This window comes from Citrobacter sp. Cpo100 (assembly GCF_030332595.1).
GTDB lineage: Bacteria > Pseudomonadota > Gammaproteobacteria > Enterobacterales > Enterobacteriaceae > Citrobacter > Citrobacter portucalensis.
The window spans coordinates 341,906-399,576 of sequence record NZ_JAOWHM010000037.1 but is presented as its reverse complement, the minus strand read 5'-3'; the positions used below and the strand labels follow the sequence as shown (position 1 = coordinate 399,576).

The 57,671-nt window shown below is 51.5% G+C and carries 51 protein-coding genes and 1 pseudogene (2 of these 52 running past the window's edge); 18 read left to right on the top strand and 34 right to left on the bottom strand.

What is annotated here, in order from left to right; translation table 11 throughout:
- On the bottom strand, window positions 1-771 hold the 5' portion of the coding sequence (locus tag OGX96_RS17490) for an AraC family transcriptional regulator (RefSeq protein ID WP_111465548.1). 9 nt of this gene lie to the left of the window's left edge; 771 of the gene's 780 nt are visible here — the first part of the coding sequence; it begins with the start codon at window positions 769-771; the stop codon falls past the left edge of the window.
- Between the two features lie 101 nt (window positions 772-872).
- Here OGX96_RS17490 and OGX96_RS17485 point away from each other — a divergent pair, with 101 nt between their 5' ends.
- Complete coding sequence (locus tag OGX96_RS17485) at window positions 873-2,000, top strand: multidrug effflux MFS transporter (RefSeq protein WP_198802255.1); 1,128 nt, start codon at window positions 873-875, stop codon at window positions 1,998-2,000.
- Window positions 2,001-2,193: 193 nt separating this feature from the next.
- Here the strand turns inward: OGX96_RS17485 and patD are convergent, their stop codons facing one another.
- From patD to OGX96_RS17455, 6 genes are all read right to left on the bottom strand, one after another.
- The gene (gene patD / locus OGX96_RS17480; protein ID WP_003833127.1) at window positions 2,194-3,621 is read right to left on the bottom strand and encodes an aminobutyraldehyde dehydrogenase; all 1,428 of its coding nucleotides are present in this window, start codon (window positions 3,619-3,621) and stop codon (window positions 2,194-2,196) included.
- Between the two features lie 21 nt (window positions 3,622-3,642).
- The gene (locus OGX96_RS17475; RefSeq protein ID WP_003020204.1) at window positions 3,643-4,449 is read right to left on the bottom strand and encodes an ABC transporter permease; all 807 of its coding nucleotides are present in this window, start codon (window positions 4,447-4,449) and stop codon (window positions 3,643-3,645) included.
- Window positions 4,439-5,383 (bottom strand): ABC transporter permease, encoded by a 945-nt coding sequence (locus tag OGX96_RS17470; protein WP_003833133.1) that lies wholly within the window; start codon window positions 5,381-5,383, stop codon window positions 4,439-4,441. Before OGX96_RS17470 ends, OGX96_RS17475 begins: the two co-directional genes overlap by 11 nt.
- Window positions 5,384-6,400 (bottom strand): ABC transporter ATP-binding protein, encoded by a 1,017-nt coding sequence (locus OGX96_RS17465; protein WP_048235324.1) that lies wholly within the window; start codon window positions 6,398-6,400, stop codon window positions 5,384-5,386.
- A gap of 16 nt (window positions 6,401-6,416) precedes the next feature.
- Entirely contained in the window at window positions 6,417-7,562 is a 1,146-nt protein-coding gene (ydcS, locus tag OGX96_RS17460; protein WP_008784842.1) for a putative ABC transporter substrate-binding protein YdcS, read from the bottom strand.
- 327 nt (window positions 7,563-7,889) lie between these two features.
- Window positions 7,890-9,299, bottom strand: coding sequence for an aminotransferase-like domain-containing protein (locus tag OGX96_RS17455; RefSeq protein ID WP_008784843.1), 1,410 nt, complete (start codon window positions 9,297-9,299; stop codon window positions 7,890-7,892).
- Between the two features lie 310 nt (window positions 9,300-9,609).
- On the opposite strand from OGX96_RS17455, the gene OGX96_RS17450 reads away from it, so the two are divergent.
- From OGX96_RS17450 to OGX96_RS17435, 4 genes are all read left to right on the top strand, one after another.
- Window positions 9,610-11,013, top strand: coding sequence for a cytochrome ubiquinol oxidase subunit I (locus OGX96_RS17450; RefSeq protein WP_048214148.1), 1,404 nt, complete (start codon window positions 9,610-9,612; stop codon window positions 11,011-11,013).
- Window positions 11,013-12,023, top strand: a complete 1,011-nt coding sequence (cydB, locus tag OGX96_RS17445) for a cytochrome d ubiquinol oxidase subunit II (RefSeq protein WP_103285248.1) — start codon at window positions 11,013-11,015, stop codon at window positions 12,021-12,023. Before OGX96_RS17450 ends, cydB begins: the two co-directional genes overlap by 1 nt.
- The gene (locus tag OGX96_RS17440) at window positions 12,023-12,148 is read left to right on the top strand and encodes a DUF2474 domain-containing protein (RefSeq protein WP_003020230.1); all 126 of its coding nucleotides are present in this window, start codon (window positions 12,023-12,025) and stop codon (window positions 12,146-12,148) included. Before cydB ends, OGX96_RS17440 begins: the two co-directional genes overlap by 1 nt.
- Window positions 12,149-12,339: 191 nt before the next feature.
- On the top strand, window positions 12,340-12,570 hold the full coding sequence (locus OGX96_RS17435) for a DUF2554 family protein (protein ID WP_003020233.1): 231 nt from the start codon (window positions 12,340-12,342) through the stop codon (window positions 12,568-12,570).
- A gap of 3 nt (window positions 12,571-12,573) precedes the next feature.
- Here OGX96_RS17435 and rlhA read toward each other — a convergent pair whose 3' ends face one another.
- Window positions 12,574-14,535, bottom strand: coding sequence for a 23S rRNA 5-hydroxycytidine C2501 synthase (gene rlhA, locus OGX96_RS17430; RefSeq protein WP_198802257.1), 1,962 nt, complete (start codon window positions 14,533-14,535; stop codon window positions 12,574-12,576).
- Window positions 14,536-14,614: 79 nt separating this feature from the next.
- Window positions 14,615-15,151, bottom strand: coding sequence for a helix-turn-helix domain-containing protein (locus tag OGX96_RS17425; RefSeq protein ID WP_071446326.1), 537 nt, complete (start codon window positions 15,149-15,151; stop codon window positions 14,615-14,617).
- Window positions 15,152-15,256: 105 nt separating this feature from the next.
- On the opposite strand from OGX96_RS17425, the gene OGX96_RS17420 reads away from it, so the two are divergent.
- Window positions 15,257-16,423 (top strand): benzoate/H(+) symporter BenE family transporter, encoded by a 1,167-nt coding sequence (locus OGX96_RS17420; RefSeq protein ID WP_204192523.1) that lies wholly within the window; start codon window positions 15,257-15,259, stop codon window positions 16,421-16,423.
- Here OGX96_RS17420 and OGX96_RS17415 read toward each other — a convergent pair.
- Window positions 16,406-17,275 (bottom strand): annotated as a pseudogene (locus OGX96_RS17415) (AraC family transcriptional regulator). The gene OGX96_RS17420 and the pseudogene OGX96_RS17415 sit on opposite strands and share 18 nt — an antisense overlap.
- A gap of 184 nt (window positions 17,276-17,459) precedes the next feature.
- Between OGX96_RS17415 and OGX96_RS17410 the strand changes: the two are divergent.
- The gene (locus tag OGX96_RS17410; RefSeq protein WP_032943534.1) at window positions 17,460-18,368 is read left to right on the top strand and encodes a DMT family transporter; all 909 of its coding nucleotides are present in this window, start codon (window positions 17,460-17,462) and stop codon (window positions 18,366-18,368) included.
- A gap of 37 nt (window positions 18,369-18,405) precedes the next feature.
- On the opposite strand, the gene OGX96_RS17405 is transcribed toward OGX96_RS17410, so the two are convergent.
- From OGX96_RS17405 to tehA, 3 genes are all read right to left on the bottom strand, one after another.
- The gene (locus OGX96_RS17405; protein ID WP_286583726.1) at window positions 18,406-19,080 is read right to left on the bottom strand and encodes a DUF3313 domain-containing protein; all 675 of its coding nucleotides are present in this window, start codon (window positions 19,078-19,080) and stop codon (window positions 18,406-18,408) included.
- A 175-nt stretch (window positions 19,081-19,255) separates the two neighbouring features.
- Entirely contained in the window at window positions 19,256-19,852 is a 597-nt protein-coding gene (gene tehB, locus OGX96_RS17400) for a tellurite resistance methyltransferase TehB (RefSeq protein ID WP_103285253.1), read from the bottom strand.
- On the bottom strand, window positions 19,852-20,853 hold the full coding sequence (tehA, locus tag OGX96_RS17395) for a dicarboxylate transporter/tellurite-resistance protein TehA (RefSeq protein WP_286583724.1): 1,002 nt from the start codon (window positions 20,851-20,853) through the stop codon (window positions 19,852-19,854). The genes tehB and tehA overlap by 1 nt, the downstream gene beginning before the upstream one ends.
- A 113-nt stretch (window positions 20,854-20,966) precedes the next feature.
- On the opposite strand from tehA, the gene ydcK reads away from it, so the two are divergent.
- Window positions 20,967-21,947, top strand: a complete 981-nt coding sequence (gene ydcK, locus OGX96_RS17390; RefSeq protein ID WP_286583722.1) for a YdcK family protein — start codon at window positions 20,967-20,969, stop codon at window positions 21,945-21,947.
- Here ydcK and rimL read toward each other — a convergent pair.
- Window positions 21,939-22,484 (bottom strand): 50S ribosomal protein L7/L12-serine acetyltransferase, encoded by a 546-nt coding sequence (rimL, locus tag OGX96_RS17385; RefSeq protein WP_286583720.1) that lies wholly within the window; start codon window positions 22,482-22,484, stop codon window positions 21,939-21,941. The genes ydcK and rimL overlap by 9 nt on opposite strands.
- Window positions 22,485-22,702: 218 nt before the next feature.
- Between rimL and alr the strand changes: the two genes are divergently transcribed.
- Window positions 22,703-23,929 (top strand): alanine racemase, encoded by a 1,227-nt coding sequence (gene alr / locus OGX96_RS17380; protein ID WP_003833167.1) that lies wholly within the window; start codon window positions 22,703-22,705, stop codon window positions 23,927-23,929.
- Between the two features lie 66 nt (window positions 23,930-23,995).
- Here alr and OGX96_RS17375 read toward each other — a convergent pair whose 3' ends face one another.
- The 4 genes from OGX96_RS17375 to OGX96_RS17360 all read right to left on the bottom strand — a co-directional run bounded on the left by OGX96_RS17375 (window position 23,996) and on the right by OGX96_RS17360 (window position 28,603).
- Complete coding sequence (locus OGX96_RS17375) at window positions 23,996-24,220, bottom strand: HP1242/YdcH family protein (RefSeq protein WP_003833168.1); 225 nt, start codon at window positions 24,218-24,220, stop codon at window positions 23,996-23,998.
- Window positions 24,221-24,387: 167 nt separating this feature from the next.
- The gene (locus OGX96_RS17370) at window positions 24,388-26,043 is read right to left on the bottom strand and encodes a glucan biosynthesis protein D (RefSeq protein ID WP_047411098.1); all 1,656 of its coding nucleotides are present in this window, start codon (window positions 26,041-26,043) and stop codon (window positions 24,388-24,390) included.
- Window positions 26,044-26,236: 193 nt separating this feature from the next.
- Window positions 26,237-27,580 carry a 2-oxoadipate dioxygenase/decarboxylase HglS gene (gene hglS / locus OGX96_RS17365; RefSeq protein WP_008784859.1) on the bottom strand — a complete coding sequence of 448 codons (1,344 nt, stop codon included), beginning with the start codon at window positions 27,578-27,580 and terminating at the stop codon, window positions 26,237-26,239.
- Window positions 27,581-27,700: 120 nt separating this feature from the next.
- The gene (locus tag OGX96_RS17360; protein ID WP_219988437.1) at window positions 27,701-28,603 is read right to left on the bottom strand and encodes a manganese-dependent inorganic pyrophosphatase; all 903 of its coding nucleotides are present in this window, start codon (window positions 28,601-28,603) and stop codon (window positions 27,701-27,703) included.
- 231 nt (window positions 28,604-28,834) lie between these two features.
- Between OGX96_RS17360 and pcaQ the strand changes: the two genes are divergently transcribed.
- Window positions 28,835-29,758, top strand: coding sequence for a pca operon transcription factor PcaQ (gene pcaQ, locus OGX96_RS17355; protein ID WP_003020288.1), 924 nt, complete (start codon window positions 28,835-28,837; stop codon window positions 29,756-29,758).
- Window positions 29,759-29,798: 40 nt separating this feature from the next.
- Here the strand turns inward: pcaQ and OGX96_RS17350 are convergent, their stop codons facing one another.
- From OGX96_RS17350 to OGX96_RS17340, 3 genes are all read right to left on the bottom strand, one after another.
- Entirely contained in the window at window positions 29,799-31,487 is a 1,689-nt protein-coding gene (locus OGX96_RS17350; RefSeq protein ID WP_286583717.1) for a methyl-accepting chemotaxis protein, read from the bottom strand.
- A gap of 169 nt (window positions 31,488-31,656) precedes the next feature.
- Complete coding sequence (locus tag OGX96_RS17345; protein ID WP_008784862.1) at window positions 31,657-32,775, bottom strand: S-(hydroxymethyl)glutathione dehydrogenase/class III alcohol dehydrogenase; 1,119 nt, start codon at window positions 32,773-32,775, stop codon at window positions 31,657-31,659.
- A 32-nt stretch (window positions 32,776-32,807) separates the two neighbouring features.
- Window positions 32,808-33,083, bottom strand: coding sequence for a metal/formaldehyde-sensitive transcriptional repressor (locus OGX96_RS17340; RefSeq protein WP_003833178.1), 276 nt, complete (start codon window positions 33,081-33,083; stop codon window positions 32,808-32,810).
- A gap of 455 nt (window positions 33,084-33,538) precedes the next feature.
- Here OGX96_RS17340 and OGX96_RS17335 point away from each other — a divergent pair, with 455 nt between their 5' ends.
- Window positions 33,539-33,940: an ion channel gene (locus tag OGX96_RS17335; protein WP_032944417.1), complete on the top strand. Its 402-nt coding sequence runs from the start codon at window positions 33,539-33,541 to the stop codon at window positions 33,938-33,940.
- Between the two features lie 113 nt (window positions 33,941-34,053).
- On the opposite strand, the gene OGX96_RS17330 is transcribed toward OGX96_RS17335, so the two are convergent.
- The 4 genes from OGX96_RS17330 to OGX96_RS17315 form a co-directional block, all read right to left on the bottom strand.
- Window positions 34,054-34,842, bottom strand: coding sequence for a hypothetical protein (locus tag OGX96_RS17330; protein ID WP_286583716.1), 789 nt, complete (start codon window positions 34,840-34,842; stop codon window positions 34,054-34,056).
- Between the two features lie 185 nt (window positions 34,843-35,027).
- Complete coding sequence (gene ompA, locus OGX96_RS17325) at window positions 35,028-36,074, bottom strand: porin OmpA (protein ID WP_286583710.1); 1,047 nt, start codon at window positions 36,072-36,074, stop codon at window positions 35,028-35,030.
- A gap of 150 nt (window positions 36,075-36,224) precedes the next feature.
- On the bottom strand, window positions 36,225-37,493 hold the full coding sequence (locus OGX96_RS17320) for a Y-family DNA polymerase (protein WP_048214134.1): 1,269 nt from the start codon (window positions 37,491-37,493) through the stop codon (window positions 36,225-36,227).
- 2 nt (window positions 37,494-37,495) lie between these two features.
- Window positions 37,496-37,915 (bottom strand): translesion error-prone DNA polymerase V autoproteolytic subunit, encoded by a 420-nt coding sequence (locus tag OGX96_RS17315; RefSeq protein WP_003833182.1) that lies wholly within the window; start codon window positions 37,913-37,915, stop codon window positions 37,496-37,498.
- Between the two features lie 260 nt (window positions 37,916-38,175).
- Here OGX96_RS17315 and OGX96_RS17310 point away from each other — a divergent pair, with 260 nt between their 5' ends.
- Window positions 38,176-39,102 (top strand): DMT family transporter, encoded by a 927-nt coding sequence (locus tag OGX96_RS17310; protein WP_048214133.1) that lies wholly within the window; start codon window positions 38,176-38,178, stop codon window positions 39,100-39,102.
- Between the two features lie 38 nt (window positions 39,103-39,140).
- Here OGX96_RS17310 and cybB read toward each other — a convergent pair whose 3' ends face one another.
- Window positions 39,141-39,671, bottom strand: coding sequence for a cytochrome b561 (cybB, locus tag OGX96_RS17305; protein WP_008784870.1), 531 nt, complete (start codon window positions 39,669-39,671; stop codon window positions 39,141-39,143).
- Window positions 39,672-39,860: 189 nt separating this feature from the next.
- On the opposite strand from cybB, the gene gap reads away from it, so the two are divergent.
- Both gap and OGX96_RS17295 read left to right on the top strand, forming a co-directional pair.
- On the top strand, window positions 39,861-40,862 hold the full coding sequence (gene gap, locus OGX96_RS17300; RefSeq protein WP_008784871.1) for a type I glyceraldehyde-3-phosphate dehydrogenase: 1,002 nt from the start codon (window positions 39,861-39,863) through the stop codon (window positions 40,860-40,862).
- A 126-nt stretch (window positions 40,863-40,988) separates the two neighbouring features.
- Complete coding sequence (locus tag OGX96_RS17295; RefSeq protein WP_204192504.1) at window positions 40,989-41,915, top strand: alpha/beta hydrolase; 927 nt, start codon at window positions 40,989-40,991, stop codon at window positions 41,913-41,915.
- A 41-nt stretch (window positions 41,916-41,956) separates the two neighbouring features.
- Here OGX96_RS17295 and aldA read toward each other — a convergent pair whose 3' ends face one another.
- The 3 genes from aldA to hrpA all read right to left on the bottom strand — a co-directional run bounded on the left by aldA (window position 41,957) and on the right by hrpA (window position 48,375).
- The gene (gene aldA / locus OGX96_RS17290) at window positions 41,957-43,396 is read right to left on the bottom strand and encodes an aldehyde dehydrogenase (protein ID WP_286583707.1); all 1,440 of its coding nucleotides are present in this window, start codon (window positions 43,394-43,396) and stop codon (window positions 41,957-41,959) included.
- 199 nt (window positions 43,397-43,595) lie between these two features.
- Complete coding sequence (locus OGX96_RS17285; RefSeq protein ID WP_286583705.1) at window positions 43,596-44,387, bottom strand: YdcF family protein; 792 nt, start codon at window positions 44,385-44,387, stop codon at window positions 43,596-43,598.
- A gap of 85 nt (window positions 44,388-44,472) precedes the next feature.
- Window positions 44,473-48,375, bottom strand: coding sequence for an ATP-dependent RNA helicase HrpA (gene hrpA, locus OGX96_RS17280; RefSeq protein ID WP_286583703.1), 3,903 nt, complete (start codon window positions 48,373-48,375; stop codon window positions 44,473-44,475).
- 201 nt (window positions 48,376-48,576) lie between these two features.
- On the opposite strand from hrpA, the gene azoR reads away from it, so the two are divergent.
- Window positions 48,577-49,182 carry an FMN-dependent NADH-azoreductase gene (gene azoR / locus OGX96_RS17275; protein ID WP_003020341.1) on the top strand — a complete coding sequence of 202 codons (606 nt, stop codon included), beginning with the start codon at window positions 48,577-48,579 and terminating at the stop codon, window positions 49,180-49,182.
- 43 nt (window positions 49,183-49,225) lie between these two features.
- On the opposite strand, the gene OGX96_RS17270 is transcribed toward azoR, so the two are convergent.
- From OGX96_RS17270 to OGX96_RS17255, 4 genes are all read right to left on the bottom strand, one after another.
- The gene (locus tag OGX96_RS17270) at window positions 49,226-49,417 is read right to left on the bottom strand and encodes a hypothetical protein (protein WP_008784880.1); all 192 of its coding nucleotides are present in this window, start codon (window positions 49,415-49,417) and stop codon (window positions 49,226-49,228) included.
- A 124-nt stretch (window positions 49,418-49,541) separates the two neighbouring features.
- Window positions 49,542-49,868 carry a YdbL family probable chaperone protein gene (locus OGX96_RS17265; protein WP_111465513.1) on the bottom strand — a complete coding sequence of 109 codons (327 nt, stop codon included), beginning with the start codon at window positions 49,866-49,868 and terminating at the stop codon, window positions 49,542-49,544.
- 7 nt (window positions 49,869-49,875) lie between these two features.
- On the bottom strand, window positions 49,876-50,067 hold the full coding sequence (locus OGX96_RS17260; protein ID WP_008784882.1) for a YnbE family lipoprotein: 192 nt from the start codon (window positions 50,065-50,067) through the stop codon (window positions 49,876-49,878).
- Entirely contained in the window at window positions 50,064-52,703 is a 2,640-nt protein-coding gene (locus OGX96_RS17255; protein ID WP_198802298.1) for a YdbH family protein, read from the bottom strand. Before OGX96_RS17255 ends, OGX96_RS17260 begins: the two co-directional genes overlap by 4 nt.
- A 616-nt stretch (window positions 52,704-53,319) precedes the next feature.
- On the opposite strand from OGX96_RS17255, the gene OGX96_RS17250 reads away from it, so the two are divergent.
- Window positions 53,320-54,309 carry a 2-hydroxyacid dehydrogenase gene (locus tag OGX96_RS17250; RefSeq protein WP_003833196.1) on the top strand — a complete coding sequence of 330 codons (990 nt, stop codon included), beginning with the start codon at window positions 53,320-53,322 and terminating at the stop codon, window positions 54,307-54,309.
- A gap of 112 nt (window positions 54,310-54,421) precedes the next feature.
- On the top strand, window positions 54,422-54,841 hold the full coding sequence (hslJ, locus tag OGX96_RS17245; RefSeq protein WP_198802300.1) for a heat shock protein HslJ: 420 nt from the start codon (window positions 54,422-54,424) through the stop codon (window positions 54,839-54,841).
- Window positions 54,842-54,854: 13 nt separating this feature from the next.
- Here the strand turns inward: hslJ and OGX96_RS17240 are convergent, their stop codons facing one another.
- Window positions 54,855-55,121: a putative hemolysin gene (locus OGX96_RS17240; protein ID WP_003833199.1), complete on the bottom strand. Its 267-nt coding sequence runs from the start codon at window positions 55,119-55,121 to the stop codon at window positions 54,855-54,857.
- 275 nt (window positions 55,122-55,396) lie between these two features.
- Between OGX96_RS17240 and nifJ the strand changes: the two genes are divergently transcribed.
- Window positions 55,397-57,671: the 5' portion of a pyruvate:ferredoxin (flavodoxin) oxidoreductase gene (gene nifJ, locus OGX96_RS17235; RefSeq protein ID WP_198802302.1), read on the top strand. It continues 1,250 nt past the right edge of the window; the window shows 2,275 of its 3,525 coding nt (coding positions 1-2,275); it begins with the start codon at window positions 55,397-55,399; its stop codon lies beyond the right edge, outside the window.

Here is a 57,671-nt window from a genome sequence, read left to right as displayed (position 1 = left end):
CTGCGGCATTATATTGCCCGAATAACGGCCAGGTGTTGTGCCGGTATGTTGATGGAAGAAAGCAATAAAAGCACTGTCGCTGACAAACTCCAGATATTGCGCGACCTGGCTGATATGGCATCCATCAGCCAACATTTCCATGGCTTTTAACAACCTAAATTGCTGCCGCCAGTCCTGATAATTCATCCCGGTATCCCTGATAAATATTCGGCTGATCGTCCTCTCGCATGCCCCAACCTGTCGGGACAATTGATTCAGTCGTGGTGGCAATTCACCCATGCGTAATCCCTTGAGCCACACGTTGAGCCGTGGATCTGAGGGGTACTGCAATGTCCAGTTTTCACTGCGGGCGGCACGCATTTCCTCACAAAAAACGGCAATGAGGCTGGACTGCTGTGCGGCAGGCATTTCCCATGGCCAGAAGGCCATACGTTCTATCACTTCAAAAAACAGCGGATTAACTTCGACTATCTGCAGCGGTAACTCAGATAACGGCAATGTGGTAGAAAAGTACAAAGAGCGATATGCCATCACACCACGCATTATGGCGCGATGTACCGTGCCTGCCGGGATCCAAACCGCACGACGTGGCGGTAGCAGACACAGGGCCTGCTCCAGTTCAATCGTAATGCTTCCCGCCGCCGAAAAAAGTAGCTGATGACGAAGATGACTGTGCCGCCCGGAATCATGTACGCCCATATCGGCAGCAATACCGATTACCGGTTTATCAAAGCTATCCGCATCAAAAGCATCATCAGGGGCAATTTTCATTATCTGTCTGATATTTGATATTTAAAGTCCTGATAATGGTAATACGACATATCCCTTTCAGCAATAATGCCCGCCTGTTTTCTGTCTCTCTGGATATTGCTATGAACACACTTCGTCGCCCATCGCTGTGGCTTCTTACGCTACTGATTATGTTTCCACAACTGGTGGAAACCATTTACAGCCCGGCATTGCCGGGTATCGCTACCTCTTTTCACGTAAGCAGTGAGCGCGCGGCTCAAACACTCTCCGTTTATTTTGTTGCCTTTGCCGTCGGCGTAGCGATGTGGGGTTGGCTAAGTGACTGCATCGGACGACGTTGGGCGATGTTGGCAGGGCTTATCTGCTATGGAACAGGTTGCGCATTGGCCGTTGTTGCCACCGACTTCAGCGTTTTGCTGCTGGCACGGATGATCTCCGCCGTCGGTGCGGCTGCGGGGTCGGTCGTGGTACAGACCATGCTAAGGGACAGTTATGAATCAACTGCGCTATCCCGCGTCTTTTCCGTGATGGGGGCCGCGCTGGCATTGAGTCCGGTTTTTGGCCTGCTAAGCGGAGGTTGGTTAGTGAGTCTGTACGGCCATACCGGTGTCTTTGTTGCCCTTGTGCTGTTGGCGTTGCTACTGCTAATACTGACAGCGACCATGCTGCCAGAAACCCGGCCCGAACATACGCTCAGCCCGAAGCTTGCCGCGCTATTTTCCCGCATGATGCGGGACAGTGAGTTGCGGAAAAACACCATGCTGGTTGCCCTGCTGAACACCATGCTGTTTAGCTATTACAGCCTGGCACCGTTTCTTTTTGGGCAATTAGGATGGAGCTCCAGGGCCTTTGGCTGGACGGGGTTGCTACTTGCGTTTGCTTCTCTGTCAGGTAGCCTGCTGAACCGAAGACTGTTAACGACAGGTCTGACGCCGGAGCGACTTGTACGTTATGCCTGTGTGCTGGCAGCGTTGTCAGGTCTCGTCGCGTGGTGTTTACAGCACTCCGCGTGGATCCTGATTCCGGTGTTCGGCGTGGTGATTGCCTATGGTATCGCCATTCCCAATGTGCTGAGTCAGGCGCTGCGTCACTACCGTGAACAGGCCGGTGCCGCAGGTGCTTTGTTCGGATTAAGCTATTACCTGTTACTTGGGATGATGCTGGGTTTAGCAGGCATGGTGCAGCAACTGGGGCTGGTTCTGAGCGTCTGTGCCCTACTCGCCTGGCTTTGCAGCCTGGGCCGCAGATAAACCCGATGGCGATCCTGAAAGCACAAAGCCCCGGCTATATGCTGGGGCTTTGTTGTATCAATTAGCCTGACCTCGCGGATATTTCCAACTTACCGCCGTCCGATGGCGACGAGGCCAGTGGCGCGAATAGTATAGACACACGTATGCCAATATTTAGCTATCCGTGCCCCATTCGCCGATCGCGCTTAAGATATTACTCATGCTTGATCATAACATGGCGAATAACCGTGTAATCCTCCAGCCCATAAACCGACATATCCTTTCCATAGCCGGACTGTTTTTGCCCACCGTGCGGCATCTCGCTAACCAGCGTGAAATGGGTATTGACCCAGGTGCAACCATATTGCAGGCGAGCGCTAAAGCGATGCGCTCGCCCAACATCCCGGGTCCAGACGGAGGATGCCAGGCCGTATTTCGAATCGTTGGCCCATGCCAGCACCTGATCTTCATCATCAAATACGGTCACGCTGACCACCGGACCGAAAACTTCCCGCTGTACGATGGCATCGTCCTGCTTCGCCCCAGCAAGCAGCGTCGGGGCAAAATAGTAGCCTGAACCATCCACTTTTTTACCGCCGGTGATGACCTTAATATGGCCCAACGCTTTAGCCTCATCGACCGCTTTAGTCACGCGATCGAGATGTGCCTGCGAGCTCACTGGTCCCAGCTCGGTCGATTCATCATTCGGCGGACCGATTTTCAGGCTGGCAACGGCGGCGCCAAGTTTCTCGACCAGTGCATCATAAATGCCTTTCTGGGCATAAATTCGGCAAGCGGCGGTACAGTCTTGCCCGGCGTTGTAATAACCAAAGGTCCGCACGCCACTCACCACTGCATCCAGATCGGCATCATCAAAAATGATCACCGGAGCTTTTCCGCCCAGTTCCATATGCGTACGCTTAATTGACGGCGCGGTGTGCTGAATAATGTGTTCACCGGTTGCAATGGAGCCGGTCAGCGAAACCATGCGCACTTTTTCATGACCGGTCAGCGGATCGCCCACCGTTTTACCGCGGCCAAACAGCACGTTAATCACGCCAGCCGGATAAATGTCTTTGGCGAATTCGGCTAATTTAAGCGCCGTCAGCGGGGTAATTTCTGACGGTTTAATCACCACGCAGTTCCCCGCCGCCAACGCTGGAGCCAGCTTCCACGCCGCCATCATCAGCGGATAGTTCCACGGCGCAATAGATGCCACCACGCCCAGCGGATCACGGCGAATCATCGAGGTATGCCCTTCCAGATATTCACCGGCCGCCTGTCCTTGCAGGGTACGCGCCGCACCGGCGAAGAAACGGAAAACATCGACAATAGCGGGAATTTCATCGTTGAGAACACAGTGCAGCGGTTTACCGCAGTTAAGTGATTCCAGCTCAGCGAAGGTTTGCGCGTTATCAGCAATAGCATCCGCTAGTTTCAGCAGCAGTTCAGAGCGGACTTTCGGCGTGGTTTGCCCCCAAGTGGCAAACGCGGCGTCTGCCGCACGTACAGCGGCATCAACCTGCATGGCTGACGCCTCAGCAATCTCCAGAATGAGTTCACCAGTGGCAGGGTTATAGACTGGCTGCTTTTCACCTTCACCGTTGACCAGCTCGCCATTAATCAGTAATTGATGTTGCATAGCAATTTCCCATATCGTCGTTTATTTACCGTTTCCGGCGAGAGTGTCGCCTTCACGCGTTAGCCACCAGGCCCCTAAAATTGGCAGTGTTGTCACCAGCATTACCAGCAATGCCACAACGTTGGTGACCGGCACATCCCGTGGACGGCCCAATTGATTGAGCAGCCACAGAGGAAGTGTTCTTTCATGTCCGGCGGTGAACGTTGTCACGATGATTTCATCAAACGACAAGGCAAACGCCAGCATCCCCCCCGCCAGAAGTGCCGATGCCAGGTTTGGCAGCACGACATAACGAAAGGTTTGCCAGCCATTGGCGCCAAGATCCATAGACGCTTCGACCAGACTCCATGAGGTACGGCGAAAACGCGCCACAACGTTGTTAAACACCACCACCACGCAAAATGTCGCATGGCCCACCACGATCGTGAGAAAACCCGGTTCCAGGTTGATGGTTTTAAACGCGGTCAACAGCGCAAGGCCGGTAATAATGCCCGGCAGCGCGATCGGCAACAGTAGCAACAGCGATATTGCACTTTTGCCAAAAAAGTCCCTACGCCACAGCGCGGCCGCGGCCAGCGTCCCCAGAACAAGGGCAATAGCTGTCGACAACGCAGCGATTTTAAGTGACAACGTCACAGACTCCAGAATATCGCTACGCTGCGCAGCAACGCTAAACCACTTCAGCGTTAATCCCTGGGGTGGAAAACTAAAAGCAGCCTCCTCAGTATTAAAAGCATAGGTGGCGATGATGAGGATGGGAAAGTGCAGGAAAATAACCCCGCCCCATGCCGCCAGTTTGAGTAGCCAGGGTGCGCGTTCAGAGTGCATCGAAAGCTCCCAGACGCTTCACGAACGCCAGATACAGTGCGATTAACACAATCGGCACCAGAGTAAATGCCGCCGCCATCGGCATATTGCCGATCGCCCCTTGTTGCGAATACACCATGTTGCCGATGAAATAGCCCGGCGGTCCCACCAGTTGCGGCACAATAAAGTCACCCAACGTCAGAGAGAAGGTAAAGATCGAACCCGCTGCAATACCCGGTATCGCCAATGGAAGCACCACATAGCGGAAGGTTTGACGCGGACGCGCGCCCAAATCAGCAGAAGCCTGTAACAGCGACGGCGGAAGTCTCTCCAGGGCGGCCTGTACCGGCAGGATCATAAACGGCAGCCAGATATAGACGAACACCAGGAAACGCCCTAACCCTGAAGTTGACAGCGTATTGCCGCCTACCGCAGGCAATGTCAGGAACGAAAGCAGCAACGGCTCCAGCCCAAGGTGGGTTAAAAACCACTGCGCCACGCCGTCTTTAGCCAACAGCAGCGTCCACGCATAGGCTTTAACGATGTAGCTGGCCCACATTGGCAACATTACGGCAATGTAAAAAAAAGCCTTCATTTTGCCGCTGGTATAGCGAGCCATATACCACGCCATCGGAAACGCCAGAATCGCGCTGGCGATGGTGACCGCTACCGCCATCGTCAGAGTGCGCAAAATGATGTCGTAGTTAGCGGGATTAAACAGCGCCTGCAAATTCGCCAGCGTCAGGTCTGGTGTGACCGACATGGTGAAATCGTCGAAGGTATAAAAACCTTGCCACAACAGCGTCAGTAATGAGCCAAAGTAGACGATGCCAAACCACATCAGCGGTCCGAGGAGCAGCAAAAATAACCCCAGCCCCGGATTACGCCAGAAGTAACCTGAGATCCGGTTCAGGTTGGTCGACTGTGGAGGCGAATGTAAGACGTTCATAGCCATTCACCTCTCCTCAACCAGCGGTACCATCACGTCGCGTGACCAGGATGCCATCACCTGCTGACCTGGCGACAACGTTGACGGTAGCATTTCTCCCGTCAGGTTCGCCTGGCTAACCAGCAATTTTTCCCCTCCGGCGAGTTTTAGCTCAAACCGCGTCGCCGCCCCCTGATACTGCACCGCCTGAATAACCCCCCGGGCCTGAACTTCTCCTCCGGTATCATTCAAGCGAATGTGTTCCGGACGCAGGGAAAACATCCCCTGTAGCCCACAAACGTTCGCCGACATCGTCGCATCGAAGACATTTGACGTCCCGACGAAACTTGCCACAAACGGCGTACGTGGACGCATATACAGTTCACGCGGAGAATCTACCTGTTCAATGCGACCGTTATTAAACACAGCAACACGATCGGACATCGACAGGGCTTCACCCTGATCGTGGGTAACAAAAATGAACGTGATGCCAAGAGATTGCTGTAATTTTTTCAGTTCCAGCTGCATCTGTTCACGCAATTTAAGATCCAATGCCCCGAGCGGCTCATCCAACAGCAGGACGCGCGGCTCATTGACCAGCGCCCGGGCAATCGCCACGCGCTGACGTTGCCCACCGGAAAGCTGCGACGGTTTACGCTCATGCACAAAACCGAGTGCGACCTTATCCAGCGCTTCACGTGCTTTCGCGTGGCGCTGTTTTTTATCGATGCCTTTGACCATCAGCCCGTAGGCGACGTTGTCGAGAATCGACATGTGCGGGAACAACGCGTAATCCTGAAATACCGTATTGACGTCCCGTTCCCAGGGCGGCAATTCGCTGGCCTGCTTACCAAAAATGGTAATTGCGCCGCCTGACAGCTGCTCAAACCCGGCAATCAGGCGCAGACAAGTGGTCTTGCCGGAGCCGGATGGCCCCAGCATAGAGAAAAACTCACCGTCGTTAATCGCAATACTTACCCCATCAACTGCACGAACATCCCCATACAAACGCGAGACGTTATGAAACTCCACTGCGTACGTCATAAAACCCCCAGTGGAATTAACGACCGCCCATAATGGCGATGTAATCCTGCGTCCAGCGACTGTAAGGAACGAATTTTCCACCTTCGGCAATCGGCGTTTTCCAGAAGGCAATTTTGTCAAAGTAGCTATAGCCGTTGGTTTCACAACCCTTTTCACCCAACAGAGGGCTGGCTTTACAACCTTCAGGTACCACTGGCAGAGAACCAAACCAGGCCGCTACGTCGCCCTGTACTTTCGGGGTTAATGACCAGTTCATCCATTTGTAAGCACAAACCGGGTGTTTCGCTTCACTGTGCAGCATGGTGGTATCAGCCCATCCGGTAACCCCTTCTTTTGGGAAAACCGTGGCAATTGGCTGACCTTCGCCTTTCAAGGCGTTAGCCTGATAAGGCCAGGCGCTTGACGCCACCACGCCTTCGTTTTTGAAATCGCTCATTTGCACGGTGGTATCGTGCCAATAGCGATGGATCAGCGCGTGCTGATCGCTCAGGACTTTGATTACCGCCTGATACTGTTTTTCAGTGAGCTGATAGGGATCGGTAATACCCAACTGCGGCTGAGTGGCTTTAACGAATAACGCGGCATCGGCAATATAGATCGGGCCATCGTAGGCCTGAACGCGCCCTTTATTGCTTTTCCCATCCTCAAGTTTTTGCTCAACAAACACCACGCTCCAGCTATCCGGCGGCGTTGGAAAAATTTTGGTGTTATACATCAGCAGGTTTGGTCCCCACTGGTACGGTGTGCCGTAAACTTTTCCGCCAACGTTAAACCATTCGCCTTTTACCACGCGTGGATCGATGGTTTTCCAGTTAGGGATCAGCGCGGTATTAATTGGCTGAACGCGTTTTCCCATAATCAGGCGCAGTGAGGCATCACCAGAAGCGGTAACCAGGTCGTAGCCGCCTTTTGCCATCAGGCTGACCATTTCATCAGATGTGGCTGCCGTTTTTACATTAACCGCGCAGCCAGTATCTTTCTCAAACTGTGAGACCCAGTCATATTGTTTATCGGTTTGCCCACGTTCGATATAACCCGGCCAGGCAATAATATCCAGGCGGCCTTCCGGTTTATCTAATGATGTGGGGGGTTCGGCTGCCTGCGCAGTCATCAGCGTCATACTGAGTGCGCACAGGCTACTGAGGGCAAACTGCTTGCTCATAACGTCTTACTCCTGTCTAAAAAATATTGAGCGGCAGCCTTGCCGTAAATATATGTCCTTTTCTAAAAATAGTCGGGGTGTTGTAAGCGTTCCTGTTGGCGCAAGGAAATTTAATCAGGTTGTGAGCTAACGCTCATTACGCTACAGACTCTGACCTGGGGGTAATCTTCTGGAGTATAGACAAGGAGTTAGACGCAGAGGTGGCAATAGTATTAACTATTGATATTTTGTATGGACGCACCCGATATAAATAATACCGTGGTTCAGCATTCACTATTTCGAAAATAAGAACACGCTATTCATTTATATTGAATAGCGCGTTATGGTTTATTTCATCATTTCACGAATTAATTTACCAAGCTGTTTTACGGCCTGCTCTTCGCGATCTCCCCAGTGCCATGCCGTATTAAAACGAAAAAAACGTGTCCAGCTTCCCGAGGTCGAGAACATTTTCCCCGGCGCAATGCTGATGTGGTGTGCCAGCGCATGGGTACTGAGCACACCGGCATCAAGCGGTTCCGGCAGTTCCAGCCACAGAAAATAACCGCTGTCGTTGTGGTGAATTTTGACTTCCGCCGGAAGATGACGCAGCAGCGTTTGCCAGGCCTGTTGTTTACGTTCCGCCAGTTGCCGACGCAAGCGCCGCAGATGCGCGTCATAGCGCCGGGTTGAAAGATAATCAACAAGGGCAAGCTGCATGGGCGAACTGGTAGATAAGGTGCTCATTAGCTGGAGTCGCTGAATACGCCGGGCATGTTTCCCTGCTGCCACCCAGCCAATACGAAATCCTGGTACCAGACACTTCGAGAAGGACGAACAATGCAGAACGCTGTCGGCGCGATCCCAGGCTTTGGCGGGCAACGGTTTTTCGCGGCCAAAGTACAGCTCGCTGTAAACATCATCTTCAATCAGTATTACGTGGTATTTTTCCAGCAAGGCAACCAGACGCGCCTTTTTCTCTGCGCTGAGCGTAAAACCCAGTGGATTTTGGCTGTTTGTCATTAGCCAGCAAGCTTTTACCGGGTACTCCTGCAACGCCTGCTCCAGCGCGGTGAGATCGATCCCCTCTTTTACGTCGGTGGCAATCGAAAGCGCCTTCAGACGTAATCGCTCCAGGGCCTGCAACGCCCCGTAAAAACAGGGGTTTTCGACAATTACCCAATCACCCGGTTCGGTGACTGCTTGCAGGCTCAGGTTGAGGGCTTCCATCGCGCCGGTGGTGATGACGATTTCATCAGGTGAAATGGTCATCCCCTGTTGAGCATAGCGACGGGCAATGGCATGACGCAGCTCAGCATTCCCCGGCGGCAGGTTTTCAATCACGCTCATGGCGGTGGCAGTTTTACTCACCTGCGCCAACGAGCGATTCAACTGCTGAAGTGGAAACAGCCGCGGGTCGGGGAATGCGGAGGCAAAGGGCATCACTGACGCATCCCGGCTGGCCTGCAACATATCAAAAATGTAGGTATTGATATCCACCGCTTCATCGCGCATGACCTGCACCTGTGGCGCAGCAAATTCACGTTCGGGGCGCGCGGCGACATAATAGCCAGACTGCGGTCGGGCAATAATCCGCCCCTGGCTTTCCAGCAACTGGTATGCGTGTCCGACGGTCATAAAACTCATTCCGCTGCTGACCACCTGCTCACGCAAGGATGGCAAGCGATCGCCTGGCTGCCATACGCCAGACGCAATTTGATCGCGAATTTGCTCTGCCAGTCGCTGGTACTTTTTCATTTTTCGTCCTGATTACCGGTGTCGGTGACAACCACTGTGTATATCAGTTTACATAATCAGGGTATTTTATTTAACTGTTATAGTTAACAGTTTTACAACATCGGTAATGACAGTTCTTTGCCTACGGCGCGTATTTCAAGAAGAGAACGCTATTCAATGACAGGAATCAAGCTTCCGGATTTCATATCAGCGAGTGCAACTTATAACAGCGCTGCAACTGTTATGGTTAAAAAGAACTGTTCTGTTTCTGCCTTCCATTGCTCCTCAGACTTAGAATTGCGCTAAATCAATTTTGCCTGCGGAGTTAAGCATGTTCGGTCTTGACGCGTTTCACCTGGCAAGGATCCAGTTCGCGTTTACGGTATCCTTTCACATCATCTTTCCGGCTATTACTATCGGGCTCGCCAGTTATCTGGCTGTGCTGGAAGGGCTATGGCTAAAAACGAAAAATCCCATTTGGCGATCGCTGTACCATTTCTGGTCGAAAATATTCGCCGTAAATTTTGGTATGGGTGTAGTTTCCGGGCTGGTGATGGCTTATCAGTTCGGCACCAACTGGAGTGGTTTTTCCGAGTTCGCCGGGAGTATCACTGGGCCGTTACTGACCTATGAAGTATTAACCGCCTTCTTCCTCGAAGCTGGTTTCCTTGGGGTGATGTTGTTTGGCTGGAATCGGGTTGGTCCAGGACTTCATTTCTTTGCCACCTGCATGGTCGCACTGGGTACCATTATTTCAACCTTCTGGATCCTCGCCTCCAACAGCTGGATGCAGACACCGCAAGGCTATGAAATAGTTAACGGCCAGGTCGTTCCCGTCGACTGGTTCGCCGTTATTTTCAATCCTTCGTTCCCCTATCGTCTGCTGCATATGTCGGTTGCCGCCTTCCTGAGTAGCGCGTTGTTTGTTGCTGCCTCGGGGGCATGGCATTTGCTGCGCGGGAATAACACACCAGCAATTCGAGCGATGTTTTCGATGGCGCTGTGGATGACATTAATCGTCGCTCCACTGCAGGCCTTGATTGGCGATATGCACGGTTTGAATACGCTGAAGCATCAGCCGGCAAAAATTGCTGCGATTGAAGGACACTGGGAAAATCGCCCCGGTGAACCGACTCCGCTGCTGCTGTTCGGCTGGCCGGATATGGAGCAGGAACGCACCCGCTATGGGCTGGAAATCCCGGCGCTGGGCAGTCTGATCCTGACCCATAGTCTGGACAAACAGGTCCCGGCCCTAAAAGAGTTTCCTAAAGAAGACAGGCCCAACTCCACTATGGTGTTCTGGTCGTTTCGCATAATGGCCGGGCTAGGCATGCTGATGATCCTGTTGGGCGCGTTTGCCCTGTGGCTGCGCTATAAGCAGCGTTTATACACCTCGCGCCCTTTTCTGCGCTTTGCCTTATGGATGGGTCCTTCCGGTCTGATTGCCATCCTTGCCGGTTGGGTGACCACTGAAGTTGGCCGTCAGCCGTGGGTGGTTTACGGTCTGCAACGTACGGCGGATGCGGTTTCTGCACATGGCGATTTACATATGAGCATCAGCCTGCTGTCCTTCTTTGTGGTGTACAGCTCAGTGTTTGGCGTGGGTTACAGCTACATGATCCGCCTGATCCGTAAAGGGCCACAGGAAGATGACCCGACTATTCCGCCAACAGGCACGCCTGCCCGGCCGCTTTCAGCCGCCGTCCTCGATTCTCAACCGGAGGCACATCGCTAATGGGTATCGATTTATCAGTTATCTGGTTTGTAATTATCGTCTTCGCCACGCTGATGTATATCGTGATGGACGGTTTTGATCTCGGGATTGGCATTTTATTCCCAGCGATTCAGGACGCTGACGACCGCGATGTGATGGTCAACAGCGTCGCCCCGGTATGGGACGGCAATGAAACCTGGCTGGTGTTGGGCGGAGCCGGATTATTCGGCGCTTTCCCCCTGGCCTATGCGGTGATTGTCGATGCGCTGACGATTCCGTTGACCCTGATGCTAATCGGTCTGATTTTTCGCGGCGTCGCGTTCGAGTTTCGCTTCAAAGCCACACCTGCGCACCGACCATTCTGGGATAAAGCCTTTATCGGCGGTTCAATCCTCGCGACATTCACGCAAGGTGTCGTGGTGGGTGCCGTACTCAACGGATTTTCCGTTACCGGACGCAGCTACAGCGGCGGTCCTTTCGACTGGTTGACCCCGTTCACGTTGTTCTGCGGCGTTGGTCTGGTCGTGGCTTACGCCCTGCTGGGGGCGACATGGCTGGTGATGAAAAGCGAAAATCCGTTGCAGGATAAAATGCGCAGTGTGGCCAAAAAACTGCTGCTGGCAATGTTGGTTGTGATTGCCATTATCAGCCTGTGGACACCACTGGCACATAGCGCGATTGCCGAGCGTTGGTTTAGCCTGCCCAACCTTTGGTTCCTGATGCCGGTTCCGCTGCTGGTTGCGCTTATCAGTCTCTGGCTGTGGCGTTCGCTGGGGCAACATAACTGCCATACGCTGCCTTTTGTATTGACACTGGGGCTGATTTTTCTCGGGTTTAGCGGGCTGGGGATCAGTATCTGGCCACATATCATTCCACCGTCTATTACGCTCTGGCAGGCAGCGGCTCCGGCACAAAGTCAGGGCTTTATGTTGGTTGGCGCACTGCTGATTATCCCGATAATCCTGGTGTACACCTTCTGGAGCTACTACGTTTTCCGCGGCAAAGTTCAACATGGTGAGGGGTATCATTGATGCAACAAACAATCTGGAAACGCCTGATGTGGCTGGTGATCCTCTGGGGCGGCAGCGTGCTGGCCCTGGCCGCCGTTGGTATGTTCTTTCGTCTCCTGATGACGGCCGCCGGATTTAAGTCCTGAATCTCGCCCTGATAACACCCGGTCAGCGCGCTGCACTGCCCGGATGTTACAAATCCCAACATCGACTAAACAAAAATGTAAAAAACATCGAAATGGCAAAACAGAGATTGTCATTAACCCGATTAAAATATTGAATAGTCACCGGGCGAAATTATCGCCAATTCCGCAGCTAACGTACCAGAGGGTGCATGATGTTTAAGAAAGGGTTAACGGTGTTATTGCTGGCCAGCGCGCTTTTTTCCGGTCAACTTTTCGCTACTAATCAGGGACATGAATATCTTCAGGTGCAGGATGCCGATCATTTACTACGACACACGGCCGACAGCGATGAACTTCGAGTGACGGCGGAAGAATCCGCCGCCGATCTTCGTGAGCACCATCACTGGCAAAAATCACGCAAACCCGATACACATCTGAGCTAACGATTAACCTTTGCGCTTTGGCAGTGTCTTCATCAGTTCTTCTGGACTGACCGAAGCCACGACGCTGCCCGGCAACGGCATCTTCAGAATGTGGTGCTTCATCTTGCCGATTACGTGCATTTCGCACGGTCGGCAATCAAATTTCAGCGTCAGGACTTCATCGCCGTTAACCAGTTGCATCGGTGTTGCTTTCCAGCTTTTGATGTTACCTTTCGCCTGTTTCGGACACAGGTTAAAGGCGAAACGCAGGCAATGTTTGGTGATCATCACCGGCACTTCGCCCTTTTCTTCATGTGCTTCATAGGCTGCATCAATCAACTGAACGCCATAACGGTGATAAAACTCACGCGCTTTTTGGTTGTAGACGTTAGCCAGGAAACTCAAGTGCGTTTGTGGATAAACCGGCGCTGGCTGAGATACCGGTTTGCGGCTACCGCGCTGATAGCTTTGCAGGCGCGCTGCATCCAGCATATCAACGGCTTCACGCCGGAACTGATTTAGTTGACCGTTTGGCACAAACAGCGCGCCCGGCAGATTCACCTGAATATTGCGGGCGTAGTACATCGTCTGACCAAGTTTTGCCAGTCCGTCCTGTAGGTTACTCAACGCTTTTTCCGCATTGTTCGCTTCCTCAAACTGGCCGTCCAACGTATGGGTGATACTCACGCCTTCTTCACTGGTGAGCGTCAGAATCAACTGCTCCTGCCAGCCGCCGAGCTCAATATCGATCGCAACACGGCGTTCGCTGGAAGTTTTTGTTAACGCTTGCTGCCAGTTATGATCGAGGTTGCGATTCAGCGGATGATGCGGACGCACTTTGTGCAGGTCGGCGGGCATTTCATTCGGCCATACCCGATAACGATTGTTCCCCATTTTTTCCACGGTGTTGGCGCGAAATCCAACAACCTCACGTTTGATTAACACGTTCAGGCCATCCCCGTTTGCCAGCGGTTCAGTCACCTCAACATCGAGATGATCTTTCGCCACCTTCAGGACTTCGCCGACCGGCAAACCGATAAACTTTGGTGAGTCGAATGCGCCGATATCCCCTTTACGGGCATTCACAAAATAATCGGTGCTGCCGCGATGGAAGGTTTTCTCTGTGGATGGGGTAAAGAAATGTTCGGTACGTCCCGCTGATGAACGGGCCAGATCGCCGCGTTCTTCAATGATGGCGTCGAGCATCTGGCGATAATGCGCGGTAATATTCTTCACATAACTCATGTCCTTATAGCGCCCTTCAATTTTGAAGGAACGCACACCTGCGTCAATCAACGCACCCAGGTTGGCGGTCTGATCGTTATCTTTCATCGACAGCAGATGTTTTTCATAGGATACCACGCGCCCCTGATCGTCTTTCAGGGTATACGGCAGACGGCAAGCCTGGGAACAGTCGCCGCGGTTAGCGCTGCGTCCTGTTTGTGCATGTGAAATATAACACTGCCCTGAATAGGCAACGCACAGCGCACCGTGAATGAAAAACTCAATGGTCGCATCGGTAGCCTGATGGATAGCGTTAATCTGCTCAAGGCTCAGTTCGCGCGCCAGCACAATCTGGGTGAATCCCACATCGGATAGAAATTTCGCCTTCTCAACGCTGCGAATATCGCACTGGGTGCTGGCGTGCAGTTCAATCGGGGGAATATCCAGTTCAAGAATCCCCATATCCTGCACGATCAGGGCATCAACGCCGGTCTGATACAGATCGGTAATTAACCGTTGTGCGGGCTCCAGCTCATCATCATGCAAGATCGTGTTTAGCGTCACAAAGATTTTTGCCCCGTAACGATGGGCAAAAGGCACTAATTCGGCAATATCTTTCAGGCTATTACTGGCGTTATGACGCGCGCCAAAACCTGGTCCACCAATGTAAACGGCGTCTGCGCCGTGCAAAATGGCTTCGCGCGCAATGGCGGTATCCCGAGCCGGGCTTAACAATTCAAGGTGATGAGGCTGCTGGCGCATACAGTTGTTACCATCCACAAGCGGTAAAAATGGCGGTTATTGTAGTCACAAGCGCGGCGTTTCGGAATAGTTTTCCCGATTAACCGCGTGGGTAATGGATCAGCGAATGAAAATGAACCGTTTGCTCGCTACTGTTACGGTAGCTATGTGCCGTATCTCCGGCGAAACGGACACCCTCACCGGATTTAAAGGTGCGCCACTGCCCCTCAATACACATATCCAGCAGGCCACTAATCACCACCACGTGCTCAATTACGCCGGTTTCATGCGGAGTAGATTCACTGAGCGCGCCGGGTGCCAGCAGTATCGAAAAATGATCGAAGCACAGTTGCGGATCCCACGGGAACAACGGTGTGACGACCATCGCCTGCTGCTGGGGATCGAATGTTAGCGTGCCGTCTGACTCTGGTGGTGAAATAAAGGTTGAAAATGGGACGTTCAGTCCGGTGGCAATTTTCCACAATGTCGCCACCGTTGGACTGGATTCGTTGCGCTCAATCTGCCCCAGCATCGCTTTTGAGACGCCAGTTTCCTCCGCCAGACGCGAAAGGCTCCATTCACGCTGGTGACGTAGCGTCTTGAGCGTTGTGGCCAGATAGTGGGTTAAGTTGTCCATTTTTCTCCTTCGTCGCTCTCCTTTCTCAGGGCTACAGCTTAGCACTTGTACGCTATAACGCACAGTGTTACAGTGACTGACCGTTATAACGCACGCGGAGTTGCTATGCGCACATTTTCCATCCCCCTGCCTACAGTTTTGTCGGGTTTTGTGGCGGTCCTGGTCGGCTACGCCAGTTCAGCGGCCATTATCTGGCAAGCGGCGCTCGCCGCAGGTGCGACGACCGGACAAATCGCAGGCTGGATGACCGCACTAGGGCTAGCAATGGGGGTCAGTACGCTGGCGCTGACATTGTGGTATCGCGCCCCTGTACTTACCGCATGGTCAACGCCCGGTGCCGCGCTGCTGGTGACGGGCCTGCAAGGGGTATCGATTCAGGATGCTATCGGTGTTTTTATCGTAGCTAATGCATTGATTGTGCTGTGCGGTATAACCGGGCTGTTTGCCCGCCTGATGAAAATTATTCCCCACTCGCTGGCATCGGCCATGCTGGCCGGGATCTTGCTGCGTTTTGGTTTGCAGGCGTTCAATAGCCTGAACAGTGAGCTTATCTTGTGCGGCAGCATGCTGCTGGCGTGGTTGGTACTAAAAGTAATCGCCCCACGGTATGCCGTTATCGCCGCAATGTTGGTAGGTATAGCCATCGCCCTGGTTAAAGGTGACATTGTCACCGATGGTGTTAATCTGTCACCGGTGTTGCCAGCGTTTATTGCACCACACTTTTCATTAGCCCACAGTATCAGTATTGCGCTACCGCTGTTTCTGGTCACTATGGCCTCGCAAAATGCCCCCGGTATTGCGACCATGAAAGCATCTGGATATTCGTTACCCGTTTCACCCCTGATTGTTTTTACGGGTCTGTTGGCACTGCTATTTTCGCCGTTTGGCGTCTATTCCATCTGCATCGCCGCCATAACCGCAGCAATTTGCCAAAGCCCCGAAGCCCATCCAGATGTAAATCGACGCTGGCTCGCCGCAGCCGCAGCGGGTGTCTTTTACATTCTGGCTGGGGTGTTTGGCGGTTCGGTCACAGGACTGATGGCAGCCCTGCCCGTAAGCTGGATCCAGATGCTTGCTGGTCTGGCATTACTCGGCACGATTAGCGGTAGTTTATTTCAAGCCTTACATAATGAAGCAGAACGCGATGCGGCCATCGTGGCTTTTCTGGTTACGGCCAGTGGTCTGACGGTATTTGGCGTTGGGTCTGCATTCTGGGGGCTGGTCGTCGGCGGTATTTGCTACTCAGTGTTGACATTATTTCGCCGCGCGTAGCTGCGTTGGCGTTTTACCCGTCACTTGTTTAAACCGGTTACTGAAATGGCTCGCCGAACTGAACCCACAGGCCATTGCAATATCCGACAGGCTGCGTGATGAATAACAGACCAGTTACTGCGCCAGCACCATACGGCGTTGCATGACGTACTGATGAGGCGCCATATTCATCGACTGGCGAAACATTCTGGCAAAATGGAATTCACTTAGCGCTGCTTCACCTGCCAGATCGCTCAACGTTATGGGATACGCCAGATGTGCTTCAATATAGGCCAGCACGTTGCGTAATGTGGCAGGCGCAAGCCCTCCGGTGACGACGGGAAGTCGCCATTGCACATTGCTGTAATGCTGGATCAGATGCGTTAACAGTAGTGCAGATGCCGCGCTAAGCGTGAGGTGATTGGCCGGTTGCTGCCAGTCATTACCAAGCAAAAACTGACGGTAAACCGCCGTGATCCCCGGGTCACTGCCAAACGTATGCTCGTCCAGCGTGAAGCTATAGGGGCTTTTGTCCCAGACTTTTTCACCCACTTCGCGCAAATGCGCGTCCGTACAATAGAGATGAACAAAGGAAAGATCGTCACGAATATCCCAACTGGACTCACTCTCTTTCGGCATCAGGCAAAAACGGTCTGGTCCCCCGCCATTCTTCCAGCCTCCCGCCGTCTTGTGGTAACTCTCGTAACCATCTGCGATGTATAAACTGAGCGTATGGTGATCGCAATATTGGGTGATGGTATCGCGTTTGTTCGACCAGGCCGCCAGTTGGATCCCTGAATGTAACGCAACCGATTCATGCAGCACGGCATTATGTTTGCGCAAGTTTTCAAAGGCACCGTAGGGCTGAGACATACCATCACATTCAAAATAAGTTAGCAGGCTTTCAGTCTATATCAGCTACATATCGTTAACAGCTGCCTTTTCACTATTACGCTAAAAAAAGCGCAAGATTTTGCAAGTCCACCGCAAGCCGATGAAAGCCTCCTGCATTCCGTCGTGACACAGTGTAAGTCTGAATGAATAAAGAGAGAGTCGTATGAACGCACTGTTGTACTGCCTGGTAGTGGTTATTTGGGGAACGACATGGATTGCGATTTATTTGCAGCAAGGTCCGGTTTCTGCACCGGTTTCTATCTTTTGGCGCTTCGCCGTTGCCAGCTCGGTGATGATAGTGATCCTGTTGCTAAGCGGTAAATTACGCAAACTGTCTGGCCGCGATCATCTGTTTTGTCTGTTACAGGGCGGATGCGTTTTTTGCTTTAACTTCTGGTGTTTTTATACGGCTGCGGCGTGGATTAATACCGGCCTGGAGTCGGTGATTTTCTCGATGGCCGTCCTGTTCAATGCAGTCAATAGCTTCATCTTTTTTGGGCAAAAACCACCGCTGCGCTTCTATATTGCAGCGGGTTTGGGACTGACGGGCATCGTGACTCTGTTCTGGCAGGATTTGCTCAACAGCGGGTTTAATCATTCACTGTTACTGGGCATCGGTTTGAGCGCTCTGGGAACCTTCGGCTTCTCACTGGGAAATATGATCAGTCTGCGTCACCAGAAAAAAGGGTTAGAAGTGTTAACGACCAACAGCTGGGCCATGCTGTACGGCACATTGCTGATCGCGGCCATTGCGCTGGTGCGCGGCGACAACTTCACGCCACAGTGGACATTCAGCTATCTTAGCGCGCTGTTATATCTGGCTATTTTCGGCTCAGTGATTGCCTTTGGCGCTTATTTCACGCTGGTAGGTCGCATTGGTCCCAGTAAGGCGGCATACAGCACGCTGCTGTTCCCGCTGGTGGCGCTGACGCTGTCAACATTGTATGAAGGATACATCTGGCAAGTTAATGCGATTGCCGGATTGGTGTTGATCTTACTGGGAAATCTGGTGATGTTTGCCCGACCGGAAGCGCTGATGGGTAAACTACTCTATCGTCGTCGTGTGGCATAAAAAAACGCACCATCCTGAGATGGTGCGTTCATCATTTTTATTGTGGTTTTTTGTTCACATCAAACATGGAGGCATCGGTCGCCATGTCATCAACAACTTTCTTCAACGTTTCGAACGCCATCGGCGTGCTTTCGTTGTTCAGGTCTTTACCTTCACCCTTACGTACAACTTTAATCACCGGTTTATTGGTCGCTGCATCAATCAACTCACCCTCGAAATAGAGGTTGGTATCCATGGTACGGTGACCCGTCGCCATTTGCGTTCCCGCAACGAGCAGTGCAACCGGGACCACTTCATAGAACTGCAGTCCTTCTTTGCTGGTCGCAACACCGGTAATCGCTCCGCGGAAAATCAGGCTACGTGGCCCTGGGGTTGTAACCAGAGGTTTACGCTGACCGATCGCCGCTTTCAACTTCGTATTGGTATAGGTCAGTAATTGATCAAGAACCTGCTGCCCTACCTGTGTAGTAGGTTTAGGAACCGGATAATACGTTACCGGGTTATACACGATGTTGTCATATTTGGATTCGTTGTAGCTCGGATCAACCCAACGGAGTACCGTTTGTCCCGATGCTGATTTTGTTTCCTTCAGATCAGAATAATTTTTTAAAAACCCAGAATATTTCTCCGGTTCGGTCACTTTTGACGCACAGCCGGATAATGCCAACAAGCCAGTAAGCACTGCAACTTTAAATAAAGTTTGAGTACGCATGAAACGATCCCTTTAGTTTTCGCAATGATGCAAAAAAAGAATAGCAAAACAGAATCATTTTGGATGCACTAAAAATGTTCAGATACATTAAAATTGGAAAGTAACGCACATTTTTATTTCTACGTTCAGCACGAAAAAACGCTGAACGTAGAAAGAGTTAACCCAGACGGGAGAATCAAACAGTTTTACGTGCCAGCATTGTGGCAAAGCGCAGTTTAATTCGATTACCGTTTTCATCTGTACGATGAAGTTCACCTACGTCTTCGTTATATTTCAGCAGATCCCACCCGCTGTAATAACGACGTAATTCTCCAGATTTAAACGCAAACGGAAAACCAACGGTGCACGGAAAATCTTCGGTATCCATCGCCGCGACGATTAAGTTGTATCCACCCGGTTTAGTACAACGTTGCATATTCTCAATAAGGCCAGGGATTGTTTTGGCTTCAAGGAACATCAACACAACGGTAGATAGAATAAAATCGTATTCCCCCTCAAAACGTAACGCATTAAGGTCAGCGACCTTCGCGTTCAGGTTGGTCAGCCCCTCAGCCGCTTTGATGCGCTCAAGGTTAGCGATGCTCATGGGGTTTTTATCCCATGCGGTAACGTCATAGCCATTTGCCGCCAGGTACAGGCTGTTTCGGCCGTTACCGCAGCCCAGATCTAACGTTTTACCTGGCGCAACCACTTTTGCCGCTTCAACGACATCGGAATGCGTACGGGTTAAATCATATTTTTCAGTAAAGTAGTTTTCGTCGCAAAGGGTCATTATTTATCCTCAGATTTCAGTAATGCAGCACGCTCCGTGCGGATGAGCAGTTTCCCCTGCATCAGCAATGCAAACGTACGTATCAGTAATAATGCAATGATAAAATTGGTAAAAATAAACAGTGGGATAGACAGCGTATGAAAAAATCCTGATTCGCTGCCGTGTCCAAGATGCAATCCCGTTGTCGCCAGGGCCGACACGCCAAACGAGAAGCTCCAGAAAGACGCATTAAATGGCTGTGACAAATACCACGGCATAAGGCGTAGCATGAACAGAAGTTGCAGCAAACCATAGCCGAACAACATTTTGGCTAACGTATCCCCCTCGCCACCGTTGACGCTAAGCCAGGCGCTACAGGCGACCAGCGCGGGTGCCAACTGAATACCAAGTGAAGTCCGTAAAACCGTCGGCAGCTCGCCGCAGCTTCGTAGACGTTGCAGAATCACTGGCTCCAGGCTGAGCCATGAAAATACCCCGGCGCCCAAAAACACCAATCCGGCATCGTTGAACCCAAGTGCACCACAGGCCATGGCGCTGATAAAGTTATTGGCAACGGTTGGCAGATACAGACCCGGCGTGGTGGCCTCTTCCGGATGCTCCCCACGCCACAGCCCTGCCGTTTGCCAGGCTGCGTATGCCAGCTGTATGACCACGCCAATACTGAATAACCCAATCGCCAGCGGTCGATACCACGGAACAAATCCAATCGCGACCAGCATCGTGGTGGCCGGAAACAGACTGACAAAGCTACTCATCACCGGATGACGAATTTCCGCCAGTACGCTATGCGGAAAACGCAGTAAACGGCTCAGAAAGGCCAGCGTCAGCAATCCCCAGATGAGCATTGCAAGGATGACTAAGCCATCACCAATCCAGTGGCTCACCGGCCACACCTGGCTGGCGTAACGCCACGCAAATCCCATCCCAATTGTACCCAGTACCATGCCAAAATAACCGGCCGGAAGATTGAGGACCCGTTCACTCTGTTTGTTCTTACTCATTTTGTTTATTTTTTAAAGTATATTTGAAATGCATTTTATGGAATATCTGCCGGTTTAGCCAGTGCAGAAAACTTTGCTACGTTTAACTAAGGTGCGCAACATGGAAATGAGCTATGACCAAATACCGTCTAAGCGATGAATCTCGCTCCTTTAGTTACCAGGATAATGGCAATAAAAAAAGTGTATTACTACGCCAAATCATCGCACTCATTGATTTTAATGATGTTAGATCCGGTACGCTCGGTGGCTGGATTGATGATGAAAGCGTTCTGTCGCAAAGCGGTAATTGCTGGATATACGATGAGAATGCGCTCGCCTTTTCCGGCGCGACGATAACCGGAGACGCTCGTATTACACAGGCAAGCGTGGTCAGAGATGGCGCGCAGATTGGTGATGCCGCCTGGATTGACCGAGCAGAAATCAGCCATAACGCGCAAATACGTGACAACGTCACCATTCAGGATTCTGTTGTTCGCGGTGAGTGCCTCATCTGCGGTGATGCACGCATTGTGTGTGACTCTGAAATCATTGCAGCCAGAGGGTTAACCCGTGAAAGCGACCAGCTCCTGCAAATTTACGAGCGGGCGGCAGTCAGTAATTCACGCGTGGTGCATCAGGCGCAAATCTATGGCGATGCGATGATCAATTATGCCTTTATAGAACATCGGGCTGAAGTTTTTGATTTTGCACGGATAGAAGGCAACAAAGAGAATAATGTCTGGATCTGCGATTGCGCCAAAGTCTATGGGCATGCACGCGTCATCGCCGGAACGGATGAAGACGCCATTCCTACCCTGCGCTACAGCTCGCAGGTGGCGGAACACGCGGTGGTTGAAGGTAACTGCGTGCTGAAACACCACGTGTTGGTTGGGGGGCATGCGCAATTACGTGGCGGACCGCTCCAGCTTGACGGTCACATCCTGATTGAAGGCTATGCCTGTATTCTGGGTGAAGTGCTGATCGAGCATCATATTGAGATAACCGATCAGGCCCAAGTTGAAGCCTTTGATGGCGATGCGATCCATCTGCGCGGGCCAAAAGTGATCAACGGCGAACAACGTATCACGCGCACCCCTATCGCCGGTTTATTCTGAAGAGCCATCAATGATGCGGGCGTAGAGATTCACGTCATGGTAATCGCCATTAAGGAACTCCGCCTGTTGCATACATCCCTCCAGTCGGAAGCCATTGCGCAGTGCAACCTGGTTGCTCTTGACGTTATCTACACGACATTTAATCACGAAGCGGCGAATCTCCTGGCGCTGCGCATAATGACGAATCATTGCCTGTAGCGCCTGAGACAGAATGCCTTTGCCCTGGTGCTCTTCATCCAGCCAATAACCAATATAAGCGGCTTTGTTCAGCGGCTCTATCTGGTTAAACGAGATAACGCCAGCCACCTCCCCTTGTTCGAAAATAAGGAACATTTTGGCGTAGCCGCGCTGGTGCAACATCATATTCCCCTGCACGTTCTTACGCGTGTCGTCCTCAGATTCGACAAACTGCGGCCAGTTCAGTGACTGTTGGAGCCAGGTTTTATTTTTAAGCACCAACTGATGCAGAGGGGTGACGTGGAGTTCTTCTACCGCCCGCAGTTCCAGCGCGTCACTAACGATAATTATTTCTGACATGTTTATCTCCTTTGCGATCGTAAACGGGGCATTTCTGACTGGCAGTAGCCGATATTACTCTGTTTAGCACCGAGGATGTCTTATTTTTATGCTGTAACAGCAATCACTTAGAAAGAATCTCTGGCGTGGAACCCGTTACTCTGGTGATCCGGGTATCCCCTGATGGATAGACCGTAATGATGACAATAACACTTTCATTCTATTGCTAAGGAGCAAGCATGGCAGCACCTTTGGGTCGTTTAGCACTTATTCCGCTTTTACTGATTACCGCCTGTCACCAACCTGTTTCCACCACGCAAGCGGGCCCCGTTCCCTTTGCCGTCAATAAGCAACAGGTCGTGGATAATACCACGCTGGAAATTTCCCGTAGCGCGCTGGAATATAACATTCATAAAGTTCAGCAACTGCTGGGAGATAAAACCCGGATGTGCGCCATTCTTAAAGGCGACGCGTATGGCCACGATCTCTCACTGGTAACGCCAGTGATGATGCAAAACGGCGTACAATGTATTGGCATCGCCAGCAACGAGGAGATTAGTACCGTTCGCCAGTCAGGCTATACATCGCAGCTCATGCGCGTGCGTAACGCGACGGAAAAAGAGATGCGCCAGGCGGCGGATTTCGATACCGAAGAGCTTATTGGTAATCTGGATATGGCTAAGCGTCTAAGTGCAATCGCTCAAGAGAAAGGTAAAACTATTCGTATCCATCTGGCGCTGAACTCTGGCGGTATGTCGCGTAACGGTCTGGAAGTCAGTACCGCTGCAGGTCTGGAAGAAGCACGCGCTATTTCCGCATTACCCGGCCTGAAAATTGTCGGCATCATGTCGCATTTCCCGGAAGAAGATGCGGCAGTGGTAAAACGCGATCTGGCCCGTTTCAATACGCAATCAGCCCAGGTACTGAAAATTACCGGGCTTAAGCGCGAAGATGTCACCCTGCATGTCGCGAATACGTTCGCTACCCTGACCGTTCCAGAATCCTGGCTCGACATGGTGCGTGTTGGCGGTATTTTCTATGGCGATACCATCGCCAGCACCGAATACAAACGCGTCATGACGTTTAAATCTGCCATCGCGTCGGTAAACCATTACCCCAAAGGAAACACCGTCGGGTATGACAGAACCTATACCCTTAAACGTGATTCCGTTCTGGCCAATATCCCGACAGGTTATGCCGATGGTTATCGGCGTGTGTTCAGTAATGCGGGGCACGTGCTGATCCGCGGCCAGCGGGTTCCGGTACTGGGTAAAACATCCATGAATACCGTGATCGTCGATGTAACCGATTTGCCGCAGGTTGCATCCGGTGATGAAGTGGTGCTGTTCGGTAAACAGGGAAATGCGCAGGTTAGTGCAGAAGAAGTCGAAGAAATTAGCGGCGCGTTGTTCACTGAAATGTCGATCCTCTGGGGGGCGACGAACAAACGCGTGATGGTCGATTAACACCTAAAACAGGAAGGGCTTCCGTTTCTCGCAGGAAGCCCTTTTACACAGCAAGCGCCGTTCTACTTAGCTCTCACTGACACTCTCTTTTTGCAATATTTTGAGCAGATCTTCCTTCAGGTGGAGTTTCTGTTTCTTAAGACGAACAATGTCCAAACTATACCCCCGACCATCCGAACCTTCCAGTCTGGAGATCTCATGATCAAGGCTGTTGTGTTTTTCGAATAAGGACAGAAAGCGAGGGTTCTCGGATTTCAGTCGGGAAATAAGGTCTCTGTATTCTGGAAACATACTTTCTCCCTGTTAGTGGACAAGAACGTGTATAAGAAATACACACCCACAGAGTACCCATTTGCCATACAGAAAAATGCGAACAGGATCGAGTAAATAGTGTACAGAGTCGTTATGAGGATGAATGCAGATACGGCTCCCCATCAGGAGAGCCGTAAAGGGCGTGATTAACGCATCTCGCGGTCGTCAACGTACTGACGTTTATCCGGCGCTGGCGGGAAGTACTGATACAGCCAGGTTTCGCTGATGGCGTCACCCTGACAACGCAGGAACATACGCATATCTACCGGATCGGTTGAGTCAGAAGTCGGATACCAGTCAAACTGAATGCGATAACCGTCGATAGGCTCCACGTAGAGGATCTCAATCTGTTTCGCTTCACCGCTGGAGAGCGTAATCACCGGTTCAATGCCTTTCGGCGCAGCAGCTTTTAGATCGCCACCAACGAAGTCAACGGCAAAACGACGCGCCCATTTTTCCGGGTAATGCTCGCCCGGTGCCCATCCTTCCGGGAAACCGCCCATGCCTGTCCGGGTCGCCATCACGCGAGCCAACGGTGAACGCACCGGCGGCTGAGCGCTCCAGTACAGGCGATATTTGAATTCCAGCTCATCGCCAGCTTTGATCTTCTTGTCCGGCTGCCAGAAGCAGACAACGTTATCCAGCGTTTCGCCGGTCGTCGGGATCTCCATCAGACCGATGGTCCCCTTGCCCCACTGGTTGCGCGGTTCGACCCACAGGCTTGGGCGCTTGTTATACCAGCCCATGATGTCCTGATAATGGGAGAAGTCGCGATCGAGTTGCAGCAAGCCAAACCCTTTCGGGTTGTTATCGGTATAGGCGTTGAACTGCAGCTTTTGCGGGTTATTCAGCGGACGGCAGATCCACTCGCCATTGCCCCGCCACATCGCCAGACGATCGGAGTCATGGATTTGCGGGTGAATAGTGTCGCACATCCGACGCTCGTTGTTGCCACAGCTGAACATGCTGGTCATCGGCGCAATGCCGAGCTGCTTGATGTCTTTGCGCGCATAGATGTGGTTTTGTACATCCATAATCACCTGCGTTTTCTCGCAGTGGATCACGAACTTGAATGCGCCGGTTACGCTTGGGCTGTCGAGAAGCGCATACACGGTAAAGGAGGTTGCGCCCGGTTTAACCGTTTCGAACCAGAAAGAGGTGAAATCAGGAAACTCTTCTTTGCTGTCGGTGTAGGTATCTACCGCCAGACCACGGGCCGATAAACCGTACTGATAGGTGTCATCCACGGCGCGGAAATAACTGGCGCCCAGGAAAGAAACGACATCGCGGCGGGCCAGTTCTGGCGCTTTAAACACGCGGAATCCAGCGAATCCGAGGTCAGTCTGCCCTTCCAATTGTTTGGTATCCACACCCGCGTCGTTGTATTTAAACAGTTCCGGACGGAAGTGAATTTCACGCGCCATATGCGTACTACCATCAACCGAGAACATGCGTACACGACGACGGAAGCCCATTCCCACGTGGAAGAACTGCGCATCAAGCTGACGATTTTCAACATTGTTCCAAAGAGACTGCTCTGCGTCATATTGAATGCTGTTGTAGGCCTGCGGCGTCAGTTTCGCCAGCGTGTCCGGTAACGCGCGTGGTGCGCCGCCCCAGGGTTTCTGTGCTAAGTCATGGGCCATCGATTGCAGAACGGAAAAATCAAAACGTACGGTTTTTCCGTCTGCAATGTCAGACTCTGCCGCAAAGGCGGCGCGGGAAAAGAGTGATGCAATACCACTGGTTCCGCACACGGCGGCCATTGCCATTGAACCTTTAATAAATCGTCTGCGATTCATGCCTGAAAGTGAGTCCTTCTGGTCGTGTAAATGGTCCCGCGCCGGTCAAAATCTGCGGCATGAGAGTGCACATTTCTGACCGCTCACTCTAGACAAAATTCATTAATAATCCAATTGTTGGTCGCCGATTATCTGTACAAAATCGAAAATATTTTATGTCGATGGGAACAGACCGAATCCCATGTAAATTCCATTAAAGTAAACCACACCGACGTTTACTTCGCTCTTGAGCCTCCTGATACAGCGCAAACTCATCATAAACCGCGCAACCCAGCGCCTGTTCAAACGCGTCGCGGCTGGAATTTCCGTGGCTGCGAGCCTGTGTTTCATTGCCCAAATTGGACTGGAAAATTCCTGCGGCGCTCACCGGTAAAAAATCTTCGTAGGTGATGGGTTGCGCAACCAGCCAGCCCCGTTCAATAAGCGGCTGCGGATCGTCATCAGGGCGAATCGCCTGCCGATGCGCTTCACCCGATGGCGTCAGACGATAGCGGAACCAGGCTAGCCCCTGCTGGCGCAGCAGGAATTCGCTGTCCGGGAAGGCTTTAAACACCTCCTGAAGATGTAGCTGGTGCGTCAGATTGTCTTTCCCCGTTCCCGCTTTATTCAGCAATTCGTCGTACAACGCCCTACCTTTCGGCGTCAGGGCCACGCCGCGCTGTTCGATCTCACCAAAACGTGCCGTGTGAGTGCCGCGCATTTCACCGGCAAACAACACCGGTTCTTCCAGCGCTTTGAAACTGGTCTGACGCAATAAAATGGGCACCTCGCGGCGCGGCGGCCCTTCAATCAGTATTTTCGGTTCAATGCCGCATTCCGGCATCATCGACTGCACCCGGTCAATATCCAGCGTTCGCGGTGTCAGATGGTTGATATGACAACCGGGGAAGCACACCACATCGGCAATCAGCCGGTGTTCGTTGTGTAATGCGTGATAGGTCGCTTCATCGACCGTGGCATGCTGATGCCAGCGGAATGTTTCCAGCGCTTCATGCACAAATTCTTGCGCCTGTTCAGATGTAAAACTGCCCTGCGCATCAAATTCATCCAGCAGTTCGTGGCAACGGCGAGTGAAAATATCGCGTTTCGCGAGGATCTCAGCGGCTTTTTGCCGCAGCGCGGCGTTTTCGATTAGTTCGAGCCGTAATAACGAGGTGAATACCCGAAACGGGTTGCGCGATAGCGAGGCATCGTCGATGGGACGAAAGGCAGTGGAATGTACAGGGACGCCCGCCTGGGAGAGATCGTAATAACTCACCGGATACATGCCCATAACGGCAAACATCCGGCGCAGCGTAGAAAGCTCCTGCGCGGTACCCACTCGAATGGCACCATGACGCTCAACGTTTAGCCGGGCCAGTTCATCCGCATTCGCCAGTTTTTCATGCAGCGTCGGATTATTTTCCAGTACCGCCAGATTCACATCAGCGACAAGTTCCAGCAACGTGCCGTACTGCGGGACTTCCTGCTGGTACATTGCTGACATTGCCTGCGAAAATTGTTCCCGAATCTCATCTGCCGTGATGGTGTTCGCCATAATGTCATGCCTCCAGTGAATATTACCTGGAGTGTAGAAAACGCCGCTGACTCCGGTGGGAAGAATTTACAAAGTGTGACACCGCGTAAACTTCCCACCCATACAAACGATGAACAGTACCTACTGGCGTGGTTTCAAATGACTTTCCAGCCAGGGCAGCATCTGTTTTTTACGGCTAAGCATACCTTCTACCTTGCAAGGCTGCGGGATGTCTGAAAGTTCTGATCCAGCAAACCATAGGCTAGTGTCACCCAGATTGATGTCAGTGAGCATCAGCACGACTAACGCAGCATTCTTTTCTTCTGCATAGCGCGCCATTTCCTGACGGAGATCGTCCAGCACCGCATCCACCTGTTGCAGCGCATAAAGTTCAAGCTGCGCGACACAGACTGAATGTCCATGGATGGTGAAGGTTTTAATGTCTTTCTGCAAAAGTTCCCGGGCGCTCATCCCTTCCACGCTTGTTTTAGCTGACAGCAGGTCGCGACTGAAAGCGTCAAGATCCACTCCAGTTTTTTGGGCCAGCGCATCAACCGCCAGGCGATCGTCAGTGGTCGTCGTTGGTGAACGAAGTGTGACAGTGTCACTCAATACGGCGCCGAGCAATAAAACAGCCTCAGCGGAAGATAACTGGTTGCGTTCATCCTCCGTCATCAGTTGCCACAGCAGGGTTGCACTACTGCCGACAGGCTTCACCCACACTTCCGGTGGCAGACGGGTGACTAACCCACCAAGTCGGTGATGATCGATAATTCCCACCACGTTACTTTCTGTTAACGATTCCGGTCCCTGGGCCGGCTCGGTGAAATCGACCAGCCAGACATCACGATCGGTCAGTTCAAACGTCAACCGTTCAGGCATCGTCAGCCCCGCATGCTCAAAGATAAACTGCGTTTCGCGGTTAGGCTCGCCCAAACGCCATGCCGTCGCCTGCTGGCCACGTAAACTAAGCCAACGCGCCGTCATTGCGGCGGTGCAGATGGCATCGCTATCGGGATTAAGGTGCCCTATTACATGTATCATTCATCAGTGCCTTGTGAAGAGAAATCGTTCAAAAGTAAACAATCACCAAAGTATAACGACTGGCCACACTCCCTTCCATGATCCCACCACCCAGCAATGCTGTACAAAACATAAGCAAAATAAATCAGTTGTAAGTAAAACATGATAAATGTTAATAATATTTTGCTATCAGGTTATCAAAAACAAACAACTTTACTTGTCACCGATACGGCTCTGTTTTTAACATCGCTTATGGAAAAAAATGTTCTGTTCAATCAGCGCATTCGCTTGCGCCACCTTCATACTTTTGTCGCCGTTGCACAGCAGGGAACGTTGGGGCGCGCGGCTGAGACCCTTAACCTGAGCCAACCGGCTCTCTCCAAAACGCTAAATGAACTGGAGCAACTGACCGGTACCCGGCTCTTTGAGCGTGGCCGCCTTGGCGCGCAGTTAACGCTGCCCGGAGAACAGTTTCTTACCCACGCGGTAAGAGTGCTGGATGCGCTCAACACCGCCGGACAAGCGTTAAATCAGCGCGAAGAGTCGCAGACTGATGTCGTACGGATCGGGGCCTTACCCACCGCGGCACTGGGCATTCTGCCTGCGGTAATTGGTCCTTTCCACAAGCAGCAAATGGAGACCACGCTACAGGTCGCCACCATGAGCAATCCGATGATTCTGGCAGGTTTAAAATCCGGGGAAATCGATCTTGGCATTGGTCGCATGGCCGATCCGGAATTGATGGTCGGTCTGAATTATGAATTGTTGTTTCTGGAATCACTTAAACTGGTCGTGCGCCCTAACCATCCGCTGTTGCAGGAAACCATCACGTTAAGTCGGGTAATGGAGTGGCCGGTGGTGGTTTCGCCAAAAGGAACCGCGCCTCGCCAGCACGCAGAAGCATTGTTGCAAAGTCAGGGTTGTAAAATGCCGCCAGGCTGCATTGAAACGCTGTCAGCATCGCTTTCCCGCCAGTTGACGGTTGATTACGACTATGTGTGGTTTGTCCCTTCAGGTGCGGTTAGAGAGGATTTACGCCAGGCGACGCTGGTGTCGTTGCCGATACCTACCCACGGTGCGGGTGAACCCATCGGTATTCTTACCCGTGTCGATGTGCAACTCTCTCAGGCCGCGCAGATCCTTATCGCCGCAATACGCAAAACCGTACCGTTTTGATGCCAAATATTAAGGGACCATCAGGTCCCTTAATTTATTGTTAAAACGTTTCCCAGTTATCGCCACTGCCCGTTGCCGTCTGCGGACGCGAATGGTCAGGCGTAGTGCTTACGGGAGGGCGTTTAATTGCACTCGTTCCCGTTAAGCGAAATGTACCTACGGCTTCCGTTAAGCGCGCCGCCTGCTCTTCGAGAGAGGCCGCCGCAGCCGATGCTTCTTCAACCAGCGAGGCATTTTGCTGCGTAACCTTATCCATTTCTGATATCGCCTGGCTCACCTGTACGATACCCCGGCTCTGCTCATCAGAGGCCGCCGCGATTTCCAGCATGATATCGGTCACGCGTTTTACCGCGTCGACAATATCCGTCATCGTATTGCCCGCCGCGACGACTTCTCCTGAGCCCTGGTCAATCAGTCGGACCGATTCGCTGATCAATCCTTCAATCTCTTTTGCCGCCTGAGCGCTGCGGCTGGCCAACGTACGGACTTCACTGGCGACCACGGCAAATCCACGCCCCTGCTCTCCTGCCCGCGCCGCCTCAACCGCCGCGTTCAGCGCCAGGATATTGGTCTGGAAAGCAATGCTATTAATTACGGCTGTGATTTCGGAGATTTTCTTCGAACTCGTTGAGATATTACCCATGGTTTTCACCACGCCAGAAACCATCTGACCGCCCCGGCTGGCCTTACCGGAAGCATCTTCCGCCAGCTTGCTTGCGTGATGCGCGTTGTCGGCGTTTTGCTTCACCGTGGCGGTCAGCTCTTCCATGCTGGCTGCCGTTTGTTCAATCGCTGCGGCCTGTTGTTCAGTACGTGAAGACAAATCGGTATTACCCGCCGAAATCTCACTGGTACCGCGGTATATTTCTTCCGCACCCTGACGTACCGTACCCACCGTTTTCCCCAGCGATCGTTGCATTGTCTGTAGGTGACGGCTCAGACGGCCAATTTCGCTACGCCCGGTCGGTTCATCTTGCATCGTCAGATCGCCCGCGGAAATTTGCTCAATACGCTTGGCCGCGCGTAGCAGAGGGTGAATGACGGTACGACGCAGAACAATGAACGTCATTACGGTTAGCACCAGCGCCAGGACAAATGCGCCCAGCATAAAAGCCATACCAAGCTGTGTCCGTTGGTGCGCCTGCTCTCCTAACTGAATCGCCCTGGCGGTGCGGATGTCGATCGCTTTCAACAATACCTTGTTGTAAGCAGTATCCAGCGATCTGGCATGTTCGTTTTCATGGTTGATAATGGCTTCAAACATACCGTTTCTGGCGTACTTCAACATGGGCTGTAAACCGTCGGTATAGGCTTTGAAGCTGGCGCTCAGTTCAGCATCTAGCGCTTCATCAGCAGACGTTTTTACCGCACGCGACATATACGCGTTAAAACCGTCCTGCGATTGCTTAATACGTTTTTCTGCCTCGGCGATATTGGCCTTCATATCATCCATTTCGGCGATACGGCTCGCCGCGCCGGCGTGGATCATGTTGATACGCGCGGTGCGTAAGTGGTTAGAGCTGTTAGATAACCCCATCCTGACCTGAATCTCATCGGTCACGTCGCGCTGATCGCGATCGGCCTGCATAAGAAAATAGCTTGCCAGCCCAGAACTTAGGGCGAACAGCAGGAGAATGCCACCGAGAATGGAGGAAAACAGCGGAACCAGCCGGATTTGATGCAGAAAGCCCAGTTTATGCTGGGCTTGCATCGATGTAGTGTTGTCCATGACCGTCGACTCTCTTGTAGGGTTTATGCGTGAAAACACGCCCGTTAGATAGTCATCGGCAATCCGGGAAGTTTACTTACCGTGAAAAGCGCCGGATTCGTCACACTTTCACAACATAATTCTAAAAAATTCAGGAAAGTGCCAGCGGTTAAATCCGCTGGCCAATGAATCAGTTATCGCCAAAGTGGATAACGGTACGGATGGACTTACCCTGGTGCATTAAATCGAACGCTTCGTTAATCTGCTCCAGCGGTAAACGGTGGGTAATAAAGGGATCCAACTGGATTTTCCCGCTCATTGCTTCTTCAACCATGCCAGGAAGCTGAGTACGCCCTTTCACACCGCCAAACGCGGAACCGCGCCAGACCCGCCCGGTAACCAGCTGGAACGGACGCGTTTTGATCTCTTGCCCTGCTCCCGCCACGCCAATGATGATGCTTTCGCCCCATCCTTTATGGCAACATTCCAGTGCCGCGCGCATCACGTTAACGTTGCCGATACATTCAAAGCTAAAATCCACGCCGCCGTCGGTCAGCTCAACGATCACATCCTGAATCGGTTTGTCGTAATCCTTCGGGTTGATGAAATCGGTCGCGCCCATTTCACCTGCCAGCTTAAATTTTTCCGGATTGGTATCAACGGCCAGAATACGCCCGGCTTTCGCCTGCACCGCTCCCTGAATTACCGCCAGACCAATACCGCCCAGACCAAATACGGCGACGGTGTCGCCTTCTTTCACTTTTGCGGTGTTATGGACTGCTCCGATACCGGTGGTCACGCCACAACCCAGCAGACACACTTTGTCCAGCGGGGCCTGCGGGTTAACCTTCGCCAGAGAGATCTCCGCGCAAACGGTGTATTCGCTGAAGGTGCTGGTGCCCATATAGTGATAAATCGGCTCACCGTTATACGAGAAGCGCGTTGTGCCATCCGGCATCAGACCTTTGCCCTGGGTCGCACGTACGGCCTGGCACAAGTTGGTTTTACCCGATTTACAGAACTTACACTCGCCGCACTCTGCGGTGTACAGCGGGATCACATGATCGCCCGGCTTCAGACTGGTGACGCCTTCGCCTACTTCAACCACAATGCCGCCACCTTCATGGCCAAGTACCGCCGGGAATACGCCTTCCGGATCGTCGCCAGAGAGCGTAAAGGCGTCGGTGTGGCACACGCCGGTATGGGTAATTTTAACCAGCACTTCACCTTTCTTTGGCGGTGCGACGTCGATTTCGACAATTTTTAACGGTTGGCCGGGGCCGAATGCAACTGCTGCACGTGATTTCATTTGTCTCTTCCCATTATTGCGAGGTGATGATGTTATTTTAGATAAGCACGCAGAAGATGGCCGATTTCAGCCATGCGCACGGCACGCTGGTCTGGCGTAGTTTCCCCACTGACCAGCTCGTCTTTCAGATGGATCTCAACCATTTCGCCCATCAGGCCATTTGATGCACCGCGCACAGCGGCAATTTGCTGCAGGATTGCCAGACACGGTTCGCCAGATTCCAGTGCACGCTCAAGCGCATCAACTTGACCGCGAATACGGCGTACACGGGTGAGAATGCGTTTCTTGTCTTCAGGTGAATGCGGCATACGCCCTCCAGATACTATAGGGGGGTATACTATCAGATTTGTTATTTCATTGTAAAATATAAGACTTATTTAATATCAGTAGATTAGGTTAAGTCACTTTCAGCCATGTGTGAACATATGCAGCCTTTCGGTGCCCCATACGTGCCCTCAAGGGTGCTGCTCGATGAATACAATGCTCTTTTTATTCCAGCATTTTCAAAGCCGATACCAACTTATGTGCAAGACGAGACAGGATTTAAAAATGGCATTGCTTTATTTTTTCTGCAATGAAAGTATCACCATCAGATTCTTAACATGTTTAACTAGCCAATTTAATTTTTTATACAATAAATAATTAAATAACAATATTCATTAATAATTGTCTGCATGAATAGTATTTGGTTTTATATTTCCTTCCGTGTACATTCCAGAAATATCAACTCAACCCTATACCCATAACCGCCCAAAGAGCCAGCATGATAATTTTATTTGTTTTCGCACTATTAACTATTACCGTTATAATTCATACGTTTTGGATGTTATGGGTAATGGAAAAACTACGTATAAACAAAACGTCAACATTTCACTTCATATTCAGAAATGTAATTGTTGTTGCAACTGCTCTTATGGCACACCTCGCAGAAGCAGGCGTTTTTGCAATTTTTTACATAATTTCTGGTGCGCTGGAAAACTGGGAGTCGGCCAGTTACTTCTCTCTCGTAAGCTATGCAACTCTTGGCTATGGTGATGTGACATTACCGGCAGAATGGCGATTGATTGGCGCAGCTGAAGGGCTTGTCGGTGCCCTCATGGTAGGCTGGTCCGTAGCCGTACTGGTAGTATTTCTTCAGCAATTAAAATTCATGTTTAAAAAATAATAAAGTGACAATTTGAATGTGCGGTTCGGCGATCTGACAGAAACACGGTGGCGTAGCATCTCGTGAAGCCCCTGTCGGATCGCCAGAAACAAAACGACTATTGATGATTATTATCATATTAGTTTGAACAACACACGGATGGGTTTTAATTGTGTAAGATGCTCCCAAAGATTATGTAAATTAATAAGACCTGCCTGAGCTAATATTGCTATCGTGATCATCAATGTGGACGCGGTAATCACAAGCATCAAACGACTAATATTTTTCTGGATCCTGATCTGCTGCTTTTCCCGTTTATCTTCAGATTCCCATGAAACAATTGTTGAAATAGCCTTGCCTTGTATATAATATTTTTCATCACTAAATCTGACATCTTCTGTAATTACAAGTGACTGGAGAAGCAGAAAGACCTTCCTCCTGAAATCTTCATTCTTGATATGTTTATACCAAAGCGTCCCGTACAATAGATCAATAACCTCATCACATGTTACTCCAGTGTGAGTTTTCTCTGGCGATTGATGTACATATTCGTTCACCAGCATCTGTAGCAACATTATACGATCAAGTCCACTCAACGCCTTGTTACTGGTGAATGAAGAAAAGAGATTGCTTTTTGCTCTCGCCAGAGCATTTTTTGCATAAGCAATACGCGTAAAATAATTTATTGCAAAAAGAAAAATCGAATCAAACCTTAACGGACCTTGCTTTCTCCAATGAATAATCTCAACATTCATTTTTTCAATATCATTGAGTGGAAGGTTTATTTTCTCCATATAGGCGTGCTGCTCAGCATGCCATTTTTCAAGCACAACATTTTTGCCTCTTAGATTCACAAGCTGATATTTTTCTTGTTTTACATCCGAAAAATAAACACCATAGTAATTATATACTTGATCATCCACATGATTTTTCAGAGTAAACCGTGGCAGAAAATAACGCCATAATCTACCTTTAGCTCTCGAAACTAAGGATTCTATGAACATAATTACGCTCTAACACCTTTAATTTGTCACAGTTAATGATAGTTCACTGTGCGAATAAAAAAGCCCTCCCCATTCAATAATGAGGAGGGCTTTTTTACACCGATTTAGTGCTTATCAGTGATCTCAACAACGACATGGCGATCTGGAGCAAGGCAATTAATCAGCTGCTGTCCGGTCTGCCCATCACAACTGGATCCCGTGACAGAATCACTCGAACCATGTCCTTGTGCAGTAATATTTGCAGCTGGCATGCCTAACGCGACTAATTCATCGGCAACAGCCTGCGCGCGCTGGGCTGACAGTTGCTGGTTATAATCTGCGGCTCCGGTGCGATCGCTATAGCCAATAACAACGGTCGCTTTGTCTTTGGCCGGTTGCAGACCGGGATTTCGGTATAACTGCGCAATCGCCGCTTTCCCTTCTGGGGTTAATGCTGCTGAATCATAACCAAACATCACATCAGATTTTAAGTTAAAACGCTGAGGTTCAGGCGCAGGAGTTGCGGCAACTGCCGGTGCAGGCGTAACCTCCGCGTCGTCATGCTGGCCAAAGCGATATGACACCCCAGCGGTAACGGAACTAACATCACTTGATACGCCAATCTGGTTTTCATTACCCACATTGCTCACCCATTGATATTCCACGCGGCCAGCCCAGTTCTTGTTAAAGGCATATTCCGTACCAACAGCCACAACCGGACGCACACCAGTATCAAAGCGGTTATTGCCTTTAATATCTGACTCTGCGCGATATCCCATTGCCCCTGCACGACCGTAGAGATCCCAATCATCAGTCAAACCATAACTTGCTTTCAGCGATAATTGCAGACCCTGGCTTTTCATTTGAGAACCAGAAGAACCATTTTTACCGTTGAATTGCATATTACCTAAATAATCATAGCCGCCTTCAACTGCCAGCCATGGAGTAATCTGGTAGCCTGTAAATACCCCGCCACCGACGTTATCGCTATCAAAACCAACATCACCATATTTATTACCATTAGCCCCCGTTTGCTGGCTTGCGCTGGTATCAAAGTAATGTGACCAACCAAATTTCCCACCAGCATACCAGGTTCCCGCATCCGCTGCGGCAAATGCCGTAGTCGCGGTCAGCGCATTTGCAATAATGAGTGTAATAAGCGTCTTTTTCATAAATTTCCTATTATAGACTTGCCGTTTGTCAGTTAGTTATCTGTTAGTCGGCGCTACAATAAGATTTTTAATGAAGGCTGATAATCGTTTTTTTATTTATTTCTGGACAGTTTTAGAATCGCTCTGGACGCTTATTTACGATAACAATAGCTATCCCACCCGCAGTAAATCGCTATATCTCGTTGTATAACGTGGTGAAAGCATATCTCGCTTCATCGCCCACGGTTGTTGTATACCTTGCCCGGCAAAATAGAGTGTTCCTTTACCCTTTTCAGCATTGAGTGTATCCAGAACGGCCATCAGCTTATCGCTGTTATGCCGTGGGGCGTTGTCATCAAACAGATTCAACTGCGCAACGCCAGAACTAAAAAAATCGCCCAGCATGACCCCTGCTTTTTGATAACGCAGCCCCTCCCGCCATATTGCGTCCAGGCTACGTGTGGCCGCCCTTATAATTTCCCGACTATCCTGGGTTGGTGTCAGCAGTTTTATCGATGCGCTGTTACCGTAATACGGTTCATTCAGAGAAAATGGGCTGGTTTTGATAAACGTAGAGATAAACCGGCAGAACTGGTGCTCTCTGCGTAATTTTTCCGCAGCACGTGCAGCATAGGTACAAATAGCCTCTCTCATCGCATTGTAATCCGTGAGTTTTTCACCAAACGATCTTGAACAAATGATCTCCTGCTTAACTGGCGCAAACTCTTCCAACGCCAGGCACGGTTCACCGCGCAATTCCCGCACAGTGCGCTCAAGCACAACGTTGAAATGTTTGCGGATAAAGCGAATATCGGTATCCGCCAGGTCGCATACTGTTTTAATACCCATGGCGTCCAGTTTTTTACTGATACGGCGTCCGACACCCCAGACTTCATCAACCGGGAGCGCAGCCATCAGCTTACGCTGACGCTCAATATTCGAGAGATCCACCACCCCGTCAGTCTGTTCCTGCCACTTTTTGGCAGCATGGTTCGCCAGCTTGGCCAGGGTTTTGGTCTGGGCGATACCGACCCCAACCGTGAGGCGTGTTTTCTGTAAAATGGTTTCTCTGATTTCACGACCAAAATCTGTAAGATCCCTGCAGTTTCGCACGCCGGTTAAATCACAAAAGGCTTCATCGATACTGTACATTTCCACGCGCGGAGACAGCTCCTCCAGAATCGACATTACCCTGCTGCTCATATCCGCATACAGCTCGTAGTTCGAACTAAAGCAGAACACGCCGCAGCGCCTGAACAGATCTTTCTGTTTGAAGTATGGTGCTCCCATATTGACGCCAAGCGCCTTCGCTTCCGCGCTGCTGGCAATGACACAACCATCATTATTTGAAAGAACAACAACGGGTTTACCTTTCAGGTCCGGTCGGAATGCCGATTCACAACTGGCATAAAACGAATTAACATCCACCAGCGCAAACATAATCAGCCCGCGGATTTAATGATAAATGTCACCACACCAAATATATCCAGTGTGTCCTCGCTGCCGATCATGATCGGCGCGTAGGCGCTGTTCTCTGGCTTCAGCATCACCACCGGATGCAATTGCAGGCGCTTAACGGTGAATTCGCCTTCAATAGCAGCAATCACAATGTCTCCGTGGGCCGCTTTTCTGGCACTGTCGACTACCAGCAAGTCGCCAGCACCGATCCCTGCCCCCATCATGGAGTCGCCAGACGATTTAACAAAATAGGTTGCGCTGGGATGCTGCACCAACAGGTCGTTAAGATCGATACGTTTCTCAACGTAATCCTGCGCAGGAGAAGGAAAACCGCAGGGCACGAGATCGCTAAATAGCGGGAAGTGTTTGATTTCGGGGTGTTCTACTGGCTGGAAAAACAACATAATAATCTGCCTCTCATATGACTGTATTTATATACAGTAGTTTTAATGAGGACAGTGATCAAGTGACAGACGTGGCGAACTGAGCGTTGTTTAACCATCTTGCCGGTAAGCGTTTATGCTATCTGGAAAAATAATTTTCGGTTTTATTCCACAGAGGAAAGTACAAATTTTCGCGACATGTACTCAGCCGGAATGATAACGACTACGGCGCCCTGAAAGCGCGTATAGTGGCGTACTAAAATCATTAAAACGGACACATTATGACCACCGCAGGGAAAAGCCATCCGCTGGCCATTGGCGGCCTCATCACCTTAACGCTCATCTGGAGCTACAGCTGGATCGCGATGAAACAGGTCACGCACTACATCGGCGCGTTCGACTTTACCGCACTACGCTGTTCTTTTGGCGCATTATTGTTATTCATCGTTCTGTTACTGCGTGGCCGAGGAATGCGCCCGACACCTTTCGGCTATACGTTAGCGATCGCCTTACTACAAACATGCGGCATGGTTGGATTATCACAATGGGCGCTAGTCAGCGGCGGTGCAGGTAAAGTAGCCATACTGAGTTATACCATGCCATTCTGGGTGGTGATTATGGCCGCCATTTTCCTCGGTGAACGCATGCGGCGTTTACAGTATTTCGCCATTGCCGTGGCAGCTGCGGGATTATTGCTGGTTTTACAGCCATGGCAACTGAACTTTGCCTCAATGCAGAGCGCGCTACTGGCGATCCTTTCTGGGATCAGTTGGGGGGCGAGCGCGATTGTCGCCAAGCGAATGTATACCCGCCATCCGAATATCGATCTGTTAGCGTTGACCGCATGGCAGATGCTGTATGCCGCGCTGGTGATGAGCCTGGTGGCCTGGCTGGTTCCACAGCGAGATCCAGACTGGCAACCTGTCGTTTTCTGGGCATTAGCTTATAGCGCCGTGCTGGCGACGGCGCTGGCATGGAGTTTATGGCTGTTTGTGTTGCGTAACTTACCAGCCAGTATTGCCAGCTTAAGTACGCTGGCGGTACCTGTCTGTGGCGTTCTGTTTTCCTGGTGGTTGCTGGGTGAAGAACCTGGCGTTGTTGAAGGCTGCGGTATTGTGCTGATTGTTGTTGCGCTGGCTATCGTCAGCCTGAAAAAACGCGTCTCCCAGGTTCAAAGCGTACGAAAAGCACCACCCTGCGAAAATTAATCGGCTAAAAAAATGCCCCGCATTTGCGGGGCGTTACCTCAGGAGCGTTTACGCGGCATCATGCGCAACAGCGTATTATCCTTCCAGAAATAGTGATGCATCAGGGCGGCAACGGCATGCAGACCAATAACAAAATAACCCAGGTTTGCCAGCGTCACGTGCCAGGACTTCAGCATATCCACTAAATCAAAGTTAGCCTCCGCCGCATGCGGCATAACGATGCCGAATGCAATCCACGGATTACCCCGGTTGTACATCATCACCAGCCCAATAATAGGCAGCACAATAAACAACAGATAGATAACCAGATGCCCCAGATGCGCCATGCCGGTCATCATTGGCTTTGGTTTTGGCACAATCGGCGGTGCCGGATATTTCAGCCTGACCAGCAGACGCGCCACCATCAGCGTTAATATCGTGATACCACAGGATACGTGCACCATGTTGAATAAGGGACGATAGCTGCGCGGGAAAAATCCGCGAAACTCCATGGCGCTATAGGCCACAATAACTAACAAAAAGACCAGCCAGTGAATACCGATTTGCAGGCCAGAATACTTATTCCCCATAACACTTCCTGAATAAAAACAATAATGCGTCAACATAACGGGCTTTTGTTAAAAATTCATTAACTTTTGTTCACCCATTTTCAGTCGCTTACGCTTAACAGCAAGAACCGCTATTGCCGAGGATGCCTGTCTGGACTAAGCCTGGTAAGGAAAATATGTCGTACCGCCTCATCCTGACAGGAGAAAACCATGAGTAAAATTGGCATTAACGGTTTTGGTCGTATCGGTCGTCTGGTATTGCGTCGGCTACTGGAAGTCAAAAGCAATGTGGAGGTTGTGGCCATTAATGACCTCACCTCGCCCAAAATTCTCGCCTATCTGTTAAAGCACGATTCAAACTACGGCCCGTTTCCCTGGAGCATCGACTTTACCGAAGACGCGCTGATTGTCGACGGTAAAAAAATCGCAGTCTACGCAGAAAAAGAGGCCAAAAATATCCCGTGGAAAACCACTGGCGCTGAGATAATCATCGAATGCACCGGTTTTTATACCTCGACAGAAAAAGCCAACGCGCACCTGGATGCAGGTGCCAAAAAAGTGCTGATATCCGCCCCGGCTGGCGACATGAAGACCATTGTCTTTAACGTCAACGACGACACAATGGATGCGAACGATCGGATTATCTCGGTCGCATCGTGCACCACCAACTGCCTGGCACCGATGGCGAAAGCGCTGCACGATAGCTTCGGTATTCAGCTTGGCACTATGACCACCATCCACGCCTACACGGGAACGCAGTCGCTGGTTGATGGTCCACGCGGGAAAGATCTGCGCGCCTCGCGGGCAGCAGCAGAGAACATCATTCCCCATACCACTGGTGCCGCCAAGGCCATTGGTCTGGTTATTCCGGCGTTGAGCGGAAAATTAAAAGGCCATGCCCAGCGTGTTCCGGTGAAAACAGGATCTGTCACGGAACTGGTATCGATATTGGGGAAAAAAGTCACTGCTGAAGAGGTCAACAACGCGCTGAAAAAAGCCACGCAAAATAATGAGTCGTTTGGTTATACCGACGAGGAAATCGTCTCGTCAGATGTCATTGGCTCGCATTTCGGTTCGGTATTTGATGCAACACAAACCGAGATTACCGAAGTGGGCGATCTGCAACTGGTAAAAACCGTCGCCTGGTACGATAACGAATACGGTTTTGTCACCCAGCTTATTCGTACGCTGGATAAATTTATCAAGCTCTAATGTTCTGGCGGAGGCCTGCCTCCGCCCTCTTTCATTTCCCGCGAATTCAATACGTTGTGAGTCTCTCCCCGTTTTCAATTCACTGACTGTGCTATAGCTAACCTTTGCCACTGAGGGAGCATAGTAATGGAAGCACTGAGTCGTGAAACGTTAGAAAACATGATGGAGCAAGCCGTTGCCCACGCAACCACCGTCTCATTCTGGCCGCAGAGTGAAGCCCCCGGAGCAAAAAACAGCGATGCGGTCTTTACGCCAGAACCCCGACATACAGGAACATCTCAGTATGATCGTGCTGTCACCGGTATTCGCGCCCCGGAAATTACCGTTTATGCCCCCGAAAAACCTAACGGCGTAGGGATCCTTGTTACACCGGGAGGTTCTTACCGTCGCGTGGTGATGGATAAAGAAGGCAGCGTACTGGCACCATTCTTTAACGCCCGCGGTTATACCCTGTTTGTGATGACCTACCGCATGCCGGGTGATGGCCATGAGGAAGGTGCAAACGCGCCGCTGGCCGATGCCCAGCGCGCCATGCGCTACATTCGCGCCAACGCCCATGAATGGAAAATTAACCCTGATCGTATCGGTGTGTTGGGCTTCTCTTCCGGTGGTCACGTAGCCGCCAGTCTGGGAACCCGGTTTGCCGAACCGGTTTATACACCGATTGATAGCATAGACGAGCAACCAACGCGTCCTGCGTTCATGGCGTTGGTCTACCCGGTGATTACTCTGCGTGAAGACATCGGCCACCCGGGCTCTCGTCTTGAGCTGGTTGGCGCTACGCCCGAAAAGGAAGATCTGCGCCACTATTCTCTGGAAGAGCGAGTGGATAACACGACACCGCCGACATTCCTGCTACACGCCATCGACGATCCGGCGGTGAAAGTAGAAAACAGCCTGGTTTTCTTTAATGCGCTACGTGGGCTGGGCGTTCCGGTCGAAATGCATCTGTTTGAACGCGGTAAGCACGGATTTGGTATTCGCGATGCGCAAGGGTTACCGCTGGCCATCTGGCCGGAAATGATGATGAACTGGATCGCCACCAAAGTGTGAGAATTGCGCCGGGTGGCGTACAGGCTCACCCGGCGAAAAACTTAAGACTGCAAATACACTACCTGTGTTTGCAGGTATTCATTCAGACCGTGTTTACCATCTGCCCCGCCAATCCCGGACTTGCGCCAGCCAGCGTGGAAGCCCTGCATCGCCTCGAAGTTTTCGCGATTAATATAGGTTTCGCCAAACTTCAGCCCCTTAATCGCCTTCATTGCCGTATTCAGATTCTGCGTATAGATCGATGAGGTCAGTCCGTAGTCGCTGTCATTGGCCATCGTCAGCGCCTGTTCCAGCGTATCAAATGCCACCACCGGCAGCACCGGACCAAACGTCTCCTCGTGCATAATCGCCATATCCTGGCGCACGTCTAACAGTAACGTCGGCGGATAGTAATAACCTTTACCGGCAATGGCTTTACCACCCAGCACCACACGGGCGCCTTCCTGCTCCGCTCGCTCGACTTTTTGCTCTACACGCGCCAGCGCAGCGGCATTAATCAGCGGCCCCATCGCAATGTCATTGCGTTCGGCCGGATTGCCAAACTGCACGGCTTTCATCGCCTCACCCAGACGATTAACGAACTGGTCATAGATACCTTTCTGAACGTATACGCGCTCGGCACAGTTGCATACCTGTCCGGTATTGATCACCCGCGAGTCAACAATAGCCTTCACCGCCAGCTCAAGGTCAGCATCGTCCATCACGATAGCTGGGGCCTTGCCACCCAACTCCAGACAAACTTTGGTGATGTTTTTGGCCGCTGCGGCCATAATTTTCTCACCTGCACCGACGCTACCGGTCATGCTCACCATGGCGACCTTCGGGTTTCCGGCCAGCTCCTGACCGACCGTTTCACCGCGTCCCAGCACCAGGTTAAAGACCCCGCGCGGTAAACCAATGTCATCAACAATTTTGGCAAAGGCGATGGCGTTATTCGGTGTGAATTCACTCGGCTTAACGACAATGGTATTTCCCGTCAGCAAGGCGGGAGCCAGTTTGCGGGCAATCAGGAAAAACGGGAAGTTCCACGGCAGAATGCCCGTCGTCACGCCCAGTGCACGCTTAAACAGCAGGATATTCTCACCCGGACGATCGCTTTGCAGGATCTCGCCTTCATAGCGACGCGCCCACTCCGCCATGTAATCGATATAGTCGGCGGTAAACGCGACTTCAACGTCAGCCAGTTGTTGAATTTTTCCACCTTCCGCCACAATCAACGCGCTGATTTCATCGGCTCGCTGGCGGATACCTGCAGAAATTTTGCGTAACCAGTTTGCCCGTTCAATGGCAGGAAACGCTTCCCATTGCGGCTGAGCGCGATCCGCGGCATCGATCGCTTTACGCGCGTCTTCGGCACGCCCATCGGGAATACGCGAGATAATCTCTTCCGTGGCCGGATTGACGACATCAATCCAGGCGTCATCGTGCCAGGTCACAAACTGCCCATCGATATACATAGGATGTTGTACGGGTACTGACATGCGGCTCTCCTGTGATTGATTTGTTTTTAACAAGTAAAACTATTGTTAATTAATATCAATCATGCATGACGCATTATCGCTGGAGTGGCGGTTCTGTGAACTGCTTCATAAAAGCGTCTGGAAAAGTAAGAATGAAGAGAAAAACTAGGTGGGATTTCTGCCCGTTTGCCGTAAAACGCCGACAAACGGGCAGCAAGAATTACAGAGAACGGCTCTCCAGTAAGTCGGTCAGCGCGGTATCATTTTTTAGCTGCTGCCAGGCTTGCTCGACGTCCTGGGGGATATCGACATGTACGATAAAATCGTGTCCACAGGGCCCGTAGCCGGTTGCATCATCACGCAGGCGCGGAAGTTCACCAGTAATGAGAGAAAGATAGCGTTCTACCAACCACAGACCTTCTGCGGCGGGCACAAAATCCACGCCGTTGTGCTGTTGGGCCAGTTCAGGAATGAAACCAGGGAAACTCAACCAGCGCGGCGCATGCGGTTCATCGCGGGTGACACGCTGAAACGTAGCCATTGTGCGGCGTTGCATCGTGGGATCCTGCACCACTATGACGGTATGAATACTTTCTGCCGCCTGATTCAGTAATGCACAGCTAAACCGGGCATTCTCACCGCAGTTTGTCGACTGATCTTCCACCCAAATTTTCTCACCCGGAATTTGCCAGAACTGGTGAGCAATATCGGCAAGGATCGCCGCTTCCGCGCGTCCGGTAGTACGAATGATGTTATAACGCGGATGCTGGGCAATCGCATCATACAGAAAGCGCGTGGAATGACCGATGCCACCGCTAATCAGCAAGGGAACCTGTTGCTCTTTCGCGATCCGACAGGCGGCGTCGATGGTAGGAATAACCGCGTTTCCTGCCAGAATCACGCAATCTGACTGAACGGTGATATTCCCCGTAAAATCATTCTGCGCCAGCCATCGCCCTACGGTATTGATAGCCGCAAGGGTGGTTGCGGAAAGTGTCGGAAACTGACTCATATTGATGACTCCTGGTGTTTATCTTTACCGGGTACAGATGCCGGATGGCGGCTACGCCTCATCCGGCCTACGGTCCTGCACCGATTTATCCCGAAATCTGCTCCATCGCCTGCAGAATACGTTTATCGGAGATCGGATACGGCGTACCAAGCTGCTGGGCAAAATAGCTGACGCGCAGCTCTTCTATCATCCAGCGGATCTCTTTGACATCGGCATCTTGACGGCGCGCGGGAGGCAGTTTATTGAACCACTGCTGCCAGGCCTGCTGCACACTGTCCACTTTCAGCATCTGTGCACGGTCACGGTGCGGATCGATAGCCAGTTTTTCCAGACGTTTTTCAATAGCCTGCAAATAACGCAACGTATCGCCCAAGCGTTTGAAACCATTGCCGGTAACAAACCCGCGATACACCAGTCCGCCCATTTGCGATTTGATATCCGCGAGACCCAGCGCCATGGTCATATCCACGCGCCCTTTCAGACGTTTATTGATATTAAACACTGCGGTCAGGATCTGTTCGACCTGCTTCGCAATCTCCACCACCGTATCGTTCAGTTCAGCCCGCACTTTCTCATGCAGCGCGGTAAAGCCTTCTTCAGTCCACACCGGGCCACCGTTGGCGTCAATTAACTGATCCACACCGCAGGAGATACAGTCGTCAATCAAATCCAGAACTTTACCGTATGGGTTAAAGTACAGCCCCAGCTTGGCTTTATTGGGCAGCTTCTCATGCAAATATTTGATTGGCGAAGGAATATTCAGCAGCAACAGGCGGCGTAAACCGCACCACATCGCCTGCTGTTGTTCCAACGGATTATCAAACAGTTTGATGGCAACGCTGTCACGCTCATCGACCAGCGCCGGCCACGCTTTCACCTTATAGTTACCGCGCTTTTGTTCGTAACTTTCCGGAAGTTGACCGAAGCTCCAGATGTGCAACCCACTCTGTTCGATGCCGTCATCGGCCACCGCAGACAATGTTTCCTGAACTTTACCCTTCAGCGCATCCTTCAAATCTTGCAGCGAACGCCCTTCCTGTAGCTTCTTATTTTTATCATCCACCACCCGGAAGGTGATTTTTAGATGATCGGGCACCTGATCCCAGTGCCAGTCTTCACGGTCAACGGTAACGCCGGTCATGCGGCGCAGTTCACGCTCCAGCGAGTCCAGCAGCGGCAGTTCCAGCGGTGTGACGCGGCCTAAAAACGCTTCCGCATAGTTCGGCGCGGGCACAAAGTTGCGTCGTACCGGTTTTGGTAACGACTTAATCAGGGCAATCACCAGTTCGCGGCGCAGCCCCGGGATTTGCCATTCAAAACCGCTCTCTTCGATCTGATTAAGCAGCGGGAGTGGAATATGTACGGTCACACCGTCCGCATCGGCTCCAGGTTCGAACTGGTAGCTCAGGCGCAGCTTAAGGTTACCCTGATGCCAGAAGTTCGGATAATCCAGCTTACTGATTTTCTCCGCACCCTCTTTGATGAGCATGCTCTTTTCAAAGTTGAGCAGATCCGGTGTTTCACGGCTGACCTTTTTCCACCAGCTATCAAAGTGACGAGCAGAAACCACGTCATGGCTGATGCGTTGGTCGTAAAACTCAAACAGCGTCTCATCATCGACCAGAATGTCGCGACGGCGTGATTTGTGCTCTAACTCTTCCACTTCAGCCCGTAACTTCAGATTGTCACAGAAAAACGCATGGCGCGTTTGCCAGTCGCCTTCCACCAGCGCATGACGAATGAACAGTTCACGCGACAACGCGGGATCGATCTGGCTGTAATTTACCTTACGGGCCGCAACAATCGGTAAGCCGTAGACAGTGACTTTTTCTGTCGCCATCACAGCACCCTGCGCGCGTTCCCAGTGCGGTTCGCTGTATGAACGTTTGATCAGATGCTGCGCAACTGGTTCCACCCACTCGGGATCGATACGTGCGGCAATACGTCCCCACAGGCGACTGGTTTCCACCAGCTCTGCCACCATCGTCCACTTCGGCGGTTTTTTGAATAAACCTGAACCCGGGAAGATCGAGAAGCGAGCGTTACGCGCCCCGGTAAACTCCTGTTTATCGGTATCTTTCATCCCGATGTGCGACAGTAAACCGGTCAGCAACGCGACGTGGATCTCCCGATATTCAGCGGGTTCGCTGTTGACCGGAATACCCAACTCTTTCACCACCTGGCGCAGTTGCGTGTAGATATCCTGCCACTCACGCACGCGCAGGTAGTTCAGAAAATCAAGTTTGCACTGGCGACGGAACTGGTTTGACGACAGCGCTTTTTGCTGCTCGCCGAGATAGTTCCACAGGTTCACAAATGCAAGAAAATCAGACTCTTTGTCATGGAAGCGGCGGTGCTTCTCGTCGGAAGCTTGCTGCTTGTCCATCGGGCGCTCGCGCGGATCCTGAATGGACAGCGCTGAGGTGATGATCATCGCTTCGCGCACACAACCATGTTTTTGTGCTTCCAGCACCATTCGCGCCAGCCGTGGGTCTACCGGAAGTTGCGACAGCTGACGGCCCAACGGCGTTAACTTGTATGCAGTTGCCTGTTCGTCGGTGGTTATCGCCCCCAACTCTTCGAGCAGGCGTACACCGTCCTGAATATTGCGCTTATCCGGCGCTTCAACAAACGGGAACGCCGCGATATCGCCCAGCCCCAACGCGGTCATCTGCAAAATAACGGATGCCAGGTTGGTACGCAGGATCTCCGGGTCGGTAAACTCCGGGCGCGACAGGAAATCGTCTTCGGAATACAGACGAATACAGATCCCTTCCGAAACACGACCGCAGCGACCTTTACGCTGGTTAGCAGAAGCCTGCGACACCGGTTCAATCGGCAAGCGCTGAACTTTGGTGCGGTAACTGTAACGGCTGATACGCGCGGTGCCCGGGTCAATTACGTATTTGATTCCCGGAACGGTCAGCGACGTTTCCGCCACGTTGGTCGCCAGCACGATACGGCGACCGCTGTGCGACTGGAACACGCGGTTCTGTTCGCTGTTTGAAAGACGCGCATACAGCGGTAGCACTTCGGTATGGCGCAAATCCAGCTTATTCAGCGCATCGGCGGTATCGCGAATTTCACGTTCGCCGCTCATGAAGATCAGAATGTCGCCAGGCCCTTCACGCCCCAGTTCATCTACGGCATCAAAAATTGCCTGCAGTTGGTCACGCTCAGTGTCATCTGCATCTTCAACAATTGGACGATAGCGCACTTCCACCGGATACGTTCGGCCGGAGACTTCGATAATCGGCGCGTTATTGAAATGCTTTGAAAAACGTTCAGGATCGATGGTCGCCGAAGTGATGATAATTTTTAGATCCGGGCGACGCGGTAGAAGTTCTTTCAGATAGCCGAGCAGAAAATCGATATTCAGACTGCGTTCATGCGCTTCATCGATGATAATGGTGTCGTACTGCATTAGCAGCCGATCCTGTTGGATTTCTGCCAGCAGGATACCGTCCGTCATCAGCTTGACCATGGTGTTATCACTGACATGATCGCTGAAACGAACCTTATAACCGATACAGCCGCCCGGCTCGGTCTGCAGCTCTTCCGCAATACGGTTCGCCACGGTGCGCGCCGCCAGACGACGCGGCTGGGTATGGCCTATCAGCCCTTTTACCCCGCGCCCCAGTTCCATACATATTTTGGGTAACTGGGTGGTTTTCCCCGAACCGGTCTCACCGGCGACAATCACCACCTGATGGTCGCGAATAGCCTCCAGAATATCCTGTTTTTTCTGGCTGACGGGCAGGTTTTCCGGGTAGCTAATTTCCGGACGCGCCGCTTCACGCAGCACAACTTTACCGGCTGCCAGCTCAATCTCTTTCGCCATCTCCTGGTAAATGGCCTGTTGTGCATCAGGATTTTTAACCTTCTTCACACCGTGCAAGCGGCGGGCAAAACGCTGTCTGTCACGCAGCATCAGTGAGTCCAGCTGTTGCTGCAACATGTTGAAGGTTAATTTTTGTTGTTCTGTCATAGCGTTAAAAGGCAGTGCTCTGCCGGGTTAAATCTCTTTTAGATGATGGGTATAGAGTACCACATCGGCGCTTTTCATGTGTTGTTCAATAATTTCGAACATAGGATTCGATATATTGCGCTATCACTGCGACAGGATTGTGAATAAAGTGTCAACAAGCAACGGGGCACTACCCCTTCAAACACATAAAAGGAAACACCCATGAGCAAGGTATTAGTTCTTAAATCCAGTATTCTGGCAGGGTACTCTCAGTCTGGTCAGTTGTCTGATTATTTTGTTGAACAGTGGCGTGAAAAGCACTCTGCTGATGAAATCACTGTCCGCGACCTGGCTGCAAATCCTGTACCGGTACTGGATGGCGAACTGGTGGGTGCGATGCGCCCGAGCGATACACCGCTGACGCCGCGTCAGCAAGAAGCGCTGGCGCTGTCCGATGAGCTGATTGCTGAGCTGAAAGCGCATGATGTGATTGTTATCGCCGCGCCGATGTACAACTTCAACATCCCAACGCAGTTGAAAAACTACTTTGACCTGATTGCCCGTGCAGGTGTGACTTTCCGTTATACCGAGAAAGGCCCGGAAGGTCTGGTGACAGGTAAACGCGCGGTGGTGCTGACCAGCCGTGGTGGTATCCATAAAGACACACCAACCGACCTGATCACGCCGTACCTGAACGTATTCCTGGGCTTTATCGGCATCACCGACGTGAATGTCGTCTTTGCTGAAGGTATTGCTTACGGCCCGGAAGTAGCGTCTAAAGCACAGTCTGATGCGAAAGCCGCTATCGACAGCGTGGTAGCTGCCTGATAATTCCCCCTCTCACCATCCGGTGGGAGGGTTTCTCCGACACTTACTTCTTTCCCTGCATTTGTATCTGTTTGCCGTGAATGCGATTGATATCACGCCAGATGGTTGCATAATCCCTGCATTTCGCCAGATTCTCTTCCCAACAATGAAGCAAAAACTGTTCAGGCTCCGCGACATCCCGGCTTAACAGTTTGAATACCCAACGATTCCAGACATACCACTTGAGAAGCCACATGATTTCACCCCACGACGCGACCGGTGTTGGACTATATCAGCATCCATTTTATGCCGTGTGGCAACTATTGCGATGTCGATGAATAATCCAGCGTTGTGTCCCTCTGGCTGTGTGAAAAAGCGGTTTACTCTTTTCTCAACCACTTACCATTAATACCCTGCACATACTCTCCCGGTTTAGCACGAGCAACCAGCTTTTGCCCGGCCATTTTTGCCACTTCATCTGGAGGAATATTATTGCTCTCAGCCAGTTGCTGATAGCTGGCGTTGCGCGCTTTATTAATCTCACTCACCAGCGCCTGCGTTTCGGCATCGGTTTTCAATGCAACCAGATAGCCATTGAGCGTTTCCCCTACTCGCCCCTGAGTTCTGGCTTCATTCAGGGTCAATGCCCACGTATTGCTGCTGAGTAAACTCAGGACGACCAGCGCCACTGCAAACTGTTTTCTCATCATGACCTCAGAACAAATCGCTGCGCGATTTCAATAAACTTTCGACGTCTTTATCAACTTTGATATGGATCTCATGCTCGATTTTGACGTTCATATTAATGGTGATGGGCTCTTTTGGCGCAGCCACTTCGATTCTGGGAGTACATCCTACCAGCAGAGATGAAGTCAGCAGACCTAGCATGGCAGCTATCGTTTTCATTGTTGTTCCTCACATTCCTTGCCTTCCGGGCAATGGGTTTCCGGCAGCGCTGCATTTTGTTCAAGCCATGCCTGTAAATTGTCGCCAAAACGCAAACTGCGCCATAGCGTAAAGACGTTTTCCTCGTGGGTATAATTCAAATTAACCGTACCTACTTTGCCATCTACCCGACTATTGCCAGTCACGGTTGACTGCATGGTTAAGACACCGAGGTTATCCAGATTTATTTTCGTCCACGAATGGCTTATTTCCATATAACGCAGCCAGTTAATGGCTGCCCCCGCCGCCATGTTATCTTTGACGACCGCATCCGCTGTGTCCTTATCAATACGCAACGTCATCGGTCCTGGATTAGTCAACCAGCCGTCTTTTATGATCCATTTTTCGTTATCCAGCCATAATGGCAACGCGCCACTGACCGGGCCAGACATGGCGAACTGTTTGGGGTTAACCGCACTGATAAGCTCGCTGGAAGAGATATTCTGCACCCGCAATAAGGCCGGGTCGTGCTGCGGCATCCGCAGTTGCTGCATGATGATTTTGCCACCCAGCAGGTCGGCACTGACATCGCTCAACAGTAACGGGTTGTTTTCACTCCAGGGGTACGCCCCCTGCAAATCGGCGGCGATATTCTTCACCGTCACCTGATTCACCACTTCCGCAATACGCAGTGAAATAGGTCCACGCGTACCCAGTTGCCATGCGCCTTCACTGAACCGGAAAGGCAATACAAAATCGACACCGTTGATTTGGTTATCGGGCATCCAGGCGCTACCGCCTTTTAACACCCCATGACCGCCTGCTTCAAAGCCCTGCTCCGGGGCTGCCGAAAACGCGACCTGCGCATACAGATCACCTTCACGTAGCTTCATTTTCCAGTCAGGTGGAACCAGAGGTTGGAATACGGTGAGCGATTGTTTTGGCCACCATGCCTGTCCGCGCAGGCGGATACCGTCCCAACGACCATTCAGCTGTACGGGCCCAATCGCCCCTGCGTGAAGCTGGCCTTTGAACTGGAAAATTGTCGGATCGCTACCTTCCACGCTGAACTTCAGCGTCGATGGTGGTAACACGCTTCCCCCGGTGAAGGTGGTGTTCCCTGCGTCCAGCGACAGCGCGCCGCTAAATGTCGGTTTGGTTGCATCCCGCACCCAAACTATCGGTTCGTCCATCACCAGACGCGGATTTTCCACCTTCATCGTGCCGTATTGCAGATGATCAAATCCGGTAGAAAGATCAAATAGCTTCAGGGTGTTGTCATGCCATTCTCCCTTACCCGCTACGTCCCAACGGGCATGCATCGGCGTAAAGCTGCCTTCCCCCCAATATCGCCACTGCCAACGACCGGCATCAGGAAGAAAATCATTTGCCAGGCCATCCAGATGCAGTTCAAAGCCCCCCATCTGGTTTTCATGCGCACGTAAAATAGCCTGCAGACGCCCATCCACACCACGTTGCGTGACTTTTACGCCTGCCAGCGGCCAGCGAATCTCGTCAATATCCAGCGAATCAATCACCCGCCCACGTGAGCGCAGCAGCGCTCCTGGCTCAAAAGCCAATTGTGGATCGTTCAGACTTCCGCTAAGTCTGGCGGGCAATTTCGCGTAGAAGATCAGATCGCCCTGTTTCGCTTCACCGGTCAACAGTAGCGGCATCTCGCTACTATCCATGCCAAGCTTACCCGGCCCCAGCGTTAATACGGCATTTCCTTTACCGGCGTCGCCATGCGTCAGAACGTTCAGACGCCCGCTCACCACCGCGTTTTCCAGTCCGGCCTGCCAGTTTTCAACTTTTATGCCCAACCGCCCGCTTAACGGGAATCCCTGATAAGGCCAGTTCCAGCGTCCGTCGCTGATGGTCAGTTGCTGGCGTGTTATTTCCCACGGAAGGTCAAGCAGCGGATCGGCATTATCACGCGCCATGACGATCAGTTGTCCGCTGTTTTCTTGCCACTCCAGTTCGGCGTCCACAAGCGTGGGCTCTTGCGGCAGACTTAACGTCGCAACCGCATGACCGCTTACCGGTAGTCCATCGGGCACCAGTGGCATAGTAAATTCACCGACTAGTTTTACCGGCGGCTGGCCTTCAAATGCCGCAACATCCAGCTCCGTTACCGTGAGGTTTTGCCCGTGCAAACGCCCCTGAAATTTAACTTTTTCACCCTGGTAACGCAGCTGTTGAGTAGCGGGAGTGAGCGAGAGTGACAGTTTTCCCTGCCATTCCTGCCATGGAGAAAGAATAAGTTTGTCGATGTTAATCCAGGTATTGGGCAGCATTGACTGCCATTCAGCCAGCGTTTTAGGCGCTGCTGGCGACGGCTCTGCCTGCGGCAATTTGGCCAGGCAAGCTGAATCCAACTCAATGGTCCCGACATTCAGCGACCAGCGGCTGGGGTGAGACAGATCCGCCTGAGTGATGCGTGCTAGTGGGCAATCTTCAACAAGATAGCGGAGTTCAGGTATATGCAACCCATGCCGTGTCAGCCGCGGGCTCTCATCCAGCGCGATGCGTGTTCCAACGGGTAACCAGATACCCACCAACGTAGGCACCCACAGGCCAAGCGTCATCACTAGCGTCAGCGGCACGAGAATCAATAATAAGAGGAGTGCCAGAACGGCTTTATATTTACCCTTCATGGGTAGTTAATATCCTGATTTAGCAAAAATTTAAGCCGGTTTAGGCCTGTATTGTGGCATGTTTAACTGGATATGCCCACATTAAGGATAGATAACCGATTTCCAGGCACGCTGTTACACGTGCCGTCTGGGATATTAAGATTCAGACTCAATGAGGCCTAAGTTGTCCATCGCTATGTTTAGGTCCGATACGACCTGCTTCTATCAGAATTTCCTCAATGAGTTCTTCGAGGCACTCCCTACCATGATGATCGCAGACCAGATGTACCTGCCGGGAAATCTCATCAGGTTTCATACCATCGCATAATGCCGCCTTGAGCATTAGGGTGGCCCATCGTTTTGCTTCAGAGTGAGTCAGCATAACCCCTCCCGATAATTGCTAACTGTATAAGCGTAGCTGTCCGGATGTGATTCGGCTGGCTTTTTACCTGCCGCGATATTCGGGGGTTGAGTTGGATAGAAAAATATCCAGTTGTTGAAATCGCCTAACCTGCCCACACTAACAACAGATGCGCTGACATTATTCATTACGCCTATGACTATCAATAACTTTTTAGATTTTGTAAAATAATTTGAATTGGATTAATGTGACGTCAAAATCACTGGAGAAAGTCTTATGAAACTCGCCATCTATAGTACAAAACAGTACGACAAGAAGTATCTGCAGCAGGTTAACGAGGCTTTTGGTTTTGAACTTGAATTCTTTGACTTTCTGTTGACGGAAAAAACAGCGAAAACCGCCCATGGCTGTGAAGCTGTGTGCATTTTCGTCAACGACGATGGCAGCCGCCCCGTTCTGGAAGAACTGAAAAAGCATGGCGTGAAATACATCGCGCTGCGTTGTGCCGGGTTCAATAACGTCGATCTCGACGCAGCAAAAGAGCTGGGTCTGCAGGTGGTTCGTGTTCCAGCTTATTCACCAGAGGCCGTCGCTGAGCATGCGATTGGCATGATGATGACGCTGAATCGCCGAATTCACCGCGCCTATCAGCGTACCCGTGATGCCAACTTCTCTCTTGAGGGGCTGACCGGTTTTACTATGTATGGCAAAACCGCTGGGGTGATCGGTACCGGTAAAATCGGTATTGCTGCGCTGCGGATCCTGAAAGGTTTTGGTATGCGTCTGCTGGCGTTCGATCCTTACCCGAGCGCTGCTGCGCTGGAGTTAGGCGTTGAATATGTCGATCTTAAAACGCTGTTTGCCGAGTCCGATGTCATCTCTCTGCATTGCCCGTTAACACCGGAGAATTATCATCTGCTCAATCACGAAGCCTTTGAACAGATGAAAAACGGCGTGATGGTCATTAACACCAGTCGTGGTGCATTGATCGACTCACAAGCCGCTATCGATGCGCTGAAAAACCAGAAAATTGGTTCTCTGGGTATGGACGTGTACGAGAACGAACGCGATCTGTTCTTTGAAGATAAATCCAATGACGTCATTCAGGATGATGTATTCCGTCGTCTGTCAGCCTGCCATAACGTGCTGTTTACCGGTCATCAGGCATTCCTGACCGCAGAAGCGTTAACCAGCATTTCTGAGACCACGCTGCAGAATCTGGCCCAAATCTCTAAAGGCGAGACCTGTCCAAACGCCCTCTTCTAATTCCTGTGCTCCCCTGGCGTCAGGGGAGCATTTTCAGACAATCACCGATGATAAAACATTCAGTATCATTATTATATTGAATGTATTCCCGTCACAAACGTAGAGAAATTTAATGAAGAAAGTTGTCACGTTGATTGCGCTCAGCATGCTGATGGCTGGCTGTGTGAGCAATGGAAAAGTTTCCGTCAATCGCGAACAGTTGCAGCATCACCGCTTCGTTTTGCAAAGCGTGAATGGTAAAGCCGTCACCACCACCAACAACCCACCTGAGTTAAGTTTTGGCGAAAACATGACGGTATCAGGAAAGATGTGTAATCAATTCCGCGGTCAGGGCAAGCTGTCCGACGGTGAGTTGAAGGTAAAAGATATGGCGATGACGCGTATGATGTGCGCCGATCCACAGCTTAACGCGCTCGACGGGATCGTCAGCGAAATGTTTAAGAAAGGCGCACAGGTCGATCTGACTGCTGACCAGTTAACGCTGGCGACAGCAGAACAAACGCTGACGTATAAACTCGCGGATTTAATGTAGGAAACGTGGTGGCTTAATAGCTCCCACAACTTCCGGCGGCAAGCGACTGCTCACTACAGCGTTTGCCGTTGGGTAGCGCACACATCCCGATAGCAGAACCATCCAGTTGACGAGCAACAGAGAGCGAACCGCCAATCATGGCGCAATTAGCTTCTCCTGAACTGGACATTGCTGCCTTCATGCCCGGTGCGACATGCGCGGCGGTTGCCTGCTGAACAGGTTCGCTGCTACAAGCCGATAATAATAACGCGGCACATCCTACCCAAAACGCTGCGCGCATCTTACTCCCCTCTGAATATTAACCAAACGACACAGCCATAAATAATAGGCAGCGGAAACACCGCCGTCGAGAGGCAAAATACGCATTTATGCGTACTGTTTACATTTTCTGGCAATTTTTTGCCTGCTCCTTTGATCAAACCATTCATTCTGTTTATTCCAGGGACACAAAAGCGAAAATCTGTCTTTAGCGCTTTTGCTAAAATAGAAGGATAACAACCAGGACTCGCCGCTGTTACGCGTGTCCCTCTTTTTGCGCAATGTAAGGGTGTCAGTATGATCACAATTGACGGTAATGGTGCGGTTGCTTCAGTCGCATTTCGTACCAGCGAGGTTATCGCCATCTACCCGATTACGCCCAGTTCGACGATGGCTGAACAGGCAGATGCCTGGGCCGGGAACGGGCTTAAGAACGTGTGGGGGGATACCCCTCGCGTCGTAGAAATGCAGTCAGAAGGCGGCGCGATCGCAACCGTTCATGGCGCGTTGCAGACCGGTGCGCTCTCTACGTCGTTTACCTCATCGCAGGGCCTGTTGCTGATGATCCCAACGCTGTACAAACTGGCCGGTCAGTTGACCCCGTTTGTACTGCACGTTGCGGCTCGTACAATTGCAACTCACGCATTATCGATCTTTGGCGATCATTCCGACGTGATGGCGGTGCGCCAGACAGGATGTGCGATGCTGTGTGCCAGCAGCGTTCAGGAGGCACAGGACTTTGCGCTGATTTCGCAAATTGCCACCCTGAAAAGCCGGGTTCCGTTTATTCATTTCTTTGATGGTTTCCGTACATCCCATGAAATCAATAAAATTGTGCCACTGGCCGACGACACGATCCTCGGACTGATGCCGCAGACGGAAATCGATGCTCATCGCGCTCGGGCGCTTAATCCTGAGCATCCGGTTATTCGCGGTACGTCTGCGAACCCGGACACCTATTTTCAGTCACGCGAGGCAACAAACCCGTGGTACAACGCGGTTTACGATCATGTAGAACAGGCGATGAACGATTTCGCCGCAGCGACAGGTCGCCAGTACCAGCCATTTGAATATTACGGCCATCCTCAGGCTGAGCGCGTCATTATCTTAATGGGATCGGCGATTGGAACCTGCGAAGAAGTCGTTGAAGAACTGCTGGCGCATGGCGAGAAAGTCGGCGTTCTGAAAGTGCGTCTGTTCCGTCCATTCTCTGCCAGACATTTACTGCGCGCGCTGCCGGAAACCGTACGCAGCATCGCCGTTCTTGATCGCACCAAAGAACCCGGCGCACAGGCAGAACCGTTGTATCTGGACGTAATGACCGCGTTAGCAGAAGCCTTTAACTGTGGCGAGCGAGAAACGCTACCGCGCGTGATTGGCGGACGTTATGGCCTTTCTTCCAAAGAGTTCGGTCCAGACTGCGTGATGGCGGTCTTTAATGAGCTGAGCAGCGCGAAGCCGAAACCTCGCTTTACGGTCGGTATCTATGATGATGTCACCAACTTGTCGCTACAGTTACCGGAAAACACCCTGCCCGGTACGGCTAAGCTCGAAGCGCTGTTTTACGGGCTGGGCAGCGACGGTAGCGTGTCAGCCACCAAAAACAATATCAAAATTATTGGTAACTCGACGCCATGGTATGCGCAAGGTTATTTCGTCTACGACTCGAAAAAAGCAGGCGGTCTGACAGTTTCCCACCTGCGCGTTAGCGAGCAGCCTATTCGATCAGCGTATCTGGTTTCACAAGCCGATTTTGTTGGCTGTCACCAGCTGCAATTTATCGATAAGTATCAGATGGCCGAGCGCCTGAAACCAGGCGGTATCTTCCTGCTTAATACGCCATACAGTGTGGATGAAGTCTGGGGTCGTCTGCCACAGGAAGTTCAGGCGGTACTGAATCAGAAGAAAGCCCGATTCTACGTGATTAATGCGGCCAAAATCGCCCGCGAATGCGGTCTGGCAGCGCGTATTAACACCGTTATGCAAATGGCCTTCTTCCATTTGACGCAAATCTTACCCGGCGACAGCGCGTTGGCTGAATTGCAGGGGGCGATTGCGAAAAGTTACAGCAGTAAAGGACAGGACCTTGTTGAACGTAACTGGCAGGCTCTGGCCCTGGCGCGCGAATCCGTCGCCGAAGTAGCACTCCAGCCGGTTGATCCGCACAGCGCAAACCGCCCACCGGTGGTTTCTGATGCCGCACCTGATTTCGTGAAAACCGTCACCGCGGCAATGCTCGCCGGTCTGGGTGATGCCCTCCCCGTATCCGCGCTGCCGCCAGACGGTACCTGGCCAATGGGCACCACGCGTTGGGAAAAACGCAATATCGCCGAAGAGATCCCCATCTGGAAGGAAGAACTGTGTACCCAGTGTAACCACTGCGTTGCCGCTTGCCCGCATTCGGCAATCCGCGCCAAAGTGGTTTCACCTGAAGCGATGGAAAACGCCCCTGCCAGTCTGCATTCTTTGGATGTGAAATCACGCGATATGCGCGGTCAGAAGTATGTCCTGCAGGTTGCACCAGAGGATTGCACTGGCTGTAATCTGTGTGTCGAAGTTTGCCCGGCAAAAG

Excerpts from the sequence above, each read along its gene's own strand:
- pcaQ (WP_003020288.1), top strand. The coding sequence starts at position 28,835 with ATGGAAAAAAATGTTCTGTTCAATCAGCGCATTCGCTTGCGCCACCTT.
- OGX96_RS17485 (WP_198802255.1), top strand. The coding sequence starts at position 873 with ATGAACACACTTCGTCGCCCATCGCTGTGGCTTCTTACGCTACTGATT.
- azoR (WP_003020341.1), top strand. The coding sequence starts at position 48,577 with ATGAGCAAGGTATTAGTTCTTAAATCCAGTATTCTGGCAGGGTACTCT.
- tehB (WP_103285253.1), bottom strand. The coding sequence starts at position 19,852 with ATGACCCTTTGCGACGAAAACTACTTTACTGAAAAATATGATTTAACC.
- OGX96_RS17240 (WP_003833199.1), bottom strand. The coding sequence starts at position 55,121 with ATGCGCGCAGCGTTTTGGGTAGGATGTGCCGCGTTATTATTATCGGCT.
- tehA (WP_286583724.1), bottom strand. The coding sequence starts at position 20,853 with ATGAGTAAGAACAAACAGAGTGAACGGGTCCTCAATCTTCCGGCCGGT.
- alr (WP_003833167.1), top strand. The coding sequence starts at position 22,703 with ATGGCAGCACCTTTGGGTCGTTTAGCACTTATTCCGCTTTTACTGATT.
- OGX96_RS17370 (WP_047411098.1), bottom strand. The coding sequence starts at position 26,043 with ATGAATCGCAGACGATTTATTAAAGGTTCAATGGCAATGGCCGCCGTG.
- OGX96_RS17425 (WP_071446326.1), bottom strand. The coding sequence starts at position 15,151 with ATGGACAACTTAACCCACTATCTGGCCACAACGCTCAAGACGCTACGT.
- OGX96_RS17315 (WP_003833182.1), bottom strand. The coding sequence starts at position 37,915 with ATGTTGTTTTTCCAGCCAGTAGAACACCCCGAAATCAAACACTTCCCG.
- OGX96_RS17310 (WP_048214133.1), top strand. The coding sequence starts at position 38,176 with ATGACCACCGCAGGGAAAAGCCATCCGCTGGCCATTGGCGGCCTCATC.
- cydB (WP_103285248.1), top strand. The coding sequence starts at position 11,013 with ATGGGTATCGATTTATCAGTTATCTGGTTTGTAATTATCGTCTTCGCC.
- OGX96_RS17270 (WP_008784880.1), bottom strand. The coding sequence starts at position 49,417 with ATGTGGCTTCTCAAGTGGTATGTCTGGAATCGTTGGGTATTCAAACTG.
- OGX96_RS17465 (WP_048235324.1), bottom strand. The coding sequence starts at position 6,400 with ATGACGTACGCAGTGGAGTTTCATAACGTCTCGCGTTTGTATGGGGAT.
- OGX96_RS17405 (WP_286583726.1), bottom strand. The coding sequence starts at position 19,080 with ATGCGTACTCAAACTTTATTTAAAGTTGCAGTGCTTACTGGCTTGTTG.
- ydcK (WP_286583722.1), top strand. The coding sequence starts at position 20,967 with ATGACCAAATACCGTCTAAGCGATGAATCTCGCTCCTTTAGTTACCAG.
- OGX96_RS17340 (WP_003833178.1), bottom strand. The coding sequence starts at position 33,083 with ATGCCGCATTCACCTGAAGACAAGAAACGCATTCTCACCCGTGTACGC.
- OGX96_RS17360 (WP_219988437.1), bottom strand. The coding sequence starts at position 28,603 with ATGATACATGTAATAGGGCACCTTAATCCCGATAGCGATGCCATCTGC.
- OGX96_RS17375 (WP_003833168.1), bottom strand. The coding sequence starts at position 24,220 with ATGTTTCCAGAATACAGAGACCTTATTTCCCGACTGAAATCCGAGAAC.
- OGX96_RS17410 (WP_032943534.1), top strand. The coding sequence starts at position 17,460 with ATGAACGCACTGTTGTACTGCCTGGTAGTGGTTATTTGGGGAACGACA.
- OGX96_RS17335 (WP_032944417.1), top strand. The coding sequence starts at position 33,539 with ATGATAATTTTATTTGTTTTCGCACTATTAACTATTACCGTTATAATT.
- rlhA (WP_198802257.1), bottom strand. The coding sequence starts at position 14,535 with ATGCGCCAGCAGCCTCATCACCTTGAATTGTTAAGCCCGGCTCGGGAT.
- OGX96_RS17420 (WP_204192523.1), top strand. The coding sequence starts at position 15,257 with ATGCGCACATTTTCCATCCCCCTGCCTACAGTTTTGTCGGGTTTTGTG.
- ompA (WP_286583710.1), bottom strand. The coding sequence starts at position 36,074 with ATGAAAAAGACGCTTATTACACTCATTATTGCAAATGCGCTGACCGCG.
- OGX96_RS17255 (WP_198802298.1), bottom strand. The coding sequence starts at position 52,703 with ATGAAGGGTAAATATAAAGCCGTTCTGGCACTCCTCTTATTATTGATT.
- OGX96_RS17345 (WP_008784862.1), bottom strand. The coding sequence starts at position 32,775 with ATGAAATCACGTGCAGCAGTTGCATTCGGCCCCGGCCAACCGTTAAAA.
- OGX96_RS17440 (WP_003020230.1), top strand. The coding sequence starts at position 12,023 with ATGCAACAAACAATCTGGAAACGCCTGATGTGGCTGGTGATCCTCTGG.
- gap (WP_008784871.1), top strand. The coding sequence starts at position 39,861 with ATGAGTAAAATTGGCATTAACGGTTTTGGTCGTATCGGTCGTCTGGTA.
- OGX96_RS17350 (WP_286583717.1), bottom strand. The coding sequence starts at position 31,487 with ATGGACAACACTACATCGATGCAAGCCCAGCATAAACTGGGCTTTCTG.
- OGX96_RS17250 (WP_003833196.1), top strand. The coding sequence starts at position 53,320 with ATGAAACTCGCCATCTATAGTACAAAACAGTACGACAAGAAGTATCTG.
- OGX96_RS17260 (WP_008784882.1), bottom strand. The coding sequence starts at position 50,067 with ATGAAAACGATAGCTGCCATGCTAGGTCTGCTGACTTCATCTCTGCTG.
- hslJ (WP_198802300.1), top strand. The coding sequence starts at position 54,422 with ATGAAGAAAGTTGTCACGTTGATTGCGCTCAGCATGCTGATGGCTGGC.
- OGX96_RS17450 (WP_048214148.1), top strand. The coding sequence starts at position 9,610 with ATGTTCGGTCTTGACGCGTTTCACCTGGCAAGGATCCAGTTCGCGTTT.
- OGX96_RS17455 (WP_008784843.1), bottom strand. The coding sequence starts at position 9,299 with ATGAAAAAGTACCAGCGACTGGCAGAGCAAATTCGCGATCAAATTGCG.
- hglS (WP_008784859.1), bottom strand. The coding sequence starts at position 27,580 with ATGGCGAACACCATCACGGCAGATGAGATTCGGGAACAATTTTCGCAG.
- rimL (WP_286583720.1), bottom strand. The coding sequence starts at position 22,484 with ATGTCAGAAATAATTATCGTTAGTGACGCGCTGGAACTGCGGGCGGTA.
- cybB (WP_008784870.1), bottom strand. The coding sequence starts at position 39,671 with ATGGGGAATAAGTATTCTGGCCTGCAAATCGGTATTCACTGGCTGGTC.
- OGX96_RS17285 (WP_286583705.1), bottom strand. The coding sequence starts at position 44,387 with ATGAGTCAGTTTCCGACACTTTCCGCAACCACCCTTGCGGCTATCAAT.
- patD (WP_003833127.1), bottom strand. The coding sequence starts at position 3,621 with ATGCAACATCAATTACTGATTAATGGCGAGCTGGTCAACGGTGAAGGT.
- OGX96_RS17320 (WP_048214134.1), bottom strand. The coding sequence starts at position 37,493 with ATGTTTGCGCTGGTGGATGTTAATTCGTTTTATGCCAGTTGTGAATCG.
- hrpA (WP_286583703.1), bottom strand. The coding sequence starts at position 48,375 with ATGACAGAACAACAAAAATTAACCTTCAACATGTTGCAGCAACAGCTG.
- OGX96_RS17475 (WP_003020204.1), bottom strand. The coding sequence starts at position 4,449 with ATGCACTCTGAACGCGCACCCTGGCTACTCAAACTGGCGGCATGGGGC.
- OGX96_RS17265 (WP_111465513.1), bottom strand. The coding sequence starts at position 49,868 with ATGAGAAAACAGTTTGCAGTGGCGCTGGTCGTCCTGAGTTTACTCAGC.
- aldA (WP_286583707.1), bottom strand. The coding sequence starts at position 43,396 with ATGTCAGTACCCGTACAACATCCTATGTATATCGATGGGCAGTTTGTG.
- OGX96_RS17435 (WP_003020233.1), top strand. The coding sequence starts at position 12,340 with ATGTTTAAGAAAGGGTTAACGGTGTTATTGCTGGCCAGCGCGCTTTTT.
- ydcS (WP_008784842.1), bottom strand. The coding sequence starts at position 7,562 with ATGAGCAAGCAGTTTGCCCTCAGTAGCCTGTGCGCACTCAGTATGACG.
- OGX96_RS17295 (WP_204192504.1), top strand. The coding sequence starts at position 40,989 with ATGGAAGCACTGAGTCGTGAAACGTTAGAAAACATGATGGAGCAAGCC.
- OGX96_RS17470 (WP_003833133.1), bottom strand. The coding sequence starts at position 5,383 with ATGGCTATGAACGTCTTACATTCGCCTCCACAGTCGACCAACCTGAAC.